Origin of the sequence: Eubacterium barkeri (genome assembly GCF_900107125.1) — a bacterium.
GTDB classification, from domain to species: Bacteria; Bacillota; Clostridia; order Eubacteriales; family Eubacteriaceae; genus Eubacterium_O; species Eubacterium_O barkeri.
The window spans coordinates 1-57671 of record NZ_FNOU01000017.1 but is presented as its reverse complement, the minus strand read 5'-3'; the positions used below and the strand labels follow the sequence as shown (position 1 = coordinate 57671).

56 protein-coding genes and 1 tRNA gene are annotated in these 57671 nt (G+C 47.2%); 45 read left to right on the top strand and 12 right to left on the bottom strand.

The annotated features are described in order from the left end of the window. Window positions 1-47 precede the first annotated feature (47 nt). The 26 genes from BLU30_RS10235 to BLU30_RS10120 all read left to right on the top strand — a co-directional run bounded on the left by BLU30_RS10235 (window position 48) and on the right by BLU30_RS10120 (window position 20993). Window positions 48-446, top strand: a complete 399-nt coding sequence (locus BLU30_RS10235) for a hypothetical protein (RefSeq protein WP_090246091.1) — start codon at window positions 48-50, stop codon at window positions 444-446. Window positions 447-641: 195 nt separating this feature from the next. Beyond that, entirely contained in the window at window positions 642-827 is a 186-nt protein-coding gene (locus BLU30_RS10230; protein ID WP_090246088.1) for a type II toxin-antitoxin system HicA family toxin, read from the top strand. A 62-nt stretch (window positions 828-889) separates the two neighbouring features. After that, window positions 890-1300: a type II toxin-antitoxin system HicB family antitoxin gene (locus BLU30_RS10225; RefSeq protein WP_090246086.1), complete on the top strand. Its 411-nt coding sequence runs from the start codon at window positions 890-892 to the stop codon at window positions 1298-1300. A gap of 67 nt (window positions 1301-1367) precedes the next feature. Beyond that, window positions 1368-1838: a terminase small subunit gene (locus BLU30_RS10220; protein WP_090246143.1), complete on the top strand. Its 471-nt coding sequence runs from the start codon at window positions 1368-1370 to the stop codon at window positions 1836-1838. Then, the gene (locus BLU30_RS10215) at window positions 1828-3186 is read left to right on the top strand and encodes a terminase (RefSeq protein ID WP_090246084.1); all 1359 of its coding nucleotides are present in this window, start codon (window positions 1828-1830) and stop codon (window positions 3184-3186) included. The genes BLU30_RS10220 and BLU30_RS10215 overlap by 11 nt, the downstream gene beginning before the upstream one ends. 21 nt (window positions 3187-3207) lie before the next feature. Then, complete coding sequence (locus BLU30_RS10210) at window positions 3208-4695, top strand: capsid protein (RefSeq protein ID WP_242873564.1); 1488 nt, start codon at window positions 3208-3210, stop codon at window positions 4693-4695. Then, entirely contained in the window at window positions 4688-6376 is a 1689-nt protein-coding gene (locus BLU30_RS10205; protein WP_090246080.1) for a phage minor capsid protein, read from the top strand. Before BLU30_RS10210 ends, BLU30_RS10205 begins: the two co-directional genes overlap by 8 nt. Further along, window positions 6369-6542, top strand: coding sequence for a hypothetical protein (locus tag BLU30_RS14250; RefSeq protein ID WP_176770900.1), 174 nt, complete (start codon window positions 6369-6371; stop codon window positions 6540-6542). The genes BLU30_RS10205 and BLU30_RS14250 overlap by 8 nt, the downstream gene beginning before the upstream one ends. 217 nt (window positions 6543-6759) lie before the next feature. Continuing rightward, window positions 6760-7338 (top strand): phage scaffolding protein, encoded by a 579-nt coding sequence (locus tag BLU30_RS10200; RefSeq protein ID WP_090246078.1) that lies wholly within the window; start codon window positions 6760-6762, stop codon window positions 7336-7338. 18 nt (window positions 7339-7356) lie between these two features. After that, entirely contained in the window at window positions 7357-8331 is a 975-nt protein-coding gene (locus tag BLU30_RS10195) for a major capsid protein (protein WP_090246076.1), read from the top strand. 10 nt (window positions 8332-8341) lie between these two features. Then, on the top strand, window positions 8342-8518 hold the full coding sequence (locus BLU30_RS14245; protein WP_176770899.1) for a hypothetical protein: 177 nt from the start codon (window positions 8342-8344) through the stop codon (window positions 8516-8518). Beyond that, complete coding sequence (locus BLU30_RS10190) at window positions 8518-8889, top strand: head-tail connector protein (RefSeq protein ID WP_090246074.1); 372 nt, start codon at window positions 8518-8520, stop codon at window positions 8887-8889. Before BLU30_RS14245 ends, BLU30_RS10190 begins: the two co-directional genes overlap by 1 nt. After that, window positions 8889-9218 (top strand): hypothetical protein, encoded by a 330-nt coding sequence (locus tag BLU30_RS10185; protein WP_090246072.1) that lies wholly within the window; start codon window positions 8889-8891, stop codon window positions 9216-9218. Before BLU30_RS10190 ends, BLU30_RS10185 begins: the two co-directional genes overlap by 1 nt. Further along, window positions 9215-9592 (top strand): minor capsid protein, encoded by a 378-nt coding sequence (locus BLU30_RS10180; RefSeq protein ID WP_090246070.1) that lies wholly within the window; start codon window positions 9215-9217, stop codon window positions 9590-9592. Before BLU30_RS10185 ends, BLU30_RS10180 begins: the two co-directional genes overlap by 4 nt. Further along, window positions 9589-9981: a minor capsid protein gene (locus tag BLU30_RS10175; RefSeq protein WP_090246068.1), complete on the top strand. Its 393-nt coding sequence runs from the start codon at window positions 9589-9591 to the stop codon at window positions 9979-9981. The genes BLU30_RS10180 and BLU30_RS10175 overlap by 4 nt, the downstream gene beginning before the upstream one ends. 6 nt (window positions 9982-9987) lie before the next feature. Further along, a complete protein-coding gene (locus BLU30_RS10170) occupies window positions 9988-10425 on the top strand; it encodes a phage tail tube protein (protein WP_090246066.1) in 438 nt (145 codons plus the stop codon). A gap of 12 nt (window positions 10426-10437) precedes the next feature. Continuing rightward, window positions 10438-10827 (top strand): hypothetical protein, encoded by a 390-nt coding sequence (locus tag BLU30_RS10165; protein WP_090246064.1) that lies wholly within the window; start codon window positions 10438-10440, stop codon window positions 10825-10827. A gap of 1 nt (window position 10828) precedes the next feature. Further along, the gene (locus BLU30_RS10160; protein WP_479691032.1) at window positions 10829-11143 is read left to right on the top strand and encodes a Gp15 family bacteriophage protein; all 315 of its coding nucleotides are present in this window, start codon (window positions 10829-10831) and stop codon (window positions 11141-11143) included. Window positions 11144-11181: 38 nt separating this feature from the next. Next, a complete protein-coding gene (locus tag BLU30_RS14540; RefSeq protein ID WP_090246141.1) occupies window positions 11182-11736 on the top strand; it encodes an SHOCT domain-containing protein in 555 nt (184 codons plus the stop codon). A gap of 65 nt (window positions 11737-11801) precedes the next feature. Then, complete coding sequence (locus BLU30_RS10150) at window positions 11802-15062, top strand: hypothetical protein (protein ID WP_090246060.1); 3261 nt, start codon at window positions 11802-11804, stop codon at window positions 15060-15062. 13 nt (window positions 15063-15075) lie between these two features. Continuing rightward, on the top strand, window positions 15076-15435 hold the full coding sequence (locus tag BLU30_RS10145; protein ID WP_090246058.1) for a hypothetical protein: 360 nt from the start codon (window positions 15076-15078) through the stop codon (window positions 15433-15435). A 9-nt stretch (window positions 15436-15444) separates the two neighbouring features. Beyond that, the gene (locus BLU30_RS10140; protein ID WP_090246056.1) at window positions 15445-17673 is read left to right on the top strand and encodes a hypothetical protein; all 2229 of its coding nucleotides are present in this window, start codon (window positions 15445-15447) and stop codon (window positions 17671-17673) included. Continuing rightward, window positions 17673-19301, top strand: coding sequence for a hypothetical protein (locus BLU30_RS10135; protein ID WP_090246054.1), 1629 nt, complete (start codon window positions 17673-17675; stop codon window positions 19299-19301). Before BLU30_RS10140 ends, BLU30_RS10135 begins: the two co-directional genes overlap by 1 nt. A 3-nt stretch (window positions 19302-19304) precedes the next feature. Further along, the gene (locus BLU30_RS10130) at window positions 19305-19556 is read left to right on the top strand and encodes a DUF6275 family protein (RefSeq protein ID WP_090246053.1); all 252 of its coding nucleotides are present in this window, start codon (window positions 19305-19307) and stop codon (window positions 19554-19556) included. Between the two features lie 5 nt (window positions 19557-19561). Next, complete coding sequence (locus BLU30_RS10125) at window positions 19562-19984, top strand: phage holin family protein (RefSeq protein WP_090246051.1); 423 nt, start codon at window positions 19562-19564, stop codon at window positions 19982-19984. A 1-nt stretch (window position 19985) separates the two neighbouring features. Next, on the top strand, window positions 19986-20993 hold the full coding sequence (locus BLU30_RS10120) for a GH25 family lysozyme (RefSeq protein WP_090246049.1): 1008 nt from the start codon (window positions 19986-19988) through the stop codon (window positions 20991-20993). Window positions 20994-21121: 128 nt separating this feature from the next. Here the strand turns inward: BLU30_RS10120 and BLU30_RS10115 are convergent. Beyond that, window positions 21122-21197, bottom strand: a tRNA-Ala gene (locus tag BLU30_RS10115). 153 nt (window positions 21198-21350) lie between these two features. On the opposite strand from BLU30_RS10115, the gene BLU30_RS10110 reads away from it, so the two are divergent. After that, a complete protein-coding gene (locus BLU30_RS10110; protein WP_090246047.1) occupies window positions 21351-22124 on the top strand; it encodes a threonine/serine exporter family protein in 774 nt (257 codons plus the stop codon). A 1-nt stretch (window position 22125) separates the two neighbouring features. Beyond that, window positions 22126-22581 (top strand): threonine/serine exporter family protein, encoded by a 456-nt coding sequence (locus BLU30_RS10105; RefSeq protein WP_242873563.1) that lies wholly within the window; start codon window positions 22126-22128, stop codon window positions 22579-22581. Between the two features lie 53 nt (window positions 22582-22634). On the opposite strand, the gene BLU30_RS10100 is transcribed toward BLU30_RS10105, so the two are convergent. Further along, the gene (locus BLU30_RS10100; RefSeq protein WP_090246045.1) at window positions 22635-23522 is read right to left on the bottom strand and encodes a fructose bisphosphate aldolase; all 888 of its coding nucleotides are present in this window, start codon (window positions 23520-23522) and stop codon (window positions 22635-22637) included. A gap of 637 nt (window positions 23523-24159) precedes the next feature. Between BLU30_RS10100 and BLU30_RS10095 the strand changes: the two genes are divergently transcribed. From BLU30_RS10095 to BLU30_RS10065, 7 genes are all read left to right on the top strand, one after another. Further along, on the top strand, window positions 24160-26280 hold the full coding sequence (locus tag BLU30_RS10095) for a glutamine synthetase III family protein (RefSeq protein WP_090246043.1): 2121 nt from the start codon (window positions 24160-24162) through the stop codon (window positions 26278-26280). Between the two features lie 115 nt (window positions 26281-26395). Beyond that, on the top strand, window positions 26396-26734 hold the full coding sequence (locus BLU30_RS10090) for a P-II family nitrogen regulator (RefSeq protein WP_090246041.1): 339 nt from the start codon (window positions 26396-26398) through the stop codon (window positions 26732-26734). Between the two features lie 165 nt (window positions 26735-26899). Then, entirely contained in the window at window positions 26900-28147 is a 1248-nt protein-coding gene (locus tag BLU30_RS10085) for an ammonium transporter (RefSeq protein ID WP_207648002.1), read from the top strand. 134 nt (window positions 28148-28281) lie between these two features. Beyond that, on the top strand, window positions 28282-28764 hold the full coding sequence (locus BLU30_RS10080; protein ID WP_090246039.1) for a nucleoside-diphosphate kinase: 483 nt from the start codon (window positions 28282-28284) through the stop codon (window positions 28762-28764). Between the two features lies 1 nt (window position 28765). Further along, window positions 28766-29953, top strand: a complete 1188-nt coding sequence (locus BLU30_RS10075; protein ID WP_090246037.1) for an aminoacetone oxidase family FAD-binding enzyme — start codon at window positions 28766-28768, stop codon at window positions 29951-29953. Next, window positions 29953-31527 carry an NAD(P)/FAD-dependent oxidoreductase gene (locus BLU30_RS10070; protein WP_090246035.1) on the top strand — a complete coding sequence of 525 codons (1575 nt, stop codon included), beginning with the start codon at window positions 29953-29955 and terminating at the stop codon, window positions 31525-31527. Before BLU30_RS10075 ends, BLU30_RS10070 begins: the two co-directional genes overlap by 1 nt. 27 nt (window positions 31528-31554) lie before the next feature. After that, window positions 31555-32391: an MBL fold metallo-hydrolase gene (locus BLU30_RS10065; protein ID WP_090246033.1), complete on the top strand. Its 837-nt coding sequence runs from the start codon at window positions 31555-31557 to the stop codon at window positions 32389-32391. Window positions 32392-32440: 49 nt separating this feature from the next. On the opposite strand, the gene BLU30_RS10060 is transcribed toward BLU30_RS10065, so the two are convergent. From BLU30_RS10060 to BLU30_RS10020, 9 genes are all read right to left on the bottom strand, one after another. Beyond that, the gene (locus BLU30_RS10060) at window positions 32441-33550 is read right to left on the bottom strand and encodes a hypothetical protein (protein WP_090246032.1); all 1110 of its coding nucleotides are present in this window, start codon (window positions 33548-33550) and stop codon (window positions 32441-32443) included. A gap of 195 nt (window positions 33551-33745) precedes the next feature. Beyond that, window positions 33746-34951 (bottom strand): iron-containing alcohol dehydrogenase, encoded by a 1206-nt coding sequence (locus BLU30_RS10055; RefSeq protein ID WP_090246030.1) that lies wholly within the window; start codon window positions 34949-34951, stop codon window positions 33746-33748. Window positions 34952-35231: 280 nt separating this feature from the next. After that, a complete protein-coding gene (locus BLU30_RS10050; RefSeq protein ID WP_090246028.1) occupies window positions 35232-35882 on the bottom strand; it encodes an SGNH/GDSL hydrolase family protein in 651 nt (216 codons plus the stop codon). Between the two features lie 64 nt (window positions 35883-35946). Continuing rightward, window positions 35947-37437, bottom strand: coding sequence for a glycerol kinase GlpK (gene glpK / locus BLU30_RS10045; RefSeq protein ID WP_090246026.1), 1491 nt, complete (start codon window positions 37435-37437; stop codon window positions 35947-35949). A 27-nt stretch (window positions 37438-37464) separates the two neighbouring features. After that, window positions 37465-39015 (bottom strand): amidohydrolase, encoded by a 1551-nt coding sequence (locus BLU30_RS10040; RefSeq protein ID WP_090246024.1) that lies wholly within the window; start codon window positions 39013-39015, stop codon window positions 37465-37467. Between the two features lie 150 nt (window positions 39016-39165). Continuing rightward, window positions 39166-39831, bottom strand: coding sequence for a Yip1 family protein (locus tag BLU30_RS10035; RefSeq protein ID WP_090246022.1), 666 nt, complete (start codon window positions 39829-39831; stop codon window positions 39166-39168). A 56-nt stretch (window positions 39832-39887) separates the two neighbouring features. After that, a complete protein-coding gene (locus BLU30_RS10030) occupies window positions 39888-41177 on the bottom strand; it encodes an ABC transporter permease (protein ID WP_090246020.1) in 1290 nt (429 codons plus the stop codon). Window positions 41178-41185: 8 nt separating this feature from the next. Beyond that, the gene (locus BLU30_RS10025; protein ID WP_090246019.1) at window positions 41186-42097 is read right to left on the bottom strand and encodes a COG1361 family protein; all 912 of its coding nucleotides are present in this window, start codon (window positions 42095-42097) and stop codon (window positions 41186-41188) included. A 21-nt stretch (window positions 42098-42118) separates the two neighbouring features. Continuing rightward, window positions 42119-42799, bottom strand: coding sequence for an ABC transporter ATP-binding protein (locus BLU30_RS10020; RefSeq protein ID WP_090246017.1), 681 nt, complete (start codon window positions 42797-42799; stop codon window positions 42119-42121). Between the two features lie 230 nt (window positions 42800-43029). Here BLU30_RS10020 and BLU30_RS10015 point away from each other — a divergent pair, with 230 nt between their 5' ends. Continuing rightward, window positions 43030-44511: a Mur ligase family protein gene (locus BLU30_RS10015; protein ID WP_090246015.1), complete on the top strand. Its 1482-nt coding sequence runs from the start codon at window positions 43030-43032 to the stop codon at window positions 44509-44511. Window positions 44512-44545: 34 nt separating this feature from the next. Then, on the top strand, window positions 44546-45790 hold the full coding sequence (ectB, locus tag BLU30_RS10010; protein WP_090246013.1) for a diaminobutyrate--2-oxoglutarate transaminase: 1245 nt from the start codon (window positions 44546-44548) through the stop codon (window positions 45788-45790). Window positions 45791-45862: 72 nt separating this feature from the next. Here the strand turns inward: ectB and BLU30_RS10005 are convergent, their stop codons facing one another. Beyond that, complete coding sequence (locus tag BLU30_RS10005; RefSeq protein WP_090246011.1) at window positions 45863-46204, bottom strand: cupin domain-containing protein; 342 nt, start codon at window positions 46202-46204, stop codon at window positions 45863-45865. 187 nt (window positions 46205-46391) lie between these two features. Between BLU30_RS10005 and BLU30_RS10000 the strand changes: the two genes are divergently transcribed. The 8 genes from BLU30_RS10000 (at window position 46392) to BLU30_RS09965 (ending at window position 57196) form a co-directional block, all read left to right on the top strand. Then, on the top strand, window positions 46392-47663 hold the full coding sequence (locus BLU30_RS10000; RefSeq protein ID WP_090246010.1) for an adenylosuccinate synthase: 1272 nt from the start codon (window positions 46392-46394) through the stop codon (window positions 47661-47663). 97 nt (window positions 47664-47760) lie between these two features. Then, window positions 47761-48879, top strand: a complete 1119-nt coding sequence (gene carA, locus BLU30_RS09995) for a glutamine-hydrolyzing carbamoyl-phosphate synthase small subunit (RefSeq protein WP_090246008.1) — start codon at window positions 47761-47763, stop codon at window positions 48877-48879. After that, entirely contained in the window at window positions 48870-52070 is a 3201-nt protein-coding gene (carB, locus tag BLU30_RS09990; RefSeq protein ID WP_090246006.1) for a carbamoyl-phosphate synthase large subunit, read from the top strand. Before carA ends, carB begins: the two co-directional genes overlap by 10 nt. Window positions 52071-52193: 123 nt before the next feature. Then, window positions 52194-52670, top strand: a complete 477-nt coding sequence (gene greA, locus BLU30_RS09985; protein WP_090246004.1) for a transcription elongation factor GreA — start codon at window positions 52194-52196, stop codon at window positions 52668-52670. Between the two features lie 9 nt (window positions 52671-52679). After that, window positions 52680-54152 carry a lysine--tRNA ligase gene (lysS, locus tag BLU30_RS09980; protein ID WP_090246002.1) on the top strand — a complete coding sequence of 491 codons (1473 nt, stop codon included), beginning with the start codon at window positions 52680-52682 and terminating at the stop codon, window positions 54150-54152. A 318-nt stretch (window positions 54153-54470) separates the two neighbouring features. Continuing rightward, on the top strand, window positions 54471-54896 hold the full coding sequence (locus tag BLU30_RS09975) for an NfeD family protein (protein WP_176770898.1): 426 nt from the start codon (window positions 54471-54473) through the stop codon (window positions 54894-54896). 4 nt (window positions 54897-54900) lie between these two features. After that, on the top strand, window positions 54901-55848 hold the full coding sequence (locus BLU30_RS09970; RefSeq protein ID WP_090245998.1) for an SPFH domain-containing protein: 948 nt from the start codon (window positions 54901-54903) through the stop codon (window positions 55846-55848). 271 nt (window positions 55849-56119) lie between these two features. Beyond that, a complete protein-coding gene (locus BLU30_RS09965) occupies window positions 56120-57196 on the top strand; it encodes an N-acetyltransferase DgcN family protein (RefSeq protein WP_090245995.1) in 1077 nt (358 codons plus the stop codon). The last annotated feature ends 475 nt before the right edge of the window (window positions 57197-57671 follow it).

Below are 57671 nucleotides of genomic sequence, written 5' to 3'. Positions count from 1 at the left end.
TTTGAAGTGTTGGGCGACAATGAGGCGTGTACATCATGGAGGTGTCAATGACAAAAAAAGAGTTATCCCAGCTTTATTGGCTTAACCGGGAAATCGAGCAGTATAAAAAAAGGCTGAAGGAACTCGAGGATTTATCAACGAATGACACGACGGGAGAAATTACAGGGATGCCGCACGGAACCGGGAGCAGTGATAAGGTCGGGAATTGTGCGGCTGAAATGGCTGATTTAAAAGCTTTAATCGAACTGAGTATCCAGAAGTGCTGGTATGAACTGAATCGCTTGAATCGGTATATTGAGGGTGTTGGAGATAGCCTGATCCGGCAGATTCTCATTTATCGGTATGTGAATGGTTTTACCTGGAATCAAGTGGCTGCGAATATTGGTGGGGGGAATACTGCGGATGGAGTGAAGAAGGCATGTTACAGATTTCTTGATAAGAATTAAAGTTGTCCCTTTTGTCCCGAGCTTTCATGATATTATATAACATGAGAAATATGTAAGTTGAACCTCTTGGCATTCGGGCGTTCTGCGGCAACAGGGCGTCCTTTCTTAAATAGTGCGTATAACACGCATAAAACATTTGACATGTATACGCATAAGGCGTATAATATAGATACAAATTAAGAAAGGAGTGACAGCTTGAAGTTTAAAGAGGCGATAAAAATGTTGGAAGCGGATGGCTGGGTACATTGCGCAACAAAAGGTTCCCACCATCATTATAAGCATCCAATAAAACCCGGAAAAGTAACCGTTCCAATACCAAAGCACGATGATATCGATCCTCGTACGCTGAAGAGTATTAAAAAGCAGGCGGGGCTTAAATAGCCCCAACTGCAACTCTTATTCAAGTATGTCATTCCATAAAAACAAAACAAGGAGGAATCATAATGGCTAATAAATCAGTGTATCCCGCTGTTTTTTACCCATGGGAAGGAGGTAAGGGCTTTACTGTCGAAGTCCCGGATCTTCCGGGATGCTTATCAGAGGGTGAGTCTTTACCAGAAGCTATTGAGATGGCACAGGATGCAGCTAGTGGCTGGATATTGGGAGAACTCGAGGAAGGCAATGATGTTCCGGAGGCAAGTAATCTCCAAGATGTCGCCGTTGATGAAGATGGTGGATTTAAACAGTATCTTGTATTGGATATTGCGGATTATGCCAGAAAACATGGTAAAAAAACAGTGAAGAAAAATCTTACAATCCCGGCATGGTTGGCAACTCGGGCACAGGAGAGAAATGTCAATTTTTCTCAGGTGTTACAGGATGCCCTCATCGATTATCTAGGAATTGCACAATAACAGATTTAATTCAAGCGCCGCCAACCCGGCGCTTTTTTAATGTCCGAAAGGAGGTGGTCTTGTGGGCATGACGGAAAAGCAGAAGCGGTTTTGTGATGAATACCTGGTGGATCTGAACGGTACCCGTGCCTACAAGGCTGCGTATCCGAACGTTAAGAAGGATATGACAGCGGCGGTGAATGCATCAAAGATGCTAAGAAATGCTAAGGTTAAAGCCTATATTGACCGCCGCCTGGAAGAAATCCGAACAGCCAAGACGGCCGAGGCTCAGGAGGTGATGGAGTATCTCACCTCCGTCATGCGGGGTGAGAGTAGATCTGAAATTGTTGTGGTGGAAGGCATCGGTGACGGTTGTTCGTCTGCATCCAGAATGGAAAAGGCGCCCGATGAGAAAGAACGGCTGAAGGCGGCGGAGCTCCTTGGGAAGCGGTGGAGCTTATTTACCGACAGGGTGGACGTATCCGGCTCCCTCGATACCCAAACCTCCAAACTAGACAACCTCATTGAGCAGATGAGGAGGGCACCCGATGGCGGATGAACAACTCCTACTCTCGAAAAAGTATAAAGCCTTCTTGCGCTGTGATGCTCCAGTAGAATTTCTCGAAGGCACCACTGCGGCGGGAAAAACCACCGTCGGCATTTTTAAGTTCATGTTGAAGGTGGCTGAGTCCGATAAAAAGCTGCACATCTTATCTGGCCTGGACTTGGGCACCATCGAGAAGAACATTATCAACAAAGACCTCGGGATCTTGGACGACTTTGGAGTACTGGTGGAGTACAATGCCTCGGGAAGAGGCAAGCACAGCTTGCCCCATCTGCTTTTCCGTACAAGTCGTGGTGATAAGATTATTTACGTACTAGGATATGACAACAAGGCCAGGTGGAAGAAAGCTCTTGGTGGCCAGTATGGCTGCCTCTACATTGATGAAATTAACATCGCTGATATGGAATATGTGCGGGAAGCCTCGATGCGGTGCGACTACCTCATGGCCACACTGAACCCCGATGATCCGAACTTGCCAGTGTATAAAGAGTACATCAATTGTTCACGCCCTTTAGCGGAATGGGCTGAGGAAACACCTATGGAAATCAAAGAATTGCTTACTGAAGAGCCAAAACCCGGATGGGTCCACTGGTTCTTTTCTTTTAGCCATAATCTAGGACTTTCTTCGGAAAAGTTAGAGAAGATAAAGACTAATGTTCCCAGGGGTACAAAGCTTTGGAAGAACAAGATTGAAGGTCTTCGTGGGCGAGCAACTGGGTTGATTTTCAGCAATTTTAATCGGCAGAAGCACGTTAAATCGAAGTTCTGGGTTAAACAGCAAATCAAAGACAAAAAACTCAGTTTTAGATGGTTCACTGCAGGGCTGGACACCGCTTACTCTGAGAAGAGTCCCGATGCCTTGGCCATGATTTTTATTGGGATTACTGAAAAGGGCCAGATCGTCGTATTGGATGAAGAAGTCTATAATAACAAAGACTTGGAAATCTCTTTAGCCCCCTCTGATATTGTCAATCGGTTCATCGCTTTTTTAGAGCGAAATCAAAAAGAATGGGGGCTGGCCCGGGATGTGTTTATCGATAATGCTGATCAGGCTACCATTATGGAGTTGAAGAAATATAAGCGTCGTTATGGATGCATTTACCAATTTATTGATGCTTATAAAAAGACGACCATTATTGACAGAATTCATCTGCAAATCGGATGGATTTCCCAGGGCTTTTATTGGGTTTTGGAGCACTGCAGGAACCACATTAGTGAACTGGAAAGCTACTCCTGGAAGGAAGATAAGTATGAGCCAGAAGACAGAAACGACCATACCATTAATGCAGGGCAATACGCCTGGCTACCGTTTAAGAAAAAAATTGGGGTGGAGGAAAAATAAGAAATGGGGTGGATAAAGAACATGCTAACACATGCGGCCATTCGGCTCTTGAAAATTGAACCGGCAAGGAGTAAAACAGTTGTAATCACTGAGCCGCTGACCTTTGAAGGAAATGTTCTGCGAAATCGGATTTGGTATCGCGGGGATCCATCTGAACTGGAACAGTTCTTTAAAAAAACAGCGGATGATAGCGTCTCAGAATCCCGGTTCTGGGCATCTGTTCCATCTGCTGGGAACACGGTTCGTAAATTCCATTCAGGTTTGCCATCCCAAATGGTCGACCGTTTATCAGATATCATTATGGCAGACTTGGAAAAAATAGAGCTGCCAGAAACCAAGGAATTGCAGAAGCGATGGGATGACATTGCGTTGGATAATAAATTTGATGATATACTCAGCCAAGCCATCGCAGATACCCTCGTTTGTGGTGATGGTGCTTTTAAAATCACCTTTGATACCGCCATAAGCCCCTATCCCATTATTGAGTTTTACGCTGGGGAGGAAGTCGAATATACGGTTCGGCGGGGACGAATCCAGGAGGTGAAATTTAAGACGAATTATTCCGTTGGGTCAAAGGATTATCAATTGATTGAAGCTTTTGGTCGGGGATATATCAAAAACTCCCTTGTGGACGAAGCTGGAAAATATGTTTCCATGTCAATAATTCCGGACTTAGAGGGGGTGGCAGATGTCACCTTTGAAGGGAACTTCATGTTAGCCGTACCAATCCTCTTTTTTAAATCACCCAAGTGGAATGACCGCGGGAAGAGTATTTTTGACACAAAATCTGATGATTTTGATGTCCTTGACGAAACGCTCAGCCAATGGGCAGATGCGGTACGGGACGGTCGGGTCTTAAAATACATCCCAAGGGATTTGCTGCCAACGAATGAATATACCGGCGAGGTGATGAAGCCAAATTCCTTCGATAACAAATTCATTATGATTGAAAGTGGGATGCATGAGGATGATAAAGGCGCTATCAATTTAACCCAGCCGGATATCAATTATCAGGCTTATTGCGAAACCTATGCCAGTAATCTAGATATGTGCCTCCAAGGTATTATTAGTCCAAGCACCTTGGGGATTGACCTGAAAAAGACAGACAATGCTGAAGCCCAGCGCGAAAAGGAGAAGACGACCTCCTACACGAGAGGGAAAATTGTTGATGTACTGGAGAAGGTTATCCCACAGGTAGTGCGCACCGCGTTAATGGCGGAGGATACATTGCATAAGCGAGCTCTACAGACAGTTGATGCAACGGTGACCTTTGGGGAATACGCCGCCCCAGACTTCGACAGTACTGTAGAGACGGTTGGAAAAGCAAAGACTTATGGCGTGATGTCCATTGAACAGTGCGTAGCCAAGCTCTACGGTGATAGCTTAACTGATGAGGAGAAGCAGGAGGAAACCAATAGACTGAGGGCCGAACAGGGGCTGGATGTTGTGGAAGAGCCCGCTGTCGCTGGTGAGGATGGTCTGAATCGGCAGTTGAATAGCGATGGATGAGAAAAAGAATGCTTATGATATCCGAGAAATCTTTGAAGAGCTGGAATTGCAGCTGATCGCCTCCATGAAGAGGAATCTTAAAAGCCATAAAAATCAGGAAATTGAGGAAGGCTTTAGATGGGAAATGTGGCAAGCAGCGAAATTACGGGGCCTTCGGGCGTATCAACGAGAGAACCGGGAAATCATGAATGCGTACCGCCCATTAATCAAACAAAACATTCGGAGTCGCTTAGTTGATGCGTGGAATCGTGGAGTGCGACTGTTCGGAAAGGTATGGCAGTCGGCCAAACATCGGCTGGGACAATCACAATCAGGTGGTGCTATTGCGCTGCCGCGGGACATTAAGCCCAAAACACCCGGGAGGGTGAGGGCCATCACTAAGATCCCCAAAGAGAAAGATTTTTTTGGTACGAATGATAAGAAGCTCATGGCCTTGGTTGATAGTGTTACCTCTGATTTTGCAAAGGTTGAAAATTCGACTTTACGAAAAATGGATGATATCTATCGGCAGACCGTCTATAAAGCGCAAATGAGCGTTGCTGCTGGCGCGAAGACACTGGATCAGGCCATTGATATGGCCACCATGGATTTTCTGACTAAAGGTATCCAGAGCATCCGGTATAGAAATGGCCATAACATCAGCATTGCCAGTTACGCTGAGATGGCCATCCGAACGGCAAATCATCGGGCTATGCTAATGGGCGAAGGTAAAAAACGTGACGAGATGGGCATCCATACCGTCTTTGTGTCGGCGCATGCCAGCACTTGTGAATTATGCCGACCATGGCAGGGAAGGAAACTTATTGACGATGTGTTCAGCAGTGGCACCAAAGAGGAAGCGGAAGAAATGGGCTATCCCTTGGTTTCTGAGGCTATCGCGGCAGGCCTGCTGCACCCTAATTGCCGGCATCATCTGGCAACCTATTTCCAAGGGATAACCCAGATTCCAGAAATTCCCGAGGATAGTATCATTAAACAGAATTATTCTGCGGAGCAAAGGCAGCGCCGGATTGAAGGTCAAATCCGTCGCTGGAAGCGGATGCAAGCAGGTGCTCTTGACCCTGAGCAATACAGCAAAGCAACGATGAATTTGAAACGCAGCCAAAGCCAGATGCGAAAACATTTGGAAGAACATCCAGAACTGCGACGGCAGTATAACAGAGAAAAGAACCGTCTATCTAATGCTAATAATCTAAAGATAAAGCAGAAAATATTGGCACCGCAATTGTCGGCGGCAGAAACTGGAGCTGTTAAGCGCTATATTAGTTCGGAGTCCTATAAAATCAATGAGGCGTTAAGAAGTGGAGAGCCCCTTTCAAAAACGGAGATAAACTTTGTGGCGCATCTCGATGGTGCCATTAATAAACTTCCTAAATATAACGGAACGCTCTATCGTTCAGTCACGTTCTATAATCAGGAGGATTTTACAGCATTTTTAGAATCACATCGAATTGGACAAACCGTTCGGTATCCTGCGTACACATCAGCGTCCAAAACAATTTATAACCCGGATGATAGTTTGCGAATAAAAATCTTAAACGTTTCATCTGGTGCGGACCTTGGGGCTTTTAATCCTGAGGAAAAAGAAGTATTATATAAACATGGGCAGCTTTTTAAAGTTATCGATGTCTATACCGAAGAAGGTAAGCCCTTTATAGTGATGGAGGAGTCCAATGAATGAGAAACAATCTTACAATGATTCACGTTTTGAGGAAGACCCGAAAGCAATTGTTGTTGGTCGGAAGAAGCTAACAACAGAGGAAGAAGCTTCTCAGAAACAATTTGACCAGGATATGGAGAAGTTACTGGCAGAAGGAAAAATAGAATTTTTAGAAAGTGAAAAATAGAAACATCTGTGCCAAAGGTATGGGTGTTTTTATTTTGCTAGAAAGGAGGTGTTTACCATGGCCTGCGGCAAGAAAAAGAAAAAAGGAAGAAAATAAATGAATGGCAGGGACCTGTTGGGTCTTTTTTTATGCCGTCTTTTTGGTATTGCAGACGAAAAAGAACAAGCCATCACCGGGCAAGACCGGGATAACAAATGAAGATGCAAGGAGAATAATCATGAATACAGAAGAATTTAGAGCCCTTGGCTTGGATGAAGCGGTAGCAAAAAAAGCCGCTGAAGCATCTAAGAAGGAATTGGAAGGCTATATCCCCAAAAACCGCTTTGAGGAAGTAAATACTGCGAAAAAGCAACTAGAAAAGGACCTAAAGGACCGGGATGGTCAGCTGGATGAGCTGAAAAAGAATGCTGGAGACAATGAAGCCCTAAAACAGCAAATTGAAGTTCTCCAGGGCGACAATCAGAAAAAGGATGAAGACTACCAGAAACAAATCAGGGAACTGGCCATCACCAATGCGGTCAAGTTAGCTATTTCAGAAACGGCTCAGGATGTAGATTTAGTAGCTTCTCTGCTGGATACGGATAAAATTATTTTATCTGCAGATGGTAGCATCACTGGGATTGACGAACAGGTAAAAGCGCTAAAAGAAAGTAAGACTTTTCTCTTCAAAGAAGAAGACTCAAATCAGAATCCACAGGCGGGTTTTCAATTTGGAGGCGATGGTAAAGGGAGTCAAACGGCCCCTGCTCAAAAATCCATCAAGGATGCCATCGCCGAACATTATAAACAAGGTTAATCAGAAAGGATAACAATTATGCCAATTACATTAGCAGAAGCAAAGAAAAATGTACAGGATGACCTCCAAATGGGGGTTATTGATGAATTTCGGAAATCCAGCTTTATTTTGGATCATCTGGATTTTGACGATGCAGTTTCACCGACGGGCGGCGGTGCCACCTTGACCTACAGCTACACCCGTCTTAAAACTCAACCTCAGGCCGCGTTCCGTGACGTTAATACGGAGTACACACCATCCACGGTCGAAAAAGAACGCCACAGCGTTGACCTGAAGGTCTTCGGCGGTTCCTTTGAGATTGACCGGATCATTGCCAATATGGGTGGGATTGTCAGCGAAGTGGATTTGCAGATCAAACAGAAGGTGAAGGCCGCTAATGCGCTCTTTAACCAAACTTTCATCAATGGGGATAGTGCGGTGGAATCCAAGGCATTTGATGGTTTGGATAAAGCATTAACTGGGTCTTCCACGGAATTCAACGCGGCCAGCGGAGACGCTGCCATTGATTTAAGCACCAGCGCCAACATTACCACCAATTATGTGGCATTCCTGGATATGCTGGATGAATTCCTCACTGGATTAGATGGAACTCCGTCTTTTATTGGCGGGAATACTCGGATGATCTCGGTACTGCGGGCTTGTGCCCGACGTTCTGGGGTTTACCAGACCACTAAAAATGATTTTGGATCGCAGGTTGAATCCTACAATGGTATCCCCTTTGTTGATTTAGGTGCAAAATCAGGTTCTAACGCCCCCGTAGTACCCATTGACACTGAAACTGCAACCTTGGGCCACACCTCCCTTTATGCCGCGCGATTAGCGCTGGATGGTCTCCACGGTGTTTCTATGGCTGGGCAATCTCCGGTGAAAACTTGGCTGCCAGACTTTAGCAGCGCCGGCGCTGTGAAGAAAGGTGAGGTTGAAATGGTATCTGCCATTGCATTAAAAGCCTCTAAGGCGGCGGGTGTCTTTCGCAAAATTAAAGTGAAATAGGCGGTGGAACATGAAGATTTTTGCACCTAATGAAAGCTACGCTGGTATCTCTGCCGGCGTTTGCTTTTCCCAGGGCGTCGGGGAGACTGAAAATCCCATTGCCCTTGAATGGTTCCAGCGGCATGGCTATGTTTTGGAAAAAGACTTGAAGAAAGCAAAGGCCAAAGAGAAGCCTGCGGCGTCATAATGGCTTATGTCGATGTAAATTATTATACCGAAACGTATCGAGGTACCGTATTAATCGGGGATGATATGGCGGTAAAGCTTGATCGGGCCTCCGACCAGGTGGATGTACTCACATTCAATCGGATTGTTGGTCGGGGATTCGACAATCTGACGGATTTCCAGCAGGAACAGGTCAAAATAGCTGTCTGTGCTCATGCCGACTTTACGGAGGAATACGGGACCTATTTCAATTCTCCCCTGTCCGGTTATTCTGCGGGCAGTCTTTCCGTAAGTTTTAATTCGGATGCTGTTGTCAATTATAATGGCGTACAGACCTCCAGAGAAGCCTACGGGTATCTGCAAAAGACCGGGCTGGTTGCCAGGAGGTTATAATGCCACAGCCTTTACCCTTTCCAGATTTTTTATTAAACACATCGGTGAGAATTGTGCAAAGCACGATCAACGAAGATGGTGAATCCAGCGAGATTTTACTTTATGACGGAAAAGCTATTTACGACGAAAAATCCAGGTCGGTGTTGGATGCCCAGCGACGCTTGGTTACTCTCAGTGGAAAAATTATCGCAAAAGGCGATATTTATCCGGGGCAATTGCTTGAAGGGTATGTAGAAGTCGGCCCGGATAAAAAATTTATTTACAACGCTGCTCGAATTCGAAATCCTGATGGTTCTGTGTTCAGCACAGAGTTGGACTTAAGCGGATGAAAGCTAAAGTAAAAATCGAACTGTACTCCGGGAAAATCAGGCAATTAGAAGGCGCCTGGACAAAGGCCTTAGAAATGGCGGCCGAAGCGATTTACAGTGATGTTATCGCCTCCCAGATCGTTCCCTTTGATGTGGGTACCTTGGAGGGAAGCGGATATGTCAAGGTGGATGGCCAGACTGCCCATATCGTCTTTGACACGCCATATGCCAGGCGACTCTATTTCCATCCTGAGTACAATTTCCGTCAGGATAAAAACCCAAATGCCCGGGGCCGATGGATGGACGATTACCAAGTGGGGTACCCGAAAGAGGGAATCGCTTTAGAAGCGCAAAAAATTTATTTTAAGAAGAATGCGGGAGGGCTTGTCAAATGATGATCAAAGATATCAAAAATTATTTAAAATCCGTTGTAGACTGCCCGAACTGGTATGTCGGCCGTATCGACGGCAAAAAGGACCAGTGCATTGGTGTCTATCCGGCCAGGTCACAGCCAAAGCCGGTCCCTATAGCCATTGGTGGAGTAGAAAACACCACTTACAATAAGCTGGGGGTTGAAATCCTCATCCACTGGGGGGATGCACCCACAGACGCCGAAGAAAAAGCCCAGGCGGTTTACAACGCCTTATATGGACAAAACCCTGAAATCGGTGGGAAGCGTGTGATTAAAATTGATTTGAATACGAGTTGCCCGGTGTATGCCGGTGTGGACGAAAACGGCATCTATGAGTTTGTATTGGGTGCCGTGATTTATTATGAAAGGTAGAATGATATGGTACACCCAGTATATAAATTAAAATTTAAAGTTGGAACCAGCGGTCTGGCCAGCGAAGAGGCAGCAATGGTTGTGGTCAAAAATATGGAGACCTTCGAAATCACTGTGGATGGAAATGTCGAAGACTGGACCTCCATGGAAAACGATGGATGGGCCAGTGCCCTGATGACCGGTAAATCCTTTAGCATCAGCTTAAAAGGGAAGCGTGATGTCGGAGATCCCGGGAACGATTATGTGGCAGCGGCGGCTTGGAAAGATGGATTGGACTGCAGCACAAAGGCACAGATTGAATTCCCGGATGGGGCAAAATTGGTCTTTAACGCCGTCCTGGATGTTAAAACGATTGAGGGCGCGGATTCCACCAACGTAGCGCCCCTGGAATTTGATATGATTGGGGATGGCAAACCAACCTATACGCCAGCCCCAAAAGAATAGGAGAAATGAGCTATGGGAAGAAAATACGATATTGTCAACAAGATTAACGCAGGCACTCAACGCCCCACTCTGGTGATCGATCAAGACCACGAGTTCAAGATCAATACCAGCCGGGCCGCCGTTCTGTCCATCATGGCTCTGGTGGAAGACCAGAATCAAAAAGACACCAGCTATACCGAGTCTTTTGAGATCACTGATAAGATTCTGAAGATTGCACTCGGCGAGGAAGCCTGCAAGTACATCGAAACCCTTGACCTGGATTTCAATACCTACATGGGTCTGTCTACAGTCATTATGGCTGCCATTCAGGACGAAGATCTGGAAAAGATTGAGAAAGAGGTGGCCGAACAGGCCGGAAAGTTTCGGGAAAACCCGGAAGCCGAAGTGCTCAAAATGGTATGACATTTTTGAGGACTGGCCCCTGATCGAAGCCAGCTTTGCCGCCCAGTACGGCATCCGGTTGCGGGAAGAACCCGACATGTCCTGGAGTGAGTTTGCCAATCTGCTCCAGGGCATCCTCCCCGAAACACCACTCGGCCAGATCGTCAGCATCCGCTGCGAAGAAAACAAGGAAATCCTGAAATACTTCACACCGGAACAGCATCGGATCCGCAACGACTGGCGTGCGCAGCACAGCGCGGTTGAGGACATGAGCAATGCTGAAAAAGAAAAAGACAACGCAGAAATCCAGGAAATGTTGCGGAACGCCTTTGGCTGATATATACTAAAAATATCAAAGTTAAGGGTGGTGAGCGTATGCGTCAAGATATAAAGAGTGCTTTAGAAAAATATAAATCTGTCCAGGGGCCTTATAAATTATTGTATGCACCATTAGAGAAGCATTTAACAGAAACCGAGAAAGTTCTATACTTAAGTGGTACGAATGTTATAATTAATCCAGAGGGTGATTTGAATGTCAAAACGTTAAAAATAAAAGGCGGTAAACCCTTCTTGTTTATAATAACCGATGAAAGAGTTATATTTTTCAACAAATTTTTAATGGTTGAAGAATTCACAGCGGTCCCCAAAAGGGAGATTAGGAATGTGGAATTTAGAAAGAACCTTACCGGCAGTACGGTCCATCTTTTCACTCTTTCAAAAACTTATGAATTTTCTATAATTTACGCAAAAAATTTAAACGAAGAAATTACGGGACTTTTAAATTCTTTGGCAGTGGATAAGAGAGAAAGTAAAATAGTACAAACTAGCGAAGCCGACGAGCTTAGAAAATTTAAAAAATTATTTGATGACGGGATCATTACGGAAGAAGAGTTCAATTTTAAGAAAAACAAATTATTGGGAATAGAATAGTTCTAGATCAACCACTAGTTATACGCTAGTGGTTTTTTAGTACAAAAAATAATGGAGGTGGCAAAATGGCTGAAGATGGTACAAGTGTAGGAAAGATTACGTTGGACCTTGAGGTAAAAGCTGATCTTGAAAAACAGATTAATAATCTTGCCAACATAGTCAGTCGCAATCTGAAGGCTTCCATGGAAGCAGGGATGAAAGGCCTGGACGGAACGCTGAAAAAGACCATGGACAAAGCCACAAAGGGAATGTTTTCAGGAATGAAGCAGAACCTTTCAAAAAATCTTGATGGCTTTAATGGACTGCTCAAGTCCCGGATGAGGCAGGTCGCCGACAACCTAAAAAGCGGCATCAAGACTTCTTTGGCTGCTTTTAAAGATCTTAAACTGCCCAAAATGCCTAAGATGAGCTTTCCTAAATCGTCAGATAGTGCAGCGCCGAAACAGAGCAACACGTCGTCTGTAAAGACGATCCGTGGGCCTCCGGCAATGGACGGTAAAATTTTAAACGCCCAGATTGAGACCCTGGCGGCAACACTGGATAACGTGAACGCCAGAATCGAATCCCAGAAGACAAAGCTGGAGCAGCTGAGAGCCTCATATGCCAATACCTTTGACGGGCCGCTAAAGAACACGCTGAATGAGCAGATTTTGAAAACAGAAGCCTCCATGCTTAAGCTCATTGGCCAGTCTGATAAACTCGGCTTTAAGCTTGCGGACCTGGATGCAAAAGCAGCGCAAAGTTCGAGCGGGATTTATCGTGCCCAGAATGAGATTGGTAAAGTTGACAGAAAAACAAAATCGGCGAACCCACGACTGAACATTTTATCTAAAATGTTGAGAAAAGTGGGGAGGAGTGCCAAGTCCTCAAGCACTAACGTTAACAAGTTTGGGAAAGGTGTTTCTGGATCTTTAGGCCAAATGTTCAAGTGGATGATCGTATTGCCAGCGATCGCAAAAGCAATTACGGCATTAGGAAAAGCATTATGGGAGGCTCTTCAGACAAATTCTGAGTTTTCGGCCTCTTTGAATCAGATTAAAACTAACCTGATTGTAGCTTTTATGCCAATATATCAAGCTGTTTTACCCGCTATCAATGCCTTAATGAGTGTTTTAGCAAAAGCATCCGCTTACTTAGCCTCTTTCATTAGCGCACTTTTTGGAAAAACCTATGACTCGAGTTATCAAGCTGCTCAAAGTCTCGTGGCCGCCAAGGCCGCAATGGATGCTTATGGTGGAGCTGCGGAGAAAGCCGCAAAGAAACAGCAGGAACTCTTTGTGGCAAGCTTTGATGAATTAAACAAGCCAAACAAAATTACAGATGATACAGACGCGGATGATGGATTTCAAATGTCAGGTCCAATGGACCAGACAAATGCTGCACTCACGGCAATGGCGGATAAATTTAAAAATATTCTTTCCCAGCTTTTCAAGCCTTTTCAGGAGGCGTGGGCGGCAGAGGGCCAGAATACCATCAACGCGATCAAGTACGCTTTGAACAGCGTCTGGGAGTTGATTAAAGCCATTGGACGCAGCTTTTTAGAAGTCTGGACCAATGGAACCGGCACTAAGTTTCTGATTCTGATTTTGCAGATATTACAGAATATTTTTAATATTATCGGCAGCATTGCGGAAGCGTTCAGAATTGCCTGGGAAACCAATCACCTCGGAACGCAGCTGGTCCAAACGATCTTTGACATGCTGATCAATATTCTGACCATCATAAAGCTTATCGGAGACGCGTTTTTGCAGGTGTGGAACAATGGGACAGGCGTCTGGATCTGCACGACGATTTTACAGATTCTCACCAATGTTTTTGGGGTAATCGGAGACATTGCGCTATCCTTTGCGAACGCCTGGCAGACTGGAGATATCGGTGTTCAGATTATTCAGGGGATTATGAATATTATCGGTAATCTTTTGGCCTTGATCCGAAATATCTCAGGTGCTTTCAGGGAAGTATGGGCAGAGGTCGGCGAGAGTGTGGCGACAACGTTTTTTAGTATCGTCAACTCAGTCATTGGTTTACTCGAAACATTATCTGCAAAGCTTGTCGAGGTGTGGAATAACGGCGGAGAGCATTTAATCCAAGGTTTTAGTCGATTAGCAGCAAAAATTTTTGAAGTTGCTGGAATTATTTTTACAGAATTTATAGCACCTTTTGCGGATGGTCTTTTAAATATTTTAGCACCTGCGTTTTCTGCCGTGCTTGATATTGCTGGCTATTTTTTAGATGGTTTAACAATGCTGTTTAATTGGCTGGCAAATGAAGGAAAACCAGTATTACAGGTAGTTACAGATTTAGTGTTAGGATTAGGAACAGCTTTTGGAATCGTCAAACTAGCACAAGCTACATGGATGGCCATTCAAGCGGTATATGGCGTAGTAATGGGTATCGCCACAGCCGTCACCACCGCTTTCGGTGTGGCCATGGCCTTTCTAACCAGTCCCATCGGCTTGGTGGTCCTTGCAATTGCTGCAGTAATTGCAATCGGTGTGCTTTTGGTCCAGAATTGGGATTGGGTTTGCCAAAAGGCCAGTGAGGTTGGAACCTGGGTATCCCAGAAATGGCAAGAACTAAAAACAAATGTTTGTGGCGCGGCAGAGGCTACTAAAAATTGGGTGGCCGAAAAGTGGAACGGGATGAAACAATCAGCCCACGACACCATGGCCCAGATGTTCCCGGAACAGGTTTCCGCTTGGGACCAACTTAAAGAGCAGTGTGGCGGCAGCGCAAATGCCTTAAAATTTGTGGCACAGTCAGCTTTTGACCTGATCCATAACAAACTCAGTGAGGTTGCCAATTATGTTCAGAGTGGCTTTCAAAACGCCTGGAGTAATACCTTTGGCGCTATCGGGAATTTTGTGAAAAGTACCTTTGATGGAATTGTTAATAGCATTCGGAGTGCGGTGAATTCGGCTATCAGTATCGCAAATTCAGCGATTAGTGCGGTGAACAGCATGAAGGTTTCTGTGCCTAAGTGGGTACCGGGAATCGGTGGGAAAACTTATGGAACAAGTATTAAAACCATCCCAAAATTGGCTTCTGGCGGCTATGTTGGACCAAATCAACCGACACTGGCTATGATTGGGGATAACAAGACACAAGGGGAAGTGGTGGCGCCGGAAAAGAAAATGCTAGAGATGGTATTGACTGCCCTCAAAATGTTTCAGGGCACGCAAAGTAGCGACGGGGCATCCCAACAGAGCAGACAGCCGATGCAGATTATTGTTAAAATCGGGGAAGAAACCCTCATTAACAAAATCATTCGCGGTATTAATGATGAGAGCCGACGAACAGGCGAACCGTTGATTATTCAAATTTAGAAGGGAGGTGCCCATGGCACGACAATTTGTTTGGGAGGGCACCGCCCTTCCTTATCCTGATAAAATCAATTGGGCTTATAACGAAATATCCACCGCAGAATCGGGTCGAACCCTTGATGGCACAATGCATAAAGAAGTTGTTGCCCCAAAGCGGAAGCTGGAATGTACCTGGCAGACCAGTGACGATAGCAAAACGGCGCGGATTTTGAGTGCCATCAAGGCCAGGACTTTTGGTACGTTAACCTATCCGGATGCCATGAGCGGCGGAGATATGACCCGGACTTTTTATACCGGAGATCCCAGCTGTGATAGCATCACTTTGATGCATGGCATTCTTTGGTGGACCATCAAGGTCAGTTTTATTGAACAATAGGAGGTGCGGATGGATACAATCTATAATTTTTCCTCCATCATAAAGACCGTAGATGGAAAGCACTATCTCATTAATGCGGCAAATACACTGGGCGCTTCCTATACGGCGAACAGCAGCAATACCAATGACATTGTATTGGGGTATGCTGCTGCCGCCTCCTTTAAAGTTTCCCTCAATAATATTGACGGCTATTGGGATTCAGTCATTTTAAAGGGAGCGGAGCTCCAGCTGAATATAGTCGGAGGATTAGAAGGCGTTGACCTTGGAATTTTTGAGATAGAGGAGGTTCGAAAGAATGAGGGATGTATTAATATAGACTGCATTGACCACATGGTTTGGTTTGATGTCAAGTTTTTAGGCGCCACATTCCCTTGCACGGTGGGTCATTTAGTCCAAGTGCTTTGTGACCAAGTCAACATAACCCTGGCTACACCGACCTTCCCCAACAGCGAAATCACCATAAAAGGCGGACAGGATTTCAAGGGTGTATCTTGCAGGGTAATCCTCACCTCGTGTATGGAAGTCGCCGGATCCTTTGCCATAATCAATCCCGACGGTCAGCTAGAAATAAAGTGGTATGATGTGTTGAAAATTGTCGATACTTTCGCTTATGGACAGATGAGCGCCTTCGCACCGGAGGAAAATTTGGTTGAGATTACCGGAGTCCGGTTTGAAACAGTAGAGGATAGCTTCGTAGCGGGGAATGATGGCTGCCCTTTGGACGTACCATCCAATAATCCAATTTTGAAAGATGCGGAAGAATCTGTGATTACGGAGGTCTTGGACACGATTTACCAGAAACGGGTTAAGTTTATGAGCTATCTACCTTGTACATTTAACGTGGCAAGTAAGCCAGCTTTACGACCCGGGGATGCAATAAAAACTACAGACAAACAGGGAAAGCAGTCAATCGCGCTGATTACCAGCCTAACTTTTACGGATAATATCGGCGTTAAAGTCGTATCATGTGGGAAGGCAAAGACCCAAACTAAAGGCTATACCAAAGGATATTCCGATGCAGCGACAGGGGACACCGGCGACAAAATCGGCTATGTCCTAGGCTACAACTTAGCCGACTACACCTACACCAATAGCACTCAAACTATCTGTGCCGTGGCGGTACAAGGGGACAATGACACGAGGGTGGATACGCAAATATTACTCACTTATGAGTTTACGCCGACGGCACCGGAGACACTCACCATCACTGGCGATGTCACCGGAGAGGTCAACGGTACCTTTGAGGGAGTCATTGATACCACTGCTGTATCCGGCACCCAGACGGGCAATCTTACCGGGAGCGTGACGGGTACCGCCGTGGCCATGCAGGATGCGCCGCTGGTCACCATTGACTACCGTATGGATGCCACGACACAATGCCGGATGTACCAAAGGCCCCACCCAGGGCTAAACACATTTTCGGCGGCATTTATCCCGGTTACCCAAAAGGGTGGCACGGTATCCCACGATGTCCAGGTCACGGTGGCCAGAGGTCAGATATCCGTTGCCAAACGGGATGCATCATTATCGTTATTGGTTAAAAATGGAACGGTTATTGACACACCGCCGTGGCCGGAAATCAATATTACACAAACATTTAATCGGATTGTGGTTACCGGGGGCGAGGATACCGCCATTAAAGTTGTTGAGATTGCAGAAAATATTAATGCCGGTACTCAAACGCCAGCTGGTGGAATATTTGTCGAAACGATGCAACCAATCGAGGTTGCACAGCAATCAGACTGCTATATCTATGTCGGTGGCGATGATAATCTGCTCTCCCCGTATTGGAACACAGAAAATCTAACCAGTTACCACGGGATGGCGATAACAAGTCTGCTAGATTGCACATTGCTATTTAACGGTGTGTACAATGCCGGCTCAATGGGAAATATTATGTTTGCTCCAGGATTTGAAGCCGTTGATGGAAGTCGCCCAACAGCATGGGATAGTTTGTCCATGCTGGATGCTGGAAAAACTTATCAGATGGATGTTGAAGTCATATCCGGAACTATAAGCGTCCCTGATGGGGCGAATACAGATAGTTTTAACATCTCATTAGCGTATGCGTCCACCGGAAACCCGGCGTTTTTAACAGCAAAACTTTTGCAAGGTGAAATCACAGCAAGTGGCGTGGCAAGTGGCGTTATATCCAACCTGAGATTGTATATTCGGCAAGGTGTAACTATAACGGCGGATAATTACAAAATAAAGATTAAAGTCACGGAGGTGGTTTAATGGCTCTAAAAGGAAAAACGACAATACAATTATTTGACGCAACGACCGGGGAAGAAGTGCAGAAAATTGAAGATGAAAATATGGTTACAGATGCGGTATCGAGTTTGTGTAATAACGCAAGCAAATATTTTGTACAAAATGTATTTGGCGCGGAGTATGAGTTTGATTTTGTGCCTATAGTCGGAAAACCAATAGATAGTATGTTTTCGGGCTTAATGTTATTTGATGAAAGTATATCAGAGAATAAAAATACTTATTTCGCCCCTTCTAATACGACGTTAATTGGAAAAGCAAAAAAACTAACAAATACGACCGATCGATTTACCGGTGTTCTGAATGAAGTTGAAAGCGTGACTTTGGACAATGGTAAAAAATATGTGTGGGATTTTTCCACAAACAAAGCGAATGGACAAATAAAATGCGTTTGTCTAACCAGTGCTGCCGGTGGATATTGTGGAACTTACTGTGATAAAGACACTGATCATAATTCCGCAATTGGTAAAATGTATCCGGTGCAAGCGCCAATGGTATACCTTAGTAGTAATATTGGCAGCAGCTATGGTACATATTATTATTATTATTATTGTATTATTGGTTCTGGATATGATAAATCTAATTCATCACAAGCAACTCCTTACAGTTCTTCAAAAACATCGAATAGTAATCTGAAAAATAAAAATGCTTATTTAATCGGAGTAAACTCCGATGGAAATTTTATATACGCAATGTGTACAGTTGGTTCAAACTCGGTCGCAATAAGTGTTTATGATTATAAAAAAGAAAAATCAAGGACCTTTGGATTAAATGAAAATTCATATTCTGGAAAATATTCTGAGAATTTATTAAACAGTGTCAATTTAAATTCGGATGTCGCAACTTTCGCGTCTCCGTTGTACTGGAAAACAATTGGCCAAAATACATATTCTATATATATTGACGCAAACAAAAATCTTAATGTAATTGTAATAAATGTGGACACGTTGACGATTACGAAACAAGCTTGCGGCGCAGTACAAGATTCTGTTTTAAAATCTAATTTTCAAATTAACGGAACTGACGGAATTCACATTTACACCGTAAATGTGGATTCCTCTAAAAACTCGGAAGGAAAATATAAAGGACTATCTGTATATAAAATTAATATTGATGATTTCAGCGATTACGAACTCATTCAAATTACCGAACCTTTTGAAAAATCAGGAAGCTATCCGACATCTTCTGAGCTGTATGTTCCATTATACGCAACCAATTGCTCAATTGTGAAATCGGCATACCCTAACTCATCACAAATATTATTTAAGGTTACGGCGGCTGACTATTATAAGGACGGTTCTACTTCAATTAGTAATGATTATTTTTATTGTTTGATTAATATTAAAAACGGAACTTTTGAATATTTAAATCGAAGTCCATCAACCGATGGGTTATTTTTGGGAATCTTGAATGATGGTCTACTAAATCCAATACAAGCTCCAGATTGTCCAATTTGTTTAGGTCACACTACTGGAACTTCTGTAATGTACACTCTACCCATGATGTTTTTATCCACAATCAATAATTTGTCTACGCCCGTCGTAAAAAATGAAACGCAAACCATGAAAGTTACTTATGAAATAACGGAGGTATAAACTATGGACGACCAGAAATTTTTAGATTTTGCAGAAGATACAATCGTTAATTATTACAACGATGTGTTACATCAACCTATAACTAAAGACAAAGTATTTATTGTGTGGTCATGTAAAACGCTCCAGAATAATAAGGCCATTTTAGCTACTCATAGCAAGGATAAATTGTTGTTTGAGTTGACCTACAATGGTGACAAAAAAGAGGCTTATTTGGATACGTATGACAAGATTAATAACCGGGTTGTGGAGGTATAAAAATTATGAAATATGATATTTTTTTAGGCATCGTTGGCACCGTCGGGGGTGTCATTGCAACGTATATGGGAGGCTGGGACACCGCATTGCAAGCATTATTAATTTTTATGGCCGTTGACTACATCACAGGACTGGTTGTGGCCGGCGTGTTTAAAACGTCAACGAAGACCGATTCCGGGGCCCTTGAATCCAGAGCAGGATTTAAGGGTCTTTTGCGTAAAGGCGGCATCCTACTTGTGGTCGTGGTGGCCTGTCAGGTGGATATGCTCATTGGGTCAAATCTCGCCAGGGATGCAGTGGTCATCGCATTTTGCATCAATGAGGCGTTAAGTATTATCGAAAACATGGGCCTCATGGGCGTACCGATTCCGGATGTGCTCACGAAGGCCATTGATGTTTTGAAAGAAAAGGAAACGGAGGAAAATTAAAATGAGTTTGAATGGAATTGACATTAGTGCTTATCAGCGGGGGATTAATCTGGATGCGGTGCCGGCCGACTTTGTCATTATCAAAGCGACAGAAGGCACCGATTACGTCAACGATGACTGTGACCGTGCTTATCAAGAGGCTAAATCGACCGGGAAGCGTTTGGGTGTCTACCACTTTGCAGATGGTAACAGCTCTGGGACGGCCGAAGCGGATTATTTTGTGGATAATGTACAGGGATACATCGGACACGCAATCCTTATCCTGGATTGGGAAACCAATGCCGTGAATTGTGGCCCTGGATACGCCAAAGAATTTTTAGACCGTGTACAGGCCAGGACAGGCGTTAAACCGCTTATTTATATGAGTGGGTCAGTTACGAACGAGTATGACTGGTCCGATGTCGTGGCTGGTGATTATGGACTCTGGGTGGCATATTATAGTGTTGATAGTGTTAATGGATATGTCCCAGATGCCCCAATGTACCCCATTGGTCATTGGAGTGATGCTGCTATCCTGCAATACACCAGTGGTGGACAAATATCTGGATGGGGTGGCAATCTGGACCTTAATGTGTTTTACGGCAACGCCGATGCCTGGGCCAAATACGTTGGTGGCGGACCAACCGTTACTAATCCCGAGCCGGCGCAAGGCAGTGATGTACCCTGGGATTTAATCAATATCCAGTATTGGATGGTCATCTGTGGTTATAATCCGGCGGCTCCCATTGATGGTATTGATGGGGTACAGACCACTAATGGTGTTAAATGCGGACAGCGGGCCTACGGTATCCCGGACGATGGCCTGTTTGGACTCATTACCCAGGCGTCCGCTAAAGATGAGGTACTAGCCTATCAGACACGCCTAAAAAAGCTTGGCTATTACACTGGTGAGCTAGATGGTATCCCAGGGCCGGCTACATTTGCGGCCGTCAAAACATTCCAGCGGGATCATGGATTGGTTGCAGATGGAATCGTTGGTATGGCTACACAAGCAGCTCTTGGACTTTAATTTGTATTTCCCCCTGGCTTCGGCTAGGGGATTTTTTGCATGAAAAAACCCTTGATGATATTCACCAAGGGTTAACATGATTTGCGATATTCACTTATGTCAATCATGTGTGTCGTTTTTAGATTTAATGGTGGAGACAGGGGGACTCGAACCCCCGGCCTTCTGAATGCCATTCAGACGCGCTCCCAACTGCGCCATGCCCCCGTAACGACGACTACTATATAATACGAGAATTTGACGTAAATGTCAATAGAAAAATTAAAAAAGTTTTTAAATATTGACTTTCACCATAGCGGTGCATATAATAAAATTCTATCAATAAAAATAAGGAATCTATGACAGCTGAGGAGGTGTGGAATGTACAATCCAGAAAAAGTGGCATTGGCCAATGAATATTTAGCCTGTGCTCTGGATATTGGAGAGTGGATGCTCATTCGGGGTGCTGAAATCCATCGAGTGGAGGATACCATTGAACGCATTGGATTAGCCTACGGCGCAGACCGGGTGGATGTCTTCTCCATTACCTATACCATTGTGGTGACCATGTCTGGTGAGGATTTTGGGGTGCTCACCCAAACCCGACGGATTTCAGGCTTTTCCTACGATTTAAACATGATGGAGAAGCTCAATGACCTTTCCAGGAGCATTTGTGAGAAGAAACTGCAGCCAAAGGAAATCCAGGGGCGCATGGCAGCTATTTCTCAATTACCCGCCTATACCCATTGGCAGCTGGGTCTGGCCTATGCCTTGATCTCGGCGGCCTTTGCCATTTTCTTCGGAGGGACAGCCCTGGACGCCGTGGTAGCTGGGGGGATTGGTATCGTCATTAAGATTGTCGAGTATTCTTTAAATCGGCTGGATGTCAATCGGTTCGTGGTCATCTGCCTGTGTGCGGCAGCGGCAGGGTTTTTAGCCATCAGCAGCACCCGTCTGGGAATTGGAATTTCTGCGGAAAAGGTTAGCATTGGGAATATCATGGTTCTGATTCCCGGGCTAATGTTTACCAATTCCATCCGGGATATGTTTATGGACAACATGATATCCGGGGCTGTGCGTTGTACGGAAGCGATTATCATCGCCCTGGCCATCGCCTTTGGATTCGCACTCATTAATTTTACCTTTGGAGGCTGACATGATCCATGACCTTATTCAGATAATTGCAGCGTTTTTTGGATCTCTGGGCTTTGCCATCCTCTTTAATATTCGGGGGAAGGACTTGTTCTGGACGGCCTTCGGGGGACTGCTGGATTGGTGGGTTTACGTTCTGGCAGGGATTTGGTGCACCGGAGATGCCTTTCGCTATTTCTATGCCGCCCTTTTTCTGGGAATTTATTCAGAATTTATGGCACGAAGACGCAAGGTACCCACCACCGTGTACCTGGTGGTGGGCTTTATCCCCCTGATTCCGGGGTCGGCTTTATTCATGACCATGAATTTTGCCTTTGCAGAAGAGTGGCAGAACTGTGTGCATTATGGCCTGGTAGCCATTAATACCGCGGTGGCCATTGCCGGGGGGATTGTGGTTTCTATGGTATTGGTTAATATTTTCTTTTCCATAAAACGAAAGATCAGGGAACAGTCATCTTGATAAAATTCTGTAAAAAGGGCTGCCACATATTATCCTGTGGCAGCCCTTTTTTATTATGAAATACTGGCGTTATAAATATTTTGGATGGATTCCTTCAGGCGATAGTTGAATTCAATATCGCTCTGATGAATATTCAGTCCTTCAGTAAGACCCCGGGAGAAGCTGGCGATGAGGCCAGGATTTTGGGCCAGACGTTTATTCGCATCTTCACGGCTGTAACCACCGGAGAGGGCGACGCAGCGGAGGACATGGGGATCAGCAATAAGGGTTCCATAGAAGTCATTCTGGGAGGGAATGGTCAGCTTGAACATCAAACGAACATCCTCGGGCAATTCAGTCAGACGCTTGAAGATCTCTTCTAAGAGGATTACTTCAGCTTCGGCCTTGGTGCTGCTATGGATATCCACTTCAGGCTCCAGGATGGGCATAAAGCCTTGTCCGATGATATCTAAGCCGACTTCAAACTGTTGTTCTACAATCTTTGCGATGCCATTGCGGTTGGCCTCGTGGATGACGGAGCGCATTTTAGTACCGAAAATATGGCGGGCCTTTGCCCGGCTGAGGAGTTCATCAAGCCTGCTCAGGGGTTTCATAAGCTGAACGCCAAATTTATCAGTGTCCAGTCCCTGGTCTACCTTGACAAAGGGGACGATTCCCTTTTCCTTCCACAGATATTCACCCGTATAGACGCCATCAATTTCCCGGTCCATGGTTTGTTCGAACAGGATGGCTGCCAGAATATGGGTACTGGTAAAGGCTGGGCTTTGAATGATACGTTTTCGCATATCATGGATTAAATCAAACATCTGGTGTTCACCGTGATAGGCATCATCAGGGATGCCATAAAGACGCAGTGCCTTTGGCGTACTGCCACCGCTTTGATCCAGTGCGGCGATGAATCCCTTGCCGTCAGCCATACGTGCCAATTGTTCTTTGTTCATTTGATAACCTCCTTATGATGCATGAAACATCTAAATGGGAACGCAATGTACCCGCTTAAGTCTATTTTAAACCGCAATGTTCAAGGTGACAAGACTATTTATAAATCCATTATGGACATTATCGATCCAATGAAAAAAGCGACAGCATTGCAAGTCAATGTAAACTGATACCCATTTCATGATGCTTTTTCAAAAAAAGACTTTACAAATCCTTAGGATTCGTCTATAATGAGTTCAACAACTTAAGAGATGCGGCGTGAGCTGCTACAATGAGATAAGCAATGGTGCTTTTGAAGGTGTATAACGCGCTTTTAAATGCGCCATTTTTTTATATATTGTCTCTCGGGTTGTTAACCAGACGATTTCGATATCCATCCCATGACAGTCAACAAAGTTGCACTGCCTAAGATCAGACAGTGTAAGATGCTTCCTTATCTGTTATCTACTGTTTAATTCCTCAGAAAGGATGGGGTGTCGTTATCTAGTGCAGGGGTTCCCTCAAGCCCCTGCTTCCTTGAACCGCATCATCGGTCTGACACACCCCTCACCGGGTGCCAGACCGATGGGTTCATGGATTACCTTTAGTATATCATCTTTGTTGATAAAGGAATATATAAATTTACCCAAGGAGGCTGTTATGTCTGAAGAATTAATGGAAATCAAAGATTCGAAAGAGGATGTTATCGAATTGTTCGGTTCCAAGGTGTTTAACATCACGGTGATGCGAAAGCGTCTGCCAAAGCACATTTATAAGAGCATGATGAAAACCATCAAGGAAGATTTGCCACTGGAAGGCGAGGTTGCTGAGGTTGTGGCCAATGCCATGAAGGATTGGGCCATGGAGCAGGGGGCAACACACTTTACCCATTGGTTCCAGCCAATGACAGGCATTACAGCTGAAAAGCATGACGCCTTTATCAGTCCCACCGAAGAGGGCAAGGTCATTATGGAATTTTCTGGCAAGGAGCTCATCAAGGGTGAACCGGATGCTTCTTCATTTCCATCGGGTGGACTGCGGGCAACCTTTGAGGCCCGGGGCTATACCGCCTGGGACCCCACCTCCTTCGCCTTTGTGAAGGGAACCACCTTATACATCCCCACCACCTTTATTTCCTACTCCGGGGAAGTGCTGGATAAAAAGACGCCGCTGCTGCGTTCCATGCGGGCCTTATCCGCCGAAGCGGTTCGGGTGCTTAGGCTCTTCGGCAAGGATGTCAAGAAGGTTACCACCACTGTCGGTGCTGAACAGGAATATTTCCTCATTGAACGGGAAATGTTCAAGGCCCGAAAGGACCTCATCCTAACCGGACGGACCCTCTTTGGCTCCAAGCCGCCAAAGGGTCAGGAAATGGAAGATCATTACTTTGGGCGCATCCGCGGACGGGTTTGTAATTTTATGCGGGATGTGGATACTGAGCTGTGGAAGCTGGGTATTCCTTCTAAAACCCGTCACAATGAGGTCGCTCCGGCCCAGCATGAGCTGGCACCTGTGTTTTCAACCTCGAACCAGGCGACGGACAATAACCATTTGATTATGGAAACCCTTCGTAAGGTGGCTTACCGTCATGATTTGTCCTGTCTGATTAATGAAAAACCCTTTGGGGGTGTCAATGGGTCTGGGAAGCATAATAACTGGGCCATGAGTAGCGATACCGGAGAAAATCTCCTTAACCCTGGGGATAATCCAGCAGATAATCTTCAGTTTTTAACCTTCCTGGTGGCGGTTATCGAAGCCGTCGACCGTTATCCGGAGCTGATGCGGGCCACCGTGGCCAGTGCCGGGAATGACCATCGTCTGGGGGCCAACGAAGCACCACCTGCCATTGTATCCATCTTCCTGGGGGATCAGCTGACGGCAGCTCTTAAGTCACTGGAAACCGGTAAGCCCGTGGAAACGGCTAAGGACTTGGTCATGGATATTGGGGTAGACTCCGTTCCCAATTTTGTGGGGGATGCCACGGACCGGAACCGGACCTCTCCCTTTGCCTTTACAGGGAACAAGTTTGAATTCCGTATGTTGGGCTCCAACCAGTCCATCGCAGGACCTAATATTGCCCTGAATACCATTGTTGCTGAAGTGCTGGAGCGCTTTGCAGATGCACTGGAAGGTTCTGAAAACTTTGAGGCGGATTGCCGTGAGCTGCTGAAAAATTCCCTTCAGGAACACAAGCGTGTGGTTTTCAATGGCAATAACTACTCCGATGAATGGGTGGAAGAGGCAAAACGCCGGGGCCTGCCGAACCTTCGGACGACACCGGAAGCCTTCGAGGTTTATGCCAGCCAAAAGAATATGGACCTGATGGAAAAACACGGGATTTACAGTGCTGCTGAAATGAAGGCTCGGGAAGAGATCCATTTGGAAGAATACTCCAAAACCATTAATATTGAAGCACTCACCATGCTGTCCATGGTAAAGCGTCAGATCACACCGGCTGTCCTTGATTATATTAAAGATTTAACGGCGGTATTATCCCAGAAGAAGGCTCTGGGGGATTTGATTGATTCCACTGGAGAAGAAACCCAGCTTAGCACGATTTCCAGGCTGTACAGTAGCATGATCAAGAAGATTGATACCTTGGATCGGGTGGTTGTGGAAGCTCAGGATGTTGATGACGCTCTGGCCCAGGCGAAATTCTATTTGGAAAAGGTTATTTCTGCCATGGAAAGCCTTCGGGCAACAGCGGATGAGCTGGAAACCATGGTAGGGGAAAAGTATTGGCCTTACCCCATTTACGAAGATTTACTGTTCTACGTTTAAGGATAAATTGAATCAATTGTTACACTGACTCAAAGACGAGTCCGTCGGGAAGCTTTTTCTCATTCCACTCCCCGATGGATTCGTTTTTGTTTTTACAAAATATAAGGAGGAAAGTATGAAGAAATTAGAGATTGTGCTGAATCCCAATCTTTTAGAGGATGCTAAGGAGATTCTAAATACCTGTGATATTCAGGGAATGATGATTACCAACATTATGGGGTATGGGAACCAGAAGGGATTTAAAAAATCCTATCGGGGAACATCCTACACAGTAAACTTTCTGCCAAAGATTAAGCTTGAAACCATCACTGATGCTGAAACTGCAGAAATCATCATTAAGCTGTTAACGGAAAGACTGCCCTCTGATGAAATTGGCGGCGGAAAGATCTTTGTGTACGATGTGGCGGATGTCGTTCGTATCCGGACAGGGGAACGCGGTCCGAATGCGATCTAATGGCGATCTAATGGGACAGAGTGGGATTTAAAAGAATAGCGATAGGATTATCAATGGGGATAATTATTTTCAATGTAAAACGGTCATTAACCCTTTTTACATGGGATACATTGAAAATAAGGATTCCCTTTATTTTTTGAAAAAGAAAGAAAGAGGTATTTACTTATGGATATGCAGCAATATGCAGATATCGTATGGGTTTTCCTGGGGGCTGCTCTGGTTATGTTTATGCAGCCGGGCTTTGCCATGGTGGAAACAGGCTTTACCCGGGCTAAAAACGCCGGAAACATCATTATGAAGAACTTTGTGGATTACATGATTGGTTCAATTCTCTTCCTTTGTGTGGGCTTTGCTGTCATGTTTGGCGGGGATGGTGCCTTCATAGGAACGTCGGGATTCTTTAATCCAACATCCATCCAGGTGGTGGATAATATTCCCCCAGAGCTCTATATATTTTTCCAGACGGTGTTCTGTGCCACTGCGGCAACCATCGTTTCCGGGGCTGTGGCTGGGCGTACGAAGTTTACCGCCTACTGCGCAATCTCTGCCTTCGTTAGTTTAATCATCTATCCGGTGTCTGGTCATTGGATTTGGGGCGGCGGCTTCTTAAGCCAGATGGGTTTTGTAGATTTTGCCGGTTCAACCGCCGTCCATTCGGTGGGGGGCTGGGTAGCCCTCATGGGTGCCATTATGGTGGGGCCCCGTATTGGTAAATATAATAAGGATGGCTCGGCCAATGCCATTCCCGGTCACTCTTTGACCCTGGGCGCTTTGGGTGTTTTTATCCTCTGGTTTGCCTGGTTTGGATTTAACTGCGGTTCCACCATTGCGGTAACTGATGAAATTGGACATATCGCAATGACCACGAACCTGGCGGCAGCAGCCGGTGGATTAACGGTCATGTTCTTTACCTGGTTCCGGTATAAAAAACCAGATGTTTCCATGACCTTAAATGGTGTTCTCGCTGGGCTGGTGGGGATTACCGCTGGCTGTCAGGTCATCACCCTCTGGGGGTCTATCTGGGTGGGTGTTCTTTCTGGCATTACCGTATCCTTACTGGTTCCCTTCATTGATAGTAAATGCAGGATTGATGATCCGGTTGGTGCCATTTCGGTACACGGTGGCTGCGGGGTCCTTGGCACCCTGTTAGTTGGTCTCTTTGCCAACTATATGCCAGGTACGGAAGATGCCGTCGTTGGTCTGTTCTACGGTGGTGGCTTTAACCTCTTTGGGGTTCAGTTCATTGGTGTCATCTGTGTAGCCGCCTGGGCACTCATTACCTCGGGGATCTTCTTCTTCATCCTCAAGAAAGCCCACGGCCTGCGTGTAGAACGCATCGTTGAAATTGAAGGCTTAGACGTCCATGAACATGGCTGTGAAGCCTACGCCGACTTCGTCAGCCGGATACAATAATGCGATAACATTAATTTGCTCTCCTTCACATCCCCGGTATCCCATCAGTGGTACAGGGGGTGTTTTTTAAATCCCTTGTATCCCAACCACAAATAACGTATACTGAAGATAAGAAAGCCCAAAAGGAGGACACCATGAAGTCATATTGTTTTATTATATTTAAACCCGATGCCCTTGAGCGGCATTTGGTTGGGCCCATTCTAAAGGATTTTAAGGAAGGGGGCTTTACCATCGAATTATTCGACCTTCGAGAGGTCACGCCGGAGCTGATCCTTGAACATTATGAAGAGGTGATCCAGAAGCTGGGGGAAGGTTTTAAGAATCAGGTGCTGGACTATTTTGTGGGAAAGACCATGGTCCCCGTTATCATCGCCCATGAGGGACCGGATGCCATTGCCCATGCCCGGAAGTTAGTGGGGAAGACCGATCCCTCCAAGGCTGGAGAAGAGACCATTCGGGGGTACTATGGCGAGGATTCCCTGGCGGCGGCAGATGCCGAGGGACGAATTGTCAAAAATCTGGTCCATTGCTGTGACTCGGAAGGCGCCTTCAAACGGGAATCCCGTTTATGGTTTGATGCGGATGTGTTTAACCCAGACGAAATGATGGAAGGCTGAGATGGCCCTGACAATCTACGATTTAATTATCATCGGTGGGGGTGCGGCAGGTATGGCCGGGGCCTTAGAGGCTGTGGGGCAGTACCCCGGGGCCCGGATAGCTATTTTGGAAAAAAAAGATACCCTGGGTAAAAAGCTCCGGGCAACGGGAAATGGCCGCTGTAATTTATCCAATGGGGCGATTCCCGGGGTGGATGAAACCATTGCTTTCTTTGAGGACCAAGGGATACCGGTGCGGTCGGACGATACCGGCAGACTCTACCCCTTCTCAGAAAGCGCACCTGGGTTGGTGGAGACCCTGACCCTGGGAATACAAAAGGCCGGTATTCAGGTGTTCACCGAGGCGGCAGTTGTCGCCATGACCCGGAAGGGAAAGGAGTTTTATCTGAAAACAGAGGATCAGACCTACACCGCCCGTCGCGTTCTGATCGCTACAGGGGGAAAAGCCGGGCCAGCCTATGGGTGTTCTGGGGATGGCTATGCTTTGGCTAAATCCCTGGGACATCAGGTGACCAAAACCCTGCCAGTCCTCACCGGGGTGATCTGTGAGGATCTGCCCAAGGCCCTTAAAGGGGTGCGGGTGAAGGGGCAGCTTACCCTCTACTGGGAAATGGAACCTGTTTTTGTGGAGGCTGGGGAAATCCAATTGACAGACTATGGCATCTCGGGGATTTGCGCCTTTAATTTAAGCCGACATCTACTTTATCGGGATGAAAGACGGCTAGCCCCTTATACCATCACCCTGGATGTTAATCCTGGAGAATCCTTTTATCCCTTCTTTATGAAACAGTACGAACACTTTGGGGAGAGCCATTGCCTGGATCTCCTTTGCGGGATGTTAAAATACCCCCTGGCAAAATGGGTGCTTAGCCAATGGGGAATGACAGGGACCCAGTCCCTAAAGGACTGTACCCCAGAGGATTTTGCCCGATTGGAAGAATGTCTCCACGCCCTGGTGATCAAACCTTCAGGGGTGATGGGCTTTAAGATGGCCCAGTGTACTGCTGGTGGAATCCCCTGGGAGGAGGTCAGTCCGCTCACCTTCGAATCCCGGCTGGTACCGGGGCTTTATTTTGCTGGAGAAATTCTGGATTATGACGGCCCCTGTGGCGGCTATAATCTGGATTATGCCTTTCGCACCGGTCGTCAGGCGGTGGTTGCCGCCCTTTCAAAGCAGATGGAGACATAATGAAAAAGACCCGCTATCGTATCAATAATATTAAACTGAATATCAAAGAAGATTGGTCCCTGATTCCAAGAAAAATAGAAAAAATCTGTGGTCTGCCCCAGGATAGCCTGGGCCCCGGGGAGTTCACGGTTAGAAAAGAATCCATCGACGCCCGGGACCAATCCGATATCCGGCTGGTTTATACCGTGGATTTCAGCACTGCCCTTCCCTTGAGAGGCAAGGGAAAGAAAAATGCCCAGCCCATTAAAAAGCAAAAGACCCCAGCCATTGTTCCCGGTAAGGAGGCACTTACTGGCCGTCCCGTGGTGGTGGGATTTGGGCCCTGCGGCCTTTTTGCCGCCCTGTATTTAGCAGAGGCGGGCTACGCTCCCATCGTTCTGGAACGGGGTGGGGATATGGCCAAGCGGGTAAAGGATGTGGCGGCCTTTTGGACAGAGGGTCACCTTAATCCCGAATCCAATGTCCTCTTTGGGGAGGGAGGTGCCGGGACCTTCTCCGATGGAAAGCTTACCACGGGGACCAAGGACCCTCGAATCCGAAGGGTGTTGGAGGCCTTTGTTCAGGCCGGAGCACCAGAGGACATTCTCTATAAGCAAAAGCCCCATATCGGCACCGATGTTCTGAGATCTGTGGTAGTGACCCTGCGTCGTCGCATTGAGGCAGCCGGGGGTGAGATTCGTTTTAACACAAAGGCGACAGGCCTCCAGGTGACAGATTCCGGGGCGGTTGGTGGAGTGGAAGTCCTTAGTGACGGAAAAGAGAGCAGCCTTTCCAGTGGCAGCGTCATCTTGGCCCTGGGGCATTCCGCCCGGGACACCTTCGCTATGCTAAGGGGGGCGGATATCCCCATGGAGCAAAAGCCCTTTTCCATTGGGGTTCGCATGGCACATCCCCAATCCCTTATCGATCATTCCCAGTATGGGGATACCAAGGGATTGCCCGCTGCGGATTATAAGCTGAGTTACCGGGGTGCCAATGGCCGGGGTGTATATTCCTTCTGTATGTGCCCCGGGGGTGAGGTCATAACGGCATCGACTCAACCGGGTCTGGTTTGTGTCAATGGCATGAGCAATCGTGCCAGAAATAGCGGGATCGCCAACGCCGGGATTTTGTGCGATGTACGCCCCACGGATTTTGGATCTGGGGATGTGCTGGCGGGCATCGCCTTCCAGGAGCATTGGGAAAGCCTGGCCTATGAAAATGGCGGAGGGGCCTTTAAAGCACCGTCCTGTACCTGGAAGGATTTCCAGGAAGATACAGAAGCTGGGCAGCGGGTGAGGGCCTGCTTGCCGGAATTTGCAGTGGAGGGACTATTGGAGGCTATTCCCGTCTTTGGGAAACGCATAGCGGGCTTTGATGGAGAAGAGGCCCGGATCACGGCAGTGGAAACCCGGAGCTCTTCACCCGTGCGTATCCTTCGGGGTGAGGATTATCAAAGCACGGTGGGGGGACTGTATCCTGCCGGAGAAGGGGCGGGGTATGCCGGAGGGATTACCTCCGCGGCCTGTGATGGCCTGCGGGTGGCTGAATCTGTGGTATCTCGGTTTGCACCCCCGACTGTGGCGAAAAAGTAGCGAAACAAATGGGTAAAGGATGACAAAATGGAGATTATCACACTCATTGAAAATCATCCTGGAAGGGATAAACGCCTGGCTTTTGAGCATGGCTTCTCCCTGTATATTGATATAGGGACCTCGAAAATTCTCTTTGATACGGGGCAATCCGGGGATTTTGTGGAAAATGCCTGGTATTTGGGGGTGGATTTGTCCCAGTTAACCCATATTGTTTTAAGTCATGGCCATTATGATCATAGCGGGGGGCTGATGCCCCTTTTAAAGGCCGTGGATATCACCGCACCCCTTTATTATGGCAAGGGTTATTTCAATGGAAAATACCATGGAAAGCTGGATGAGGACGGTCTGGCTGGAAATCCCCGGTTTATTGGAAATGGCTTTACCAAAGAGCAGCTTATGTCAGCCGGGGCAACCTTGGTGGAGGTGGATGCTCCGGTGAGGACCATTGCCCCTAATCTTTATCTTTTTCAGCATTTTCCGCTGGTTCAGGGGTACGAGCCTCTGGACCAGGGGTTTCGGCTGGAGGACGGCAGTGTGGATTCCTTTGGGGATGAAATTGCCCTGGGCATTGGGACTCCCAGCGGACTGATTCTGATTTCAGGATGCGCCCATCGGGGAATTGTCAATATGGTTTCGGCGGCTATGGCAGCGGTGGAGATGCCTCTCAGGGGAATAATCGGGGGAACCCATCTCATCCATTGCAGCCCGGATCGCCTGGATGCTACCATCACAGCGCTTTCTGCATTACACCCCCAGTTCATGGCCGTTTCCCATTGCACGGGAGATGATAACCTGGAGCGGCTGCGCACCGCCTTTGGGGAGTCCTTTATTATGAATGTCACTGGGAATCGGATGCGCTTATAGGGCAATAAAAAAGCGGGGCAGTCCAATAAGGATTTGCCCCGCTTTGGATTTACGCGGTAATTTCCACCCGGGTTAAACACAAATGGCGGATTTCAGACATGAATTGATAGGCCTTGCCCATATCCCTCAGGGAAAGGGCGAACACCTGTTTAAAGGCACTTTCTTCCAGACCATTGGCGTATTCCTGGTACAGAGCGTTGATGGTAGCCGCTTCCCGGGGGGCCAGCTCGCCTTTAAAGCATAAAGGGGTCTGGTTTGACTCGTGGTAGTGCACCGGGGTGCTGTCATCGGAAAGCAGCTCGAAAAGCTTGAGGTAATTGGCACCAAAGTAGGGGTTGCCGGGAAAGGCCCCCAGGGTCTCTGGTGTACCGTCAAAATATCGGGCCAGGCTTTCTACTACGGCTAAGTCTTCCTGGAAGGAATGGGAATAATTCAGCCATCGGCCCTGGCAGGCCTTGATACAGGCATAATGGACGAAGTGAAAAAACTCATGGCGCACCACATCCACGGCATCGGCGCCGTAGGTCAGCAGGGCATCGCTGTAAATCTCGATGGTTGAATATTCTTCCTGAACCAGCTCCTGGGGGAGAAAATTACCCAGGATGGAGGGGGGAAGTACAAAGATTCGATCTAAAATCAAGAGGATGGAAAGCAATGCCTTGAATAAAGCCCTGCCTGGGTTTTGCTTTAAATGGGCGGCCTGCTCCAGACTAAAATAGTGGCTGAATTCTGTGCGGATCCGGGTGACGGTAGCAGGACAGACATCACCCTGTAAATCCCTAAGAATCTGTTCCAGGGCATTGGGCAGCGCTTCCCAGAAAGGGTAATCCGGAAGATGGCGGTTTTTACTTAAAATTGTTGTGATTTGCTGGCAGGCTGAGTCTATCGCCTCCAGATATTCGGTATTGACCTTATCCTGAAGGGGGATGAAGTCCATCCGGCGATATCCGGGAATGAGGACGAAACGTACCTGGCAGCTGCCAAGGGTAATGGTATCCTCATTAAAGGTGATGGCAGACATCTCGGCAGGGAGGGCTTCTCCCAGACGATTGACGAGCATGGGAAAAATGGCGCTGGTTAACCAGTGCTCAAAATGGGTATTAAAATCCTGGGCGACCCGATGGGGAACAGCAGGGTCGATGATGAGATAGTTTTTCATGGCTTTTCTCCACTTTATAATTATTTTTATTATATCATGGAATCATGGCAATAGAAAGGGTTCAGAGTCGCCCTCTTCGGACATTATTTAGCCACGAAAAAAAGGATGTCCATGGCCTTAGCAATTGCTTCGATGGGCATTAAAAAAAATCATCCAATGACAGTCAGTCCATTGGATGATTTTTAAATGGTATCTCTAATCGGTTAAAAGCTTTCCAAGAATTTCCACGCATTGGTTGTAATTCATAATCCGGGGAACCGGATAGGTCGGGTTGGCTTCAGCCAGGATATGCTTGGCTAAATCCGGCACATCCTCCACCTTCAGGGCGTCAATGCTTCCAGGGATGCCCATATGAATGTTCATTTGGCGAATCTTATCGATGAGAAGCTCAGCAAGTTCAGAATCACTGAGGCTGGCATCGCCTAAACCAGCGGCATAGGCCAGCTCCGCCAGTTTGGCAGAAGCTTTTTCTTTAGAGAAATGAAGAACATGGGGCAGAACTGTGGCACAGAGCTGTCCATGGGGTAAGCCGTAGGCCCCGCCTAAAGCATGGGCGATGGCATGGGTATAGCCAATGTAAGCCCGGGTGAAGGCCAGGCCGGCATTGTGGGATGCCACCAGCAGGTTTTGGCGCAGGTCAATATTATGACCATCATCATAAGTCGCCTCTAAATCCTCCAGGATAATTTTAACGGCAGAGATGGCTTTTTCTTTAACATAGGGGGTATCGTACCAGCCAATATAAGCCTCAATGGCATGGGTGAGGGCGTCCATTCCGCCTTCAGCGGTTAACTGGGGAGAAAGGGCTAAGGTGAGCTCGGCGTCCAGCACAGTGGCCAGGGGAATCAGCTTGGTATCGGCAATACTGACTTTATCATGGGTTTGGGCATTGGTAATGACGGCAGCAATGGAGGCTTCACTGCCAGAGCCTGCTGTGGTGGGAATGGCAAAGAAGGGGGGGAGTTTATGGCGCAGCTTAAACAGTCCCTTCATCCGTTCGATGGGGATGTCATTGGTGACCTTTGCAGCAGTAATTTTAGCACAATCTAAAGCGGAACCACCCCCAAAACCGACAATACCATCACAGCCATCGTGGTAGTATTGGGAAAGGGCAGCGGCGATTTCTTCCAGGGTCGGGTCCGGGCCCCGGTCGGTAAAGAGTGAAAAGTGAATACCCTGGGCAAGAAGTCCATCGAGGAAATCATCCAGGACGCCAGCGTCCACCAGGTGCTTTCCACTAATGATGAGCACATTGGATACACCAGTGGTCATCATGACTTCAGGAAAACGACGCACCATACCCGGTCCTATCAAAGCAGGAGGCTCTGGAATTTTAATACTGCCGAGGGCTGTCCGGGTGATAAGATGGTTCGTGCGATATGCGATATCGTGGAATTTCATGGTTGCCTCCTAAATCTTTTTCATCTTATTGTAATTATAACATGAAATATGAAAAAGAAAAGAATAGCGGCGGGAATTAAGGATTTCTAATACTTGTAAAACCCCTTGAATCCGAGCGGTCTAAGGGGCCTTGGCAGTTACTTCCTTATGAGGGAAATAGGGGCTAAAGATGGAATGAATCCCCTTCTCTAATTTTTTATTTGATAAGACTTTAAGAATGTGATGGTTGTATGATATTTGATGAAATTAAAAAAACCGCACGGGGCGGTTTTTTAATTCATTATCCTAAAATTCGTTTGATTTCAGCTGCCAGGGCTTCACCTAAAATCCGGTGCTGATCATCCTGGAGGTGGAGGCCGTCTTCTTCACTGCTGTGGACGACGACATCGGCATCAAAGTACTCGACACCGTAGGTGGCGGCAACGCCTTCGTAGAAGGTTCCCAGGTGCTTGGATTTTTCAACATTGCCTTCAAACATATATTTAAACACACCATTTTCAATGGGACCCAGGGCTGGTGGTCCAATGAGGAGGACCTTGGGGCCGCCAGCACCGTAGGCGCCAGCCTGATGCAGGGCCTTATCCACCAGGATACCCACACCATTGGCAATATCCTGGGCACTGACCGTATAACGGACCTTCAAATCATTGGTCCCAACGAAGATAATGACCAAATCCAGTGGTGCAGCGATGTCCATGGCAGGCACAATCTGGTCCTTGCCACAGCGGTATTCTTCAATGGGGTCGTCCCACACTGTGGTGCGTCCATTGAGTCCCTGGTTAATGATGTTGTAGCCATCCCCCAAAAGGGTCTGGGCCACACCGGTCCAACGGACATCATCATCCCAGCGGGTAATGGGGTCCACCAGGTTATTTGCGGGGTTCCAGCCCCAGGTGTTGGAATCGCCAAATACGAGTATGTTCTTTTTCATCATAATCCCCCTGATTATTCTTCAATTGAAATCTGACCAACGTGCTTACTCTTTTATATGATGTCTACCGCTTGAGCCAGCCCTTGGCGTGGTCAATGGCGGCATTCCATCCAGCAATTAATTCTTCCCGCTTTGCTTCAGAAATTCGGGGTTCAAAGCGTTTTTCAACCTTCCAGAATTGGGATAGAGATGCCACACTGTCCCAATATCCAACGGCCAGGCCAGCCAAATAGACCGCCCCTAAGCAGGTGGTTTCAGTGATAACCGGGCGTTCCACCGGAACACCGAGAATATCCGCCTGGAACTGAAGCATAAAGTCACTTTTAGCGCCGCCACCATCGGCTCGGAGCTTGGCCAGCTTCATTCCGGATTTCTTTTCCATAACCTTAAAGGCATCCCGGACCTGGAAGGCCATGGATTCCAGGGCTGCCCGGGCGATGTGGGCCTTGGTGGTCCCCCGGGTAATGCCGAAGATGGTTCCCCGGGCGTAGCTATCGTAGTAGGGGGCGCCCAAACCCACAAAGGCAGGAATAAAGTACACACCCATGCTGTCCTCAACGGTGAGGGCCAGCTTTTCAGCATCGCCACTTTCTTCGATGATGCCCAGACCATCCCGGAGCCATTGAATCACCGCGCCAGAGACATCGGCCATACCCTCCAGGCCATAATCGGTTTTGCCATCAATGGTCCACAGAACCGGGGAGAACACCCCATCAGAAGGGGGGACGTACTGGCCACCGGTGTTCATCACGATAAAGGAACCGGTGCCATAGGTGTTTTTAGCCGTGCCGGGTTCCATACAACCCTGGCCAAAGGCAGCAGACTGCTGATCGCCGCAGATACCGGCGATGGGGACGCTGGCACCAAAGAAGGCTTCTGGGGTGGTATGGGCGTAAATTTCACTGGAGCCACAAATTTTAGGGAGGATTTCCCGGGGAATGTTGAGGAGTTCCAGAGTTTTTTCATCATAATCCAGGCTTCTGGCGTTTTGAAGCAGGGTGACGGAGTTATTGGAGTGGTCCGTTACATGGGCCGCACCGCCGGATAACTTCCAAATCAGCCAGGTGTCCATGGTGCCGTAAATCAAACGATTCTCGGCTACACCCTGGCGGACGATTTCGTCATGATCCAGGAACCACCGAATTTTTGTGGCGGCATCATTGGGGACGATGATCATCCCGGTGCGTTCCACCAGATCAGGACCATCCGTGGCTTCCAATTCTTCACAAATGGGCAGTGTCCGGCGGTCCTGCCACACCATGGCACGACAGGCGGGCTTTCCCGTATCTTTATCCCAGAAAACCGTGGTTTCCCGCTGATTGGTGATGCCGATGGCGGCAATGGCCGCGGCCGTAATGCCCGCTTCGGCCAGGGCTTTTTTCATCATGGCCTGGGTGGTTTCCCAAATTTCTTCGGCGTCGTGCTCCACCCAGCCGTCCTTGGGGAAATACTGGGTGAATTCGCTGTAAGCCTGGGCCACAATGTTGACGTCAGCGTCGAAGATCATTGCCCGGGTTCCGGTGGTTCCCTGATCGATTCCCATAATATACTTCATAAAATTATCCTCCTCTGGATATGTTCTCTACTGCTGAAGCGATTTATGATAAACCACCGTCCCCCTGACGATGGTGGCTTCAACCTGGATATCCCCAATGGATTGGGGTAAAACGGAAAGTGGATCGTCGGAAAGGATGGTGATATCCCCTAGCTTTCCAGGTTTTAGTGAGCCCTTGCAATCCTCCTCAAAGGCGGCGTAGGCGGCATTGGTAGTAAACATGGCCAGGGCTTCCTGGGGGGTCAGAGCGTTCTGGGCGTAGGGTGGATTGACGGCGGCGTGAATCCCTAAAATTGGATCGATGGGAGTAACGCTGGAATCAGAGCCACCACAGAGCATCAGGCCGGCATCGGTGTAACGCCGCAGACTGTAGGCCTGTTCCTCTCGTTCGTCACCGGTACGGAGATTGTACACACTGCCAGGACCGCCCCGAAGGTAGCTAAAGGAGGGCTGGGTGGAAATAATGGCCCCTAAGCGTTTGGCCCTGAGAATATCCCGGTCATCGGGAAATCCAAAATGCTCGATGCGGTAGCGATGGTCTGCCACGGGATTTTTTTCCAGGGCGTATTCCAAAGCATCCAATGCCATACGGATGCCGCATGGTCCAATGGCATGGAAGCCACTTTGGAGCCCCTTTGAAAAAGCACTTTCCACTAAATGGTTGACATCCTCCTGTTTAAAATAGAGGATACCGCAGGTGTTGGGATCATCGGCATAGGGGGTATCAAAGGCAGCCGTTCGGGAGCCGATGGATCCGTCCAGCAGGATATCGGTTCCCATACGGGGATAACCGGCCTCTTCAATGATGGATAAGTCCGGGGTATCCCAATACATCAGGATATCCAGGGGCAGCTCCCCTTGAAGCTGGTTAAAAACGGGGATATCGGCATCGGAGAAGAGCGTCCCTCCCTCCATGGCGTGGATGGTGGTCACTCCCTTGGAAACCGCAAGGTTCGAAACGTATTGAATGGCGGCAATCCGCTGTTCGTCGGACATTTTATCATTATAATAGGTCTTGGCAACACCATTGGCTTCACCGTGGACCCGGCCCGTTGGACGCCCGGAAACATCCCAAAGGATGCCGTCTTCATCCTGAAAGCCAATGGCCTGAAAAGCTTTGGTGTTAAGTTGGGTATAATGGAGGCCTCGGTCCACCAAAAAGACACCGCGATTTGGCATGACCGTATCAATTTCTGTGGCGGTAGGGGCACGCTTTTCCTCCAATCGGGATTCATCCAGACGGGTACCATAAATCCATCCATGGGGCTGATCCTGTGCGGCCTGGAGGATTAAATCTAAAACACCGCGAATATTACCGGCATCGTACAAGTCTACTCCAGTAGCTCCAATCCCGGTACCCATGACGTGGACATGACAATCATGGAGGCCTGGAACGGCGCAACGTCCAGCCAGATCTAGCTGTTCAATTCCCTTTTCCGCCGCCTGGGTGATGATGGTTTGGTCATCCCCCAGTAAGGTGATGATTCCCTCTTCCACTAAAATGGCAGAAGCCTCAGGGTTATGGGGTTCCATCGTGATGATCTTGCCCCCCACCAGGGCAATGCTTCCCTTTTTCATAAATCCACCTTCCTTATAAAAAAATCCGCAAAATACAAGGGACTTAAAGCTTCACTTACCTTATATTTTACGGATTTTATCGTTTAATACTGTTTTCTTTTCATGAGTTAATTATACATGGATTTGATACCGTTGTCAATGCGGAGCTTTTTATTGTCCGCTATTGACGGAGTTCATCACTGAAGCTGTGGAGCTGGCAGACATGAGTCCGGTGACAAGGTTGAAAATAGCCACAATGACTTCCAGGGCAATAATGGGGATGGCGGCTTTTTTATAGCTGAGGCGATGGAGCTTTGCCATGGCGATGATGGTCAGGAAAAGCTGGTAGATGATAAAGAGATTAATGCTTCCGGCCAGGTAGGATACCACATTGAATCCGCCACTTAAATTAAGGCTGACATGACCGGTCAGGGCAATAATGGTATTTAAAATAGCGGGAATCATTAAGGGGAAGGAGCAAATCCCTGTAAAAAACAGGGTGTCGTTCAGCTTGGCTTCGTCGCCTTCACCAGACATTTTTTTCAGGATGCCCTGATAGATAAGTCCTTTGATGAGCCAGGCCAGAAGTAAGCCAATGGGGCCGCCGATGATACCAGTGATCATGGCGATGGTTTTGACCATACCGGCTTGATCTTCAGTGAGCATACCGGAGAAGGCACTCACGGCCCCGCCGGCTGAAAGGCCGCCGATGATACCGGTGAGCACGAGGATGAGGATGGGAATCCAGATGGGGCGTTTCTCCCAGGTCTGGGCTTCTTCAAAAAAGGTGACGGGGTGGCGGATAATTTGATAAATGTGCTTAAATAAGTTTTTCATTGAAGGTTCCTTTTTATTTTAAGTATGATGTTGGTTTTACAAAATTGGACTCAGCGTCATTCAGTCCGTATGGCATCCAGGGAGCTGAGGTTGGCGGCTTTGATGGCCGGGCGGACACCGGCAATCATTCCGACGATGGCGGAGAAGATCAGGGCGAAGGCCACCAGGCCCAGGGAGATGATGGAGACTTTCTGATCAGCGCCGCTCATGAGGCTTGCGATTCCGTTAATGGCGAAGGATACCAGATAGGAGAAGAGTATCCCCACAATCCCCCCCAATAAGCCGATCATAGTGGATTCCACCACAAACATATTGCGGATATCGGTGACGGATGCCCCGATAACCTTCATAATGCCGATTTCCTTGGTTCGCTCGTAGATGGACATGGTCATCGTATTGACAATACCGATACAGGCAACCAAGAGGGCGACGGCACCAATGCCCCCAAGAAGCATTTGGAGGGAGGTGAAAACCGACTCCATGGAATCGAGCATCTGCTTCATGGAAAAGGCCTGGAAGCCCATGTCTGTAATGGCTTGGGTGACGCTGTTGACGGAGTCCGTATCGGCGGCGGTGACCATGGCCTGGGAATAGCCGTCCCGTTTGGTGTTGATGGTCACATCACCAGCAGACCATTCGCTGAGCTCCAGGGCTTTTTTGAGATTCATAATGATGTAATAATCATCCATACCCCCTGTAGAGGAGAGGACACCGACTACCCGGAACTTATAACTGTTTTTTTCCTCATTGCCGTCTTTATCCTTTCGGCTGATGGTAAAGGTGAGATTATTACCGACTAAATCTTCGCTGTTGATGAGTTTGTCCATGGAAGCACTGGTTCCGCTGCTGTCCATGGAAATCTCTGTAAAGACTTCAGGGCCGATGACAATGGCGTTTTCCTCGGATTGGCGGGGAAGTCGTCCAGCCGATACGGAATACCCCAAGGCAGAAAGGTCATCATATTCCATCCCCCGGCCGGTCACGGTGAATTCTTCACGGTTGACCTTGGTGGTCATTGACGGTGCGGACTGAATGGGAGAAACGGCCTTTACACCATCCAGTCGTTTGAATTCTTTGATGGCATTATCATTGAGCTTTTCGGATTTTGCCGAAGAGACGCCCATGCCCTGGGTCATGCTGTCCGCATTGGGAGAAACGGTAATGGACGTTACGGATGCTGTGCTGGATAAGGTCCCGATGATGCTTTGTTGGGCACCGTTTCCAATGGAAACCATGATGATGATGGATGCCGTTCCAATGACCACACCGATAATGGTGAGGATGGTCCGGAATTTCATGCGCCACAGGTTTTCCCAGCATAGGATGATGAGTTCCTGTTTATTCATGGCAAGGCCTATACGGTAATGCCAAAGAGTACCTTTGCAATACCGGTTAAGATATTGAGGCCAGTCGATCCCGTATCGTTTGTGCCGCTGCCTGCCTTGTTGGTGCTGGTGGCGTTATCAGGCACTGTGACCTTTACAGTTTTGGTAATCTTTCGTTCATTATTGAAGCTATCCACGTATCGCAGTTCTGCTGTGAGATCATAATTACCAGGAGTATCTGCTGTTACGGTGGTGGTAAAAGTGTCGGTATCATCTTTTTCAAAAGTTCCATAATAGGTGGAGCTATCTTTTATGTTCAGGCCGCTGCCAGACAGCTGGAGCTGTACGCCACGGACGGCATTGGTCCCGAGATTAGCTACTTCCATCGAAAGATTACCCTTGGAGCTATCCTTGCTGTCTGTGGCTGTCGTTGCAGTGCTATTCTCAGAGGAAACGGTCAATTCGCTGGGGGCCACCAGTGACATGGAGGTGCTTTCATTGACAAAAAGACCGATGGTTTCAGGATAGCTGTAGCTGTTGCCGTCACCATCCACCGTGTCAATTTGGATGTTGAGGTTGTAGTTTTTAGCAGTTGCAACCGGGGAGACCGCCATGTGCAGGGTGGCACTGGTGGCACCAAAGCTGTCCACTTGGCCAACATAGACATGGTTACCACTGCCTGACATGGAAAAAACATCCAGATCGCTTGTTTTGGAGCCTGAGATATTGAGCACCGAAATATTGGTGTTGTAGGCATTGTAATTTCCGTTATTGACGATGGTTAAAAAGACATCAAAGTTGTCCCCAGGGGAGACGGCTTCAGGGTAGGTGCTCACTGAGGTGATTTGGAGCAGGGGCTGATCCGGCGCAGCCGCTACAGGTGCGGTGAAAAAGCAAGCGGTCATAGCGACAATCGTCAGGATAGAGAGTAATTTCTTCATTGGTTTCCTTCTTTCTTAGGTCTATTCTAAATATTCAATGATACCGTCTTTCATGTGGACGATTTTGGAACAATACTGGGCAGCATCAGGGTCATGGGTGACAATGACAAAGGTTTGATTGGCTTCTTCATTCAGGCGGGTAATCATATCCATAATGTCGGTACTCGTTTTGGAATCCAGATTTCCGGTGGGTTCGTCCGCTAAAATGATTTCCGGATGATTGACCAATGCCCGGGCGATGCTCACCCGCTGCTGTTGTCCTCCGGAAAGCTCGCTGGGTTTATGGTCGATACGGTCAGCCAAGCCAACGATTTCCAGTACTTCAAGTGCCCGCTCCCGGCGTTCCTTCCGGGGGACCCCGGCAAAGGTGAGGGAGAGGGCTACATTATCAGCGGCCGTCATACTGGATATGAGATTATAGCTTTGAAAGATAAAGCCTAAATGGGCCCGCCTGAAAAGGCATAGCTCGTTTTCGGTCATGGTCCCCAGCTCATGGTCACGGATTTTAACCGATCCAGAGGTGGCGGGAAGCAAACCACCAAGAATATTGAGAAAGGTTGATTTTCCCGAACCCGATGGGCCTAATAAGGCGACCATTTCACCCTGGGGTATGTCGATGTTAATCCCCTTGAGAATGGGGATTTCCTCTTTTCCCAGCTGAAAACTCTTTCGTAAATCGCGAATGCTTATGAATTCTGACATATTTTTCTCCTTGTGTTGAGAATATCTTATCCTTTAATAATATAAAGTACAAGGATATTTTAGAAAAGTGAAAGCGTAAAAATATAAATTTTAAGGATGTAAAGATTCATTGTCATGAAAAATTTACAATTTAGACACGGCAAGATTTTGCTTTTGAAAAAACTTTGTGATATATTAATACAGGTAAAATTTTATGGATATATTTGATGAGTAAAATTTAGGAGGGAAGTATGGAATTCAAGATCACTGGACAGACCATCATTGACATTCTGAAAGCGAATGATCTTTTTATCAGCTGTGATTCAGATTTCGGTGGTAAAATTTTTCAGTCGATTACCTTTAATTCGAAGGACGCCCAATCGGGCACCCTCTTCATTTGTAAAGGCATGGGCTTCAAAAAGGAATATCTGGAGGATGCCATCACCCATGGAGCGGAGGGTTTCCTGGCGGAAGAACCAATGTCTGTTTCTATTCCTGGTGTTATTACCGGCAATGTCCGCCGGGCAATGGCCCTGGTGGCTAAGGCATTTTACGGCTATCAGCCAGGGGATTTTAATCTTTTCGGTGTGACGGGAACAAAGGGAAAAAGCACCACCGTCTATTATCTTAAGAATATTTTAGAATACGCCACGGGGAAAAAACCAGCATTTTTGACCACCGTGGATATCTTTGATGGGGTGGAATTTGCAGAAGCAACCTTGACCACGCCGGAGGCTCCTACAACTTATGCGTATTTCGCCAAGGCCGTGGCCAACGGCTGTGATAATGTGGTGATGGAGCTATCCAGCCAGGCGGATAAAATGGAGCGGCTGGTGGGGATGGCGTATCAGTATGGTATTTATATCAACATTTCTGATGATCATATTGCCCCCAATGAGCACAAGGATTTTGAAGAATATCTGGGCTGTAAGATGAACATCGTCGCCCGGTATCAAAAAGCGGTTATCAATTTAGATGATGCCCATAGCGACTGTGCCCTTAAAGCGGCCGCTGGGGCTGAGCGGGTGCTGACCTATTCCGTCCATGAGGATACCGGGGCAGATGTGTATGCCAAGGATATTCGCCGGGATGGACATAAGACCCGGTTTACAGCCGTTACTCCGGATTGGGAATATCCCATGGAGATCATCATTCCCGGGGTGTTCAATGTAGGCAATGCCCTCGGAGCTACTGCGGTGGCCTATATGATGGGTCTGGAACCGGAAAAAATTGCCAATGCCGTTGCGGTGACCCAGGTGGATGGACGCATGAATATTTACGAAAAGGATGGCTATATCGCCATTGTGGATTATGCCCATAACCAGGCAAGTATTCATGCCGCCTACGAGGCTTTGCGGGACTATTATCCTGACCGTAAAATTCAGGTGGTATTTGGCTGCCCGGGATGTAAGGCATTCCAGCGGCGCCGGGACATGGCTGAGGAAAGTGCTGCTTTCTGTGATTATATTTATATCACGGCAGAAGATCCCTCCTACAAGGATCCGATGGAGGTCTCCAAAGAAATCGAAGAATATGCAGTGGCGGCTGGTGGCCGATGTGAGATTATTATCGATCGAAAGGAAGCCATCAAAACCGCTATTTCGCGGCTTAAAAAGGATGAAATCCTGATTATTGCTGGAAAGGGATCTGAGCATTACCAGGTAGTAAATGGTATCGCTGAGCCCTATGAAGGGGATACCGTTTTAGCCAAGCGGTATATCGCCCAAAAATAAAGATTACCCGTTGCCGGGAGAAAGAAGAGTTAGAATGACGATTTTTGAAAAACGTGAAAGTCAGGTCCGTTCCTATTGCCGGAATTTCCCAAGTGTTTTCGCAAAAGCTCGGGGGGCTGAACAATATAACAAAGCAGGCGAACGCTATATCGATTTTTTTGCAGGTGCAGGTGCGTTAAATTACGGTCATAACAATCCCTATATTAAAGAAAAAGTGATGGATTATCTGGCAGAGGATAATGTCATCCATGCCCTGGATTTTTTCACAGAGGCCAAGGAAGAATTTCTGAAGACCTTTGATGAAAAAATCTTAACCCCTAAGGGAATGGATTATAAAGTGATGTTCTGTGGACCTACGGGAGCGAATTCGGTGGAATCTGCCATTAAACTGGCCCGTAAAAATACCGGACGACTGAATATCATGGCCTTCCACGGAGCTTTTCACGGCATGTCAGAAGGGGCCCTAAGTGTGACAGGCGCATCTCATTGTCGGGAGAATGTAGCCCATGCCCTGACCCATACGACCTTTATGCCCTATGGTTTTGAGGAAAAATTTGATACCCTGGGTTATCTTCGTGACGTTCTTTCCGATCCCTCTTCAGGGATTGAAAAGCCGGCAGCCATCATCCTGGAAACGGTTCAGGCAGAAGGGGGCGTTTGTCCGGCACCCATTGAGTGGCTCCAGGGACTGCGTGCTATTTGTGATGAGTTTGGTATTATCATGATTGTTGACGATATCCAGGTGGGATGCGGCCGTGCCGGTGGTGGATTCTTCTCCTTCGAGCAGGCGGGTATCCAGCCGGATATGGTCACCTTGTCCAAATCCATCTCGGGATTTGGCGTGCCAATGGCGCTGCTTTTAGTGAAGCCAGAGCTGGATATTTACCATCCAGGTGAACATAACGGAACTTACCGTGGTTTCCAGCTTTCCTTTGTTGGGGCCAAGGCTGGTATTGAATATTTCTGTGAGCATGATATTCCAGCACAGGTTGAAAAGAAGCATCGGATGATTGCCGATTATGTGGCGAAGGAAATTTTGCCGTTGGATCCCAGCTTTAGTGCCCGGGGCCGGGGCCTTATTTATGGGGTTAATGTACAGGATGGTGACTTTGCAAAAGCCATTGGAGACCAGTGCTTTAAAAATGGCCTCATTCTTGAACGGGCAGGACGAAAGGATGAGATCTTAAAGATTATGCCCCCTTTGGTCATTGAAGAGGATGTTCTTCTGGAAGGCCTGGGTATCTTAAAGAAATCCATCCAGGAAGTTATGAAAGGATAAGGAATATCAATGAAGCCACGGTTTCACCCAATGGGATGAATGCCGTGGCTTTTGTGCGGATGATGGAAAGGATTAATCGTTGGCGATTTTATCGGCATGATCCAAATAAGGATTGGTGACGACGATAAAACGTGCGGGGATATCTCCGGCGTTGGAAAGGCTATGGACCTCACCGGAATCCAGGTGGATAAAGTCTCCTGGACCATAAATACGGGGATTGCCATCGATGGTGATGGTCACTTGACCGTCTAAGATATAGAAGTTTTCTTCCATAACGCCATGGTGATGGGGTGAAACCTGATCACCAGGACGCAGGCGGACGATACCAAAATTACTTTTAGGGCCCATCATTAAATATTTGGGGCCGTGGTCACCGTGGCGGTAGTCGTGCTCTGTTTCATGGGTATAATACATTTGAATGTTTCCTTTTTTTGAGTATTATATCATGGGAAAATGGGATGGGAAAGGCACTTCTGCAAAATTAGAAAACATTTTCATTCGGTACAGGCTATCGGAGTGGGACCTGGATATGATATAATAACTCCGGTTAAAACAGATAACAATACCAAGAGCTTTCAGCCCTTGGGAAAGGATTTTAATAATGTCGATTACTGTATTAGTAGGTGCCCAATGGGGCGACGAAGGCAAAGGAAAGATCATTGATTATTTATCAGAGAAGCAGGACCTCATTGTCCGCTTTCAGGGAGGCGATAATGCAGGACACACCGTCATTAACGATTATGGTGTGTTCAAGCTTCATCTGATTCCCAGTGGGATTTTCAATAAAAATGGTGAAAGCCTCATTGGTACCGGCACTGTGGTCAACCCCGATGTTCTGGAGGAAGAAATTGCCCAGATTGAAGGTGCTGGTGTGGATATGAGCGGCCTTAAGATTTCAGGAAAGGCGCACATTCTCATGCCCTATCATCAGAAGCTGGATGAGCTGATGGAAGCTAAGGGCGGCATTGGCACGACCAAACGTGGGATTGGGGTGGCTTATTCCTATAAGGCGCTGCGGAAAAATCTTCGGATGGAAGATCTGCTGGATCTTGAGCGTACCCGGGAAAAGCTTTCGAATATTGTCGATGTCATCAATAATCAGATGGAGGCCTATGGTGCACCGACCTACAGTCTGGATGAGTTAATGGATAAATGTGCAGTCTGGGCCAAGCGTTTTGGACATATGATCGTAGAACCCATCAGCTATTTGCACCATTATATCGATGCTGGAAAGAATATTTTGTTTGAAGGTCAGTTGGCCGCCATGAAGGATATTGATCTGGGGATTTATCCCTATGTTACTTCTTCCAACCCCATTGCCGGGTATGCCGCTGTTTCCGGAGGATTTTCCCCCAAGAAAATTGACCGCATCATCGGGGTGGCCAAAGCCTTCTCAAGTGCGGTTGGGGCGGGTCCCTTCCCCACCGAGGACCCTGACGATCCTCAAATTGCGATTATCCGTGGCGATGGCTCTAAGGCAGATGATGAATTCGGTGCCCGTACCGGTCGTTCCCGTCGCTTAGGCTGGTTAGATATTCCGATTCTAAAATACACCACTTTAATCAATGGCTTTGATACCATTGCTTTATGTAAAATTGACAAGCTGGATGATTTGGATGAAATCAAGGTTGGCGTGGGATACGAGCTGGATGGTAAGGTTTTGGATCGTTTTCCAAATACCGATGAATTGTTTCGGGTAAAACCGATTTATGAAACCCTGCCAGGTTGGAAAACATCAACCCGGGATATCCGGAAAATTGCTGAACTTCCAGAAAATGCACAGAATTATATCCGGTTTATAGAAGAACGGGTTGGTGCCCCCATCGATTTCGTTGGGGTTGGCCCAGACCGTGAAGAATTAGCAACACGATAGATTTTGCCCTCCCTGACCAAGGGAGGGATTTTTAGAGTATTAGAAGTAGCATTAATCGTCGGGAATAGAGAGCTTATAAAAGAAAAGAGAGGTCAAAATGTCATATTTCAAACGGGATAAACGCGCGTATATCCTGCTGGCGGATGGCACCGTGTACGAAGGTTATAGCTTCGGCTGTGAAGGAACGACCATCGGAGAAATTGTGTTTACCACCGGGATGACCGGTTATCAAGAAGTTTTAACAGACCCATCCTATTATGGACAAATCGTCTTACAGACCTACCCCTTAATTGGGAATTATGGGGTAAACAATGACGATATGGAGAGTGAAAAGAGCTGGGTCAATGGGTATATTGTTAAGGAATGGTGTGAAGAACCCTCCAACTTCCGGACGACGGATACCATCAACGATTTCCTTGTCGCCCAGGGCAAGATTGGGATCTGGGATATCGACACCCGGGCCCTGACCCGGAGAATTCGGGTCCATGGGACCATGAATGGCTGTATCACCACCGAGGATGTTTATGCTAAAAAGGATGAACTTCTGGAGCAGATTAAGGCTTATCGGGTGGTCAATCCCGTTCAAATCGTCACCAGCCAGAAGAAGGGGTGGTACTATTCCCGGGAAAACCGGGCCAACCATGTGGCGCTGATGGATTATGGCTATAAGCACAATATTCTTCGAATGCTCCTCCAAAATGGCTGCAATGTGACGGTAATGCCAGCCAATGCAACCTTAGAGGATATTCGCCGTTTGAATCCCGATGGCATTATGCTTTCCAATGGACCGGGGGACCCGGCTGAAAATGTAGAAATCATCAAAAACATCAAAGATTTCATCAGCTATGGCAAACCGATTTTCGGTATTTGCCTGGGCCATCAGCTTTTGGCGTTGGCCATGGGAGCCAAGACCCGAAAAATGCGTTTTGGACACCGGGGAATGAATCAGCCGGTAAAGGACTTAACCCGGGATCGGGTGTATATTACCAGCCAGAACCATGGCTATGCCGTTATTTCTGAGAGTGTTCCCAAGGACGTCGGAGAGGTCACTCATGTTAATATGAATGATGATTCCTGTGAGGGGATCGCTTACAAGGGCATTCACGCCTTCACCGTTCAGTTCCACCCGGAAGCCAGCGCGGGCCCCAACGACACGGGGTATTTGTTTGAAAAATTCACAGATATGATGGAAAGGGGACAACAGGGATGCCTTTAAGAAGTGATTTGAAACGAGTGCTCGTCATCGGCAGTGGTCCCATTGTTATCGGACAGGCTGCAGAATTTGATTATGCTGGGACCCAGGCTTGTAAGGCCCTACAGCAGGTTGGTTTAGAGGTTATTCTCATTAACTCCAACCCGGCAACCATTATGACCGATAAGGCCATGGCTGATAAAATTTATATCGAGCCCCTGACCCTGGATGTGGTTAAGCGCATCATTCTGGAAGAAAAACCCGACGGTATTCTTTCCACCCTTGGAGGACAGACCGGTCTGAATCTTTCCATGGAATTGGCCAAAGAAGGATTTTTAGAGGAGCATGGTGTGCTCCTTTTGGGCGCAAATGTTGAAACCATCGATAAAGCCGAGGATCGACAGTCCTTTAAGGATACCATGCGGGAGATTGGAGAACCCACCATTCCCTCCAAGGTGGTGGAATCCGTGGACGATGCCCTGGAATTTGCCCATAGCATCGGCTATCCTGTGATTGTACGTCCGGCTTTCACCCTTGGAGGAACCGGCGGCGGGATTGCAGACAACGCAGAAGAACTCCACGATATCGCCACCCGTGGCCTGCGGCTATCTCCCATTCATCAGATTTTAGTTGAACGGGGTATTGCCGGATGGAAGGAAATCGAATTTGAAGTTATGCGGGACAGCAAGGGGAATGTCATTACGGTTTGTTCCATGGAAAACTTTGACCCTGTGGGGATCCACACAGGAGATTCCATTGTGGTGGCGCCCTGTCAGACCCTATCGGATAAGGAATATCAGATGCTGCGGACGTCAGCTTTGAAGATTATCTCGGCTCTGGGGGTAGAAGGGGGCTGTAACTGCCAGTTTGCCCTGGACCCAGAAAACTTCAACTACGCAGTCATCGAGGTTAATCCCCGGGTATCCAGGTCCTCTGCTCTGGCTTCCAAAGCGACGGGCTATCCCATTGCCAAAATGGCTGCCCTTATTGCGGTTGGTTTCTCTCTGGATGAGATCGTTAATGATATTACAGGAAAGACAACGGCTTGCTTTGAACCGGTGATTGACTATATTGTGGTGAAATTCCCACGCTGGCCCTTTGACAAATTTGTCTATGCCAAGCGGACCCTGGGGACCCAGATGAAGGCCACCGGGGAAATTATGTCCATTGGGAATTCCTTCGAACACGCCATGATGAAGGCGGTGCGTTCCATTGAGCTGGGCTTTGACACCCTGTCTGTTGAGAAATATCGGGAAGCATCCGATGAAGAAATTACAGAAGCTCTGGGGCGGAAGGATGATGAACGCTGCTTTGTGGTCTATGAAGCCCTGTACCGGGGCGTCTCCCTGGAGGAAATCTGGGAGATTACCCAGATTGATATGTGGTTCTTAGATAAGCTGCGCCACTTGGCCGTGATGGAACGGGATTTACAGGAAAAAGGTCTCTGTGACGACCGCGGGGAAGAACGTCTGGCCGTGGCCAGGGAGCTTGGCTTTATGGATTCTACTATCGAGCGCCTCACCGGGGAATCTGTCGAGCGGAAGTACGCTTCCTTCAAAATGGTGGATACCTGCGCTGGTGAATTTGAGGCGGCAACCCCTTACTTCTACTCAACGATGGATGCAGAGAATGAAGCTGAGGAGTTCCTGGAAGCGCACCATACCGGGAAAAAACGGATCATCGTCTTTGGCTCGGGCCCCATTCGCATTGGCCAGGGTATTGAGTTTGATTATTGCTGTGTGCACTGCGCCTGGGCTTTGAAGGAAATGGGTTACGAAGCCATTATCATCAATAACAATCCGGAAACCGTGTCCACGGACTTTGATACCTCGGATCGCTTGTATTTTGAACCACTGACCGCTGAGGATGTCCGTGCCGTGGTGGAAACCGAAAAGCCTGACGGTGCCATCGTCCAGTTTGGGGGCCAAACGGCCATTAAGCTGACCCAGCATCTGGACGAAATTGCGGTACCGATTTTAGGGACTGATCCCGAATATATCGATGCGGCAGAGGACCGGGAACGTTTTGATGCGGTATTGGAGGAATGTGGCATTCCAAGACCTCAGGGTGATACGGTATATACCACCGAGGATGCCCTTAAGGTAGCTCAAAACCTGGGCTATCCTGTTTTACTGCGTCCCTCCTATGTGTTAGGTGGGCAAAATATGATTATTGCCTACTCCGACGAGGATGTGGAAGAATATATGGGGATCATTACCGAGCATGAGATTAAAAATCCGGTGCTGGTGGATAAATACCTCCAGGGAACAGAAGTTGAGGTCGATGCGATCTGTGATGGAACAGATTTCCTCATCCCCGGTATTATGGAGCATATCGAAAAGGCTGGGGTTCACTCTGGAGACTCGATCTCGGTTTACCCACCCCAAACCTTATCCCAGAAGGTTCAGGATACCATTATTGACTATACCGGGAAGCTGGCCAAGGCCCTCCGTGTTATTGGCCTGGTCAATATCCAGTATGTGGTCATGGAGGGACAGGTTTATGTCATTGAGGTAAACCCCCGATCATCCCGGACGGTGCCGTATATTTCCAAAGTAACGGATATTCCCATGGTGGATATGGCCACTAAGATTATGTTTGGTGAAACCCTCAAGGGCATGGGCTACACTCCGGGACTGCATCCGGTGAAGGATCACGTTGCCGTTAAGGTTCCAGTGTTCTCCTTCTCCAAGTTGGCGGATGTGGATACCCAATTGGGACCAGAAATGAAATCCACTGGTGAAGTCCTCGGAGTGGCCACTAACTTTGCCGATGCCGTCTATAAAGGGCTTGTCGCGTCGGGGAATCAAATGGATCGTAAGGGTGGGGTACTGCTCACCGTACGGAACCGGGATAAGGAAGAAGCCGTGGATATCGGACGTCGCTTCCACGATTTAGGGTTTAAAATCCATGCCACTGTCGGGACGGCTAAGGTACTGCGGGAAAATGGCATTCCGGTCAACGTGGTGCGTCGCCTCAGTGAAGCCAAGCCCAACATCGGGGATCTCCTGGAACAGCGGGAGGTTAATTATGTTATCAATACCTCCAGTAAGGGTCGTCAGCCTGGAATGGATGAAGTTAAGATGCGCCGTAAGGCGGTGGAAAGCTCCATTTGCTTATTGACTTCCTTGGATACGGTGCGGGCACTGCTGGGCTGCCTGGAATCGGATAAAACCATGGCAGACATCCCCTTGGTGGATATTAATACCATTTAATGGCGGGATGGTTGACTTGACAATGGGTCCCAAAAACCATATAATGTAAAACTGTATAAAAAGACTTATACCGGGGCGGCCTAATCAGGTGGCCCCGGTCATTAAATTAAAGGGGAAAACGCAATGAGTAATACAGAATTGATCATGACCCAGGAGGGTCTTGATAAATTAAATGAGCGTCTGGAATATTTAAAAACCGTTAAGCGATATGAGGTCGCTGCCCGGATTAAAACGGCTCGTGAATACGGGGATCTGAGTGAAAATGCCGAATATGATGAAGCCAAAAGTGAACAGGGATTCGTGGAAGGTGAAATCAGCGAGCTGGAAGCTAAGATTAAAAAAGTCAAGGTCATTAATGATACGGAAATCCATACCGAGGATGTTGGTGTCGGGAGCTACGTCAAAGTCCACGATATTGAATTTGATGAAGAGGTTGAATACCAGATTGTGGGTTCGGCAGAATCGGATATTGCTAAAAATAAATTATCGAATGAATCCCCTGTTGGGAAAGGTCTGATTGGTGCCAAGGTGGGGGAAGTTGTCACCATTGCAGTACCAGCTGGTGAAGCGCGTTTTGAAATTTTGGATATCCATAGATAGGAGATTAAATTGGCAGAAGAAAATTTAAGTGAAGTGCTGGCAGTCCGCCGGGAAAAACTTTCGGATTTACAGGAAGCTGGTCAGAATCCCTTTGAAATAACACGGTACGATGTGGATGCTTATGCTAAGGATATTAATGAAGACTATGAAGCCTATGAGGAAAAGCCTGTCTCCATGGCGGGGCGCATCATGTCTAAACGCGGACAGGGTAAGGTCGGATTTTATGATATGCAGGACAGCACCGGACGTATTCAGCTATTCCTTAAGAAGGATCTGCTGGAAAATTACGATGAGATCAAGAAAACAGATATTGGCGATATCGTTGGCGTTAAGGGTGAAGTTTTTAAAACCAAAATGGGACAGATCTCTATCCGCGTAAAGTCCTTTGTGCTCTTATCCAAATCCCTTCAGATTCTTCCAGAAAAATTCCATGGCTTAAAGGATACGGAAATTCGTTATCGCCAGCGCTACGTGGATTTGATTGTGAATCCCGAAGTGCGGGACGTCTTTATCGTCCGTTCTAAAATCATTCGGAAAATTCGGGAATTTTTAGATAATCGCGGATTTTTAGAAGTAGAGACCCCCGTTTTAAATAACCTGGCAGGAGGGGCCAATGCCCGTCCCTTCGTTACCCATCACAACACTCTGGATATTGATATGTACATGCGCATTGCCCTGGAGCTCCCGCTAAAGCGTTTGATTGTCGGTGGGTTTGATAAGGTTTATGAACTGAGCCGGGTTTTCCGGAATGAAGGAATGGATGCCACCCATAATCCGGAATTCACCCTCCTTGAAACCTATGAAGCCTATGCGGATTTCAACGATGTTATGGATATGGTGGAAGCGCTGTATAACTATTTGGCAGAAGAAATTAACAATGGCCCCACCGTGGAATACGAAGGCTATCAGATTAAGCTGGGAGAACCCTTCCGTCGTGCCCGAATGGTGGATCTGGTCACCGAACATACTGGTGTGAACTTTGATGTCATCACTGATGTGGAAGTTGCCCGTGCCGAAGCCGAAAAGCTGCACGTGGACGTGGAAGACCTCCACAGCGTTGGGGAAATCATGGCAGAGGTCTTTGATGAATACTGCGAAGATAAGCTGATCCAGCCCACCTTTGTCACCATGCATCCCGTGGAAATCTCCCCTCTGTCTAAAAAAGAACCCACTGATCCCCGGTATACCCAGCGTTTTGAGCTGTACATCAACGGAGCAGAGTGTGCCAACGCCTTTTCCGAGCTCAACGACCCCATTGATCAAAAGGAACGTTTTGAAGCTCAAGTGGCTAAAAAGGCAGATGGCGACGATGAGGCCCATCCCTACGATGCCGACTTCATCAATGCCCTGGAAGTCGGTCTCCCCCCCACCGGCGGCCTCGGCATCGGCATCGACCGCCTCGTCATGCTCTTCACCGGCCAACACAGCATCCGAGACGTCATCCTCTTCCCGGCTATGAAGCCGAATCCACTTTCAGAATAAAATTCTGAAAGTGGCAGCAAGCTAGGTAATGAGCGTAAGCGAGTGGCTTGCGGTAATGAGGCAAATGCCGCTTTTGCTGCTTTTCCTCCGAAAGGAGGAGGAAGAAAAGCAGAAAAAGCGGTAAAGCCGAGAGGGATCCACTTTCAGAATAAAATTCTGAAAGTGGCAGCAAGCCATCAATAATTTATTCTATTAAAACAGAGAGATCGTACACGATGCGGTCTCTTTTTTTAATGCGACCCCTTAAGCCTTCCTGAATCAACTGGGCTTCCCAATGGGGATAGGATATAATGATAAAAAATGGGAAAGGAGTGTCACATGATCATTTGGCTTATTATCTTTATTGTATTTTTAGTGGCGGAAATGGTCACTGCAGGAGCCATGGTTTCCTTATGGTTCTGTATCGGAGCTTTGGCGGCCCTTGGAATGAGTGCCTTAGGCTACAGTCTTTTATGGCAAATTGTAACCTTTGTCGTCATTTCGCTGGTTTCCTTATTTCTATTCAAGATGTTTGCGGGCAAACGGAGTGCAAAGCCAGTCCAGAGCTTTACAGCCTCTAAGGCCATCGGGCAAAAGGGAATCGTGACAGAAGCCATTGACAATACCACCAGTCAAGGCCAGGTGAAAGTTGAAGGTGCGCTGTGGAGCGCCCGGAGTGAAGATGGCCGACCCATTGCAGAGAACACTGTCGTAATTGTACAGCGATTGGATGGCATAAAAGCCATTGTCAAAAGAAAGGAGTAGTAAAATGTTTTTTATGATATTTCTGTTTATCCTCATCATTGCCTTAGTGGTGTTACTCATTGTTAATGTCAAAATTGTACCGCAATCCTATGCCTATGTAATCGAGCGGATTGGCCAATATCATGCGACCTGGGAAAGTGGCTTTCATATTGCCATTCCGATTTTAGACCGGATTTCCAAGAAAATCAGCTTGAAAGAGCAGGTCATTGATTTTCCGCCCCAGCCAGTTATAACCCAGGATAATGTTACCATGAGCATCGATACTGTCGTGTATTTGTATATTATTGAACCGAAGGCCTATGTCTATGGGGTGGAAAATCCCCACATGGCCATTGAAAATCTAACGGCCACCACCCTGCGAAATATTATTGGGGATATGGAACTGGATCAGACACTCACCAGCCGGGATGTGATTAACTCAAAAATGCGGGCGATCTTAGACGAAGCGACGGACCCCTGGGGAATCAAAATCAATCGCGTGGAGCTTAAAAACATCATGCCTCCCAAGGAAATCCAGGATTCCATGGAACGCCAAATGAAGGCCGAGCGGGAACGTCGTGAAGCGATTCTCCGGGCTGAAGGTGAGAAGAAGAGCTCTGTGCTACTGGCTGAAGGCCGCAAGGAGGCTCTAATCCTAGATGCCCAGGCAGAAAAAGAAGCGGCGATTCTGAGAGGTGAGGCTGTAAAAGAAACCCGTGTGCGTGAGGCCGAGGGTGAGGCCCAGGCCATCTTAACGGTTAAGAAGGCCGAAGCCCAAGGGATTTCCTATATTAACGCTGCCAAGCCCACTGAAAATGTTTTGATACTGAAGGGGTATGAGGCACTAGAGAAGGTCGCTGATGGTCGGGCAACCAAGCTGATTATTCCATCTGAAATACAAAATATGGCAGCATTGCTGGCATCCGCCAAAGCAGTTGTTGAAGAGGATCCCTCTCCATCAGAAAATAAATAAGCAGAGGTGTTTTACATCCTTTTAAAGGCACACAGCGGTACCAAACGAATCACCGCTGTGCGCCTTTTTCATTCGAATAAATTAGTGGTCATTGAAAAAAGTGTGCATAATCCGGGGAAACTGTGACCAAAATTGACAGTGGGGATTATCCGTGATAGACTGATTTAAAAGAACAGAAAAGAACATCCTTTATTTCACAGCCTTTTAGAAATTTAACGGACTGCTCGATAGAGTGCCTGTTTTTATTTTGTTATGAAAGGTTGTGTTGTTTATGTTAGGAAAAGCACTGGTCTATTGTGAGGGGCATTTTGGTGATTCCGATGGAAAAACGGCCAACGGACTCATTCGCCACTCAAAAAAATATCAAATCTCAGGTGTCATTGATAGTACTGAAGAGGGTCAGGATGCAGGGATGGTTTTAAACCATCAAAAAAATGGTGTGCCCATATTCAGAGATATGGCGGATGCTTTAGTCCATCTGGGTAAGGTACCAAAATACTTTATCTTCGGCATTGCGCCCAACGAGGCATTCCTCTCGACGGCAGAACGGTTAATTATTTTAAAGGCGATGTCCCTGGGAATGAATATCGTCATTGGGCTTCAGGAGTTCTTATCCGAGGATCCAGAATTTATCAAACAGGCAAAAGAGAGTAATGTGAAAATTATAGATATCCGAAAGCCCTTGGCCAAGCGGTATTTGCATCTCTTTACCGGTGAGATTTTAAAACTTAATATCCCAAGGGTGGCGATATTTGGCACGGACTGTGCCATTGGAAAACGAACTACTGCCATACAATTAGTGGATAAGCTCAAAGATAAAGGGTTGAAGGTTGCATTTATCGGAACCGGACAAACATCTATCATCCAGGGAGAGCCCTACGGTGTGGCTATGGATGCGATCCCTTCAGAATATATGGCTGGGGAGTTTGAAAATGCCTGTATGGATGCCTATATCCACGAAAAGCCAGATATCATGATTTATGAAGGACAGAGTTCCCTTAGTCATGAAGCCTTTGTCAGTTGTTGTGCCATTATTCGGGGCGGACGTCCCAATGCTTTTATTCTCCAACATGCACCGAAGCGTCGCGTGCGTCTTGACTTTCCCAATTTAAAAATGCCCACACCTAGTAGTGAAATTTCACTTATCGAGAGTTTTTCGAAGGCCAATGTTATTGCCCTCACCATCAACCACGAAGGAATGACTAATAAAGATATAGAGACGACCATTGTTAAATACGAAGAAAAGCTGCATATTCCAGCAGTTGATGTTTTAGTCTCTGGATGTGACAAGCTGGCCGCTGCTATTTTTAAGCAATTTCCAGATTTGCATAGTCGAATAAGGGTATAAATCCACCATTTATTAAAAGAATGCAAAATAGTCCTTGACAAAAGCCCCGAGACAGCATATACTAAATAAGCTGTCTCGGAAGGGACGGGGGCAAAACGAAAAAGCTGTAAAATTACTAAAAAAAGTACTTGACAAAGCGGATGCGGTTTGCTAAAATAAATAAGCTGTCTCGAGAGAGACACACCAAATCCATCCCATTGAAAAACATTTATAAAAAGTGCTTGACAATGAAAGTGCGGTTTGGTAAAATAAATAAGCTGTCTAAAGCAAACGACTTCAGGATTGAGAAAATTTAAAAAACTTTCAAAATTTACTTGACAGAAATAAATGCTTCTGCTATAATAAAGAAGTTGTCAATTGCGACAGCGAGGTCATAGAAAAGAGAATAGTACCATAAAACCTGGATAAAACCAAAGATTCCGAAGCAGAGCGATCTGCTGGAGAAAAGAAGAGGTTGGACTCTTCTATAAAAAAA

What these genes read in the sequence shown, in the direction of transcription:
- BLU30_RS14540 (WP_090246141.1), top strand. Translation starts at nt 11,182, where the DNA reads ATGCGTCAAGATATAAAGAGTGCTTTAGAAAAATATAAATCTGTCCAG.
- BLU30_RS10190 (WP_090246074.1), top strand. Translation starts at nt 8,518, where the DNA reads ATGGCTTATGTCGATGTAAATTATTATACCGAAACGTATCGAGGTACC.
- BLU30_RS10135 (WP_090246054.1), top strand. Translation starts at nt 17,673, where the DNA reads ATGGCTCTAAAAGGAAAAACGACAATACAATTATTTGACGCAACGACC.
- BLU30_RS10020 (WP_090246017.1), bottom strand. Translation starts at nt 42,799, where the DNA reads ATGTCAGAATTCATAAGCATTCGCGATTTACGAAAGAGTTTTCAGCTG.
- BLU30_RS10125 (WP_090246051.1), top strand. Translation starts at nt 19,562, where the DNA reads ATGAAATATGATATTTTTTTAGGCATCGTTGGCACCGTCGGGGGTGTC.
- BLU30_RS10205 (WP_090246080.1), top strand. Translation starts at nt 4,688, where the DNA reads ATGGATGAGAAAAAGAATGCTTATGATATCCGAGAAATCTTTGAAGAG.
- BLU30_RS10055 (WP_090246030.1), bottom strand. Translation starts at nt 34,951, where the DNA reads ATGAAATTCCACGATATCGCATATCGCACGAACCATCTTATCACCCGG.
- BLU30_RS10200 (WP_090246078.1), top strand. Translation starts at nt 6,760, where the DNA reads ATGAATACAGAAGAATTTAGAGCCCTTGGCTTGGATGAAGCGGTAGCA.
- BLU30_RS10090 (WP_090246041.1), top strand. Translation starts at nt 26,396, where the DNA reads ATGAAGAAATTAGAGATTGTGCTGAATCCCAATCTTTTAGAGGATGCT.
- BLU30_RS10060 (WP_090246032.1), bottom strand. Translation starts at nt 33,550, where the DNA reads ATGAAAAACTATCTCATCATCGACCCTGCTGTTCCCCATCGGGTCGCC.
- BLU30_RS10150 (WP_090246060.1), top strand. Translation starts at nt 11,802, where the DNA reads ATGGCTGAAGATGGTACAAGTGTAGGAAAGATTACGTTGGACCTTGAG.
- BLU30_RS10040 (WP_090246024.1), bottom strand. Translation starts at nt 39,015, where the DNA reads ATGAAAAAGGGAAGCATTGCCCTGGTGGGGGGCAAGATCATCACGATG.
- BLU30_RS14250 (WP_176770900.1), top strand. Translation starts at nt 6,369, where the DNA reads ATGAATGAGAAACAATCTTACAATGATTCACGTTTTGAGGAAGACCCG.
- greA (WP_090246004.1), top strand. Translation starts at nt 52,194, where the DNA reads ATGAGTAATACAGAATTGATCATGACCCAGGAGGGTCTTGATAAATTA.
- BLU30_RS10145 (WP_090246058.1), top strand. Translation starts at nt 15,076, where the DNA reads ATGGCACGACAATTTGTTTGGGAGGGCACCGCCCTTCCTTATCCTGAT.
- BLU30_RS10225 (WP_090246086.1), top strand. Translation starts at nt 890, where the DNA reads ATGGCTAATAAATCAGTGTATCCCGCTGTTTTTTACCCATGGGAAGGA.
- BLU30_RS10210 (WP_242873564.1), top strand. Translation starts at nt 3,208, where the DNA reads ATGCTAACACATGCGGCCATTCGGCTCTTGAAAATTGAACCGGCAAGG.
- BLU30_RS10070 (WP_090246035.1), top strand. Translation starts at nt 29,953, where the DNA reads ATGAAAAAGACCCGCTATCGTATCAATAATATTAAACTGAATATCAAA.
- BLU30_RS09975 (WP_176770898.1), top strand. Translation starts at nt 54,471, where the DNA reads ATGATCATTTGGCTTATTATCTTTATTGTATTTTTAGTGGCGGAAATG.
- BLU30_RS10095 (WP_090246043.1), top strand. Translation starts at nt 24,160, where the DNA reads ATGTCTGAAGAATTAATGGAAATCAAAGATTCGAAAGAGGATGTTATC.
- BLU30_RS10140 (WP_090246056.1), top strand. Translation starts at nt 15,445, where the DNA reads ATGGATACAATCTATAATTTTTCCTCCATCATAAAGACCGTAGATGGA.
- carA (WP_090246008.1), top strand. Translation starts at nt 47,761, where the DNA reads ATGTCATATTTCAAACGGGATAAACGCGCGTATATCCTGCTGGCGGAT.
- BLU30_RS10080 (WP_090246039.1), top strand. Translation starts at nt 28,282, where the DNA reads ATGAAGTCATATTGTTTTATTATATTTAAACCCGATGCCCTTGAGCGG.
- BLU30_RS10075 (WP_090246037.1), top strand. Translation starts at nt 28,766, where the DNA reads ATGGCCCTGACAATCTACGATTTAATTATCATCGGTGGGGGTGCGGCA.
- BLU30_RS10215 (WP_090246084.1), top strand. Translation starts at nt 1,828, where the DNA reads ATGGCGGATGAACAACTCCTACTCTCGAAAAAGTATAAAGCCTTCTTG.
- BLU30_RS10100 (WP_090246045.1), bottom strand. Translation starts at nt 23,522, where the DNA reads ATGAACAAAGAACAATTGGCACGTATGGCTGACGGCAAGGGATTCATC.
- BLU30_RS10120 (WP_090246049.1), top strand. Translation starts at nt 19,986, where the DNA reads ATGAGTTTGAATGGAATTGACATTAGTGCTTATCAGCGGGGGATTAAT.
- BLU30_RS10005 (WP_090246011.1), bottom strand. Translation starts at nt 46,204, where the DNA reads ATGTATTATACCCATGAAACAGAGCACGACTACCGCCACGGTGACCAC.
- BLU30_RS10130 (WP_090246053.1), top strand. Translation starts at nt 19,305, where the DNA reads ATGGACGACCAGAAATTTTTAGATTTTGCAGAAGATACAATCGTTAAT.
- BLU30_RS09965 (WP_090245995.1), top strand. Translation starts at nt 56,120, where the DNA reads ATGTTAGGAAAAGCACTGGTCTATTGTGAGGGGCATTTTGGTGATTCC.
- carB (WP_090246006.1), top strand. Translation starts at nt 48,870, where the DNA reads ATGCCTTTAAGAAGTGATTTGAAACGAGTGCTCGTCATCGGCAGTGGT.
- BLU30_RS10165 (WP_090246064.1), top strand. Translation starts at nt 10,438, where the DNA reads ATGGGAAGAAAATACGATATTGTCAACAAGATTAACGCAGGCACTCAA.
- BLU30_RS10065 (WP_090246033.1), top strand. Translation starts at nt 31,555, where the DNA reads ATGGAGATTATCACACTCATTGAAAATCATCCTGGAAGGGATAAACGC.
- BLU30_RS10110 (WP_090246047.1), top strand. Translation starts at nt 21,351, where the DNA reads ATGTACAATCCAGAAAAAGTGGCATTGGCCAATGAATATTTAGCCTGT.
- BLU30_RS10170 (WP_090246066.1), top strand. Translation starts at nt 9,988, where the DNA reads ATGGTACACCCAGTATATAAATTAAAATTTAAAGTTGGAACCAGCGGT.
- BLU30_RS10050 (WP_090246028.1), bottom strand. Translation starts at nt 35,882, where the DNA reads ATGAAAAAGAACATACTCGTATTTGGCGATTCCAACACCTGGGGCTGG.
- BLU30_RS10000 (WP_090246010.1), top strand. Translation starts at nt 46,392, where the DNA reads ATGTCGATTACTGTATTAGTAGGTGCCCAATGGGGCGACGAAGGCAAA.
- glpK (WP_090246026.1), bottom strand. Translation starts at nt 37,437, where the DNA reads ATGAAGTATATTATGGGAATCGATCAGGGAACCACCGGAACCCGGGCA.
- BLU30_RS09970 (WP_090245998.1), top strand. Translation starts at nt 54,901, where the DNA reads ATGTTTTTTATGATATTTCTGTTTATCCTCATCATTGCCTTAGTGGTG.
- BLU30_RS10025 (WP_090246019.1), bottom strand. Translation starts at nt 42,097, where the DNA reads ATGAAGAAATTACTCTCTATCCTGACGATTGTCGCTATGACCGCTTGC.
- BLU30_RS10185 (WP_090246072.1), top strand. Translation starts at nt 8,889, where the DNA reads ATGCCACAGCCTTTACCCTTTCCAGATTTTTTATTAAACACATCGGTG.
- BLU30_RS10175 (WP_090246068.1), top strand. Translation starts at nt 9,589, where the DNA reads ATGATGATCAAAGATATCAAAAATTATTTAAAATCCGTTGTAGACTGC.
- BLU30_RS10105 (WP_242873563.1), top strand. Translation starts at nt 22,126, where the DNA reads ATGATCCATGACCTTATTCAGATAATTGCAGCGTTTTTTGGATCTCTG.
- BLU30_RS10235 (WP_090246091.1), top strand. Translation starts at nt 48, where the DNA reads ATGACAAAAAAAGAGTTATCCCAGCTTTATTGGCTTAACCGGGAAATC.
- BLU30_RS10035 (WP_090246022.1), bottom strand. Translation starts at nt 39,831, where the DNA reads ATGAAAAACTTATTTAAGCACATTTATCAAATTATCCGCCACCCCGTC.
- ectB (WP_090246013.1), top strand. Translation starts at nt 44,546, where the DNA reads ATGACGATTTTTGAAAAACGTGAAAGTCAGGTCCGTTCCTATTGCCGG.
- BLU30_RS10015 (WP_090246015.1), top strand. Translation starts at nt 43,030, where the DNA reads ATGGAATTCAAGATCACTGGACAGACCATCATTGACATTCTGAAAGCG.
- BLU30_RS14245 (WP_176770899.1), top strand. Translation starts at nt 8,342, where the DNA reads ATGAAGATTTTTGCACCTAATGAAAGCTACGCTGGTATCTCTGCCGGC.
- BLU30_RS10220 (WP_090246143.1), top strand. Translation starts at nt 1,368, where the DNA reads ATGACGGAAAAGCAGAAGCGGTTTTGTGATGAATACCTGGTGGATCTG.
- BLU30_RS10180 (WP_090246070.1), top strand. Translation starts at nt 9,215, where the DNA reads ATGAAAGCTAAAGTAAAAATCGAACTGTACTCCGGGAAAATCAGGCAA.
- BLU30_RS10030 (WP_090246020.1), bottom strand. Translation starts at nt 41,177, where the DNA reads ATGAATAAACAGGAACTCATCATCCTATGCTGGGAAAACCTGTGGCGC.
- BLU30_RS10085 (WP_207648002.1), top strand. Translation starts at nt 26,900, where the DNA reads ATGGATATGCAGCAATATGCAGATATCGTATGGGTTTTCCTGGGGGCT.
- BLU30_RS10195 (WP_090246076.1), top strand. Translation starts at nt 7,357, where the DNA reads ATGCCAATTACATTAGCAGAAGCAAAGAAAAATGTACAGGATGACCTC.